37 protein-coding genes, 1 tRNA gene and 1 pseudogene (1 of these 39 running past the window's edge) are annotated in these 57,671 nt (G+C 39.3%); 32 read left to right on the forward strand and 7 right to left on the reverse strand.

The window, feature by feature from the left end; translation table 11 throughout:
* Positions 1 to 35 precede the first annotated feature (35 nt).
* Positions 36 to 377 (forward strand): annotated as a pseudogene (locus tag JEM65_RS16260) (HpaII family restriction endonuclease); the annotation flags it as partial.
* Positions 378 to 533: 156 nt separating this feature from the next.
* Here the strand turns inward: JEM65_RS16260 and polA are convergent.
* Positions 534 to 3,380: a DNA polymerase I gene (polA, locus tag JEM65_RS16265; RefSeq protein WP_199601959.1), complete on the reverse strand. Its 2,847-nt coding sequence runs from the start codon at positions 3,378 to 3,380 to the stop codon at positions 534 to 536.
* A gap of 504 nt (positions 3,381 to 3,884) precedes the next feature.
* On the opposite strand from polA, the gene JEM65_RS16270 reads away from it, so the two are divergent.
* Complete coding sequence (locus tag JEM65_RS16270) at positions 3,885 to 5,297, forward strand: aldehyde dehydrogenase family protein (protein WP_199601787.1); 1,413 nt, start codon at positions 3,885 to 3,887, stop codon at positions 5,295 to 5,297.
* Between the two features lie 147 nt (positions 5,298 to 5,444).
* On the opposite strand, the gene JEM65_RS16275 is transcribed toward JEM65_RS16270, so the two are convergent.
* A complete protein-coding gene (locus JEM65_RS16275; RefSeq protein ID WP_199601790.1) occupies positions 5,445 to 8,408 on the reverse strand; it encodes a GH92 family glycosyl hydrolase in 2,964 nt (987 codons plus the stop codon).
* A 114-nt stretch (positions 8,409 to 8,522) separates the two neighbouring features.
* On the opposite strand from JEM65_RS16275, the gene JEM65_RS16280 reads away from it, so the two are divergent.
* Together JEM65_RS16280 and JEM65_RS16285 are read left to right on the forward strand one after the other, a co-directional pair.
* Positions 8,523 to 9,758 (forward strand): metallophosphoesterase, encoded by a 1,236-nt coding sequence (locus JEM65_RS16280; RefSeq protein ID WP_199601961.1) that lies wholly within the window; start codon positions 8,523 to 8,525, stop codon positions 9,756 to 9,758.
* A gap of 104 nt (positions 9,759 to 9,862) precedes the next feature.
* Entirely contained in the window at positions 9,863 to 10,159 is a 297-nt protein-coding gene (locus tag JEM65_RS16285; RefSeq protein ID WP_199601792.1) for a thioredoxin family protein, read from the forward strand.
* Here JEM65_RS16285 and JEM65_RS16290 read toward each other — a convergent pair.
* Together JEM65_RS16290 and JEM65_RS16295 are read right to left on the reverse strand one after the other, a co-directional pair.
* Positions 10,156 to 10,929: a polysaccharide deacetylase family protein gene (locus JEM65_RS16290; protein ID WP_307810564.1), complete on the reverse strand. Its 774-nt coding sequence runs from the start codon at positions 10,927 to 10,929 to the stop codon at positions 10,156 to 10,158. The genes JEM65_RS16285 and JEM65_RS16290 overlap by 4 nt on opposite strands.
* 6 nt (positions 10,930 to 10,935) lie before the next feature.
* The gene (locus JEM65_RS16295) at positions 10,936 to 14,244 is read right to left on the reverse strand and encodes a glycosyltransferase family 117 protein (RefSeq protein ID WP_199601794.1); all 3,309 of its coding nucleotides are present in this window, start codon (positions 14,242 to 14,244) and stop codon (positions 10,936 to 10,938) included.
* Between the two features lie 246 nt (positions 14,245 to 14,490).
* On the opposite strand from JEM65_RS16295, the gene JEM65_RS16300 reads away from it, so the two are divergent.
* A tRNA-Gln gene (locus JEM65_RS16300) sits at positions 14,491 to 14,563 on the forward strand.
* A gap of 598 nt (positions 14,564 to 15,161) precedes the next feature.
* Here the strand turns inward: JEM65_RS16300 and JEM65_RS16305 are convergent.
* The gene (locus JEM65_RS16305) at positions 15,162 to 15,986 is read right to left on the reverse strand and encodes a universal stress protein (protein ID WP_199601796.1); all 825 of its coding nucleotides are present in this window, start codon (positions 15,984 to 15,986) and stop codon (positions 15,162 to 15,164) included.
* A 154-nt stretch (positions 15,987 to 16,140) separates the two neighbouring features.
* Between JEM65_RS16305 and rimP the strand changes: the two genes are divergently transcribed.
* From rimP to infB, 3 genes are read left to right on the forward strand one after another with little or no spacing between them, the layout of a single operon-like run.
* Positions 16,141 to 16,608 (forward strand): ribosome assembly cofactor RimP, encoded by a 468-nt coding sequence (gene rimP / locus JEM65_RS16310; RefSeq protein ID WP_199601798.1) that lies wholly within the window; start codon positions 16,141 to 16,143, stop codon positions 16,606 to 16,608.
* 11 nt (positions 16,609 to 16,619) lie between these two features.
* Entirely contained in the window at positions 16,620 to 17,852 is a 1,233-nt protein-coding gene (gene nusA, locus JEM65_RS16315) for a transcription termination factor NusA (RefSeq protein ID WP_199601800.1), read from the forward strand.
* Between the two features lie 29 nt (positions 17,853 to 17,881).
* Positions 17,882 to 20,764 carry a translation initiation factor IF-2 gene (gene infB / locus JEM65_RS16320; protein WP_199601802.1) on the forward strand — a complete coding sequence of 961 codons (2,883 nt, stop codon included), beginning with the start codon at positions 17,882 to 17,884 and terminating at the stop codon, positions 20,762 to 20,764.
* 232 nt (positions 20,765 to 20,996) lie between these two features.
* Here infB and JEM65_RS16325 read toward each other — a convergent pair whose 3' ends face one another.
* Positions 20,997 to 21,377 carry an SPOR domain-containing protein gene (locus JEM65_RS16325; protein WP_199601804.1) on the reverse strand — a complete coding sequence of 127 codons (381 nt, stop codon included), beginning with the start codon at positions 21,375 to 21,377 and terminating at the stop codon, positions 20,997 to 20,999.
* Positions 21,378 to 21,674: 297 nt separating this feature from the next.
* Between JEM65_RS16325 and JEM65_RS16330 the strand changes: the two genes are divergently transcribed.
* The 11 genes from JEM65_RS16330 to queG all read left to right on the forward strand — a co-directional run bounded on the left by JEM65_RS16330 (position 21,675) and on the right by queG (position 37,086).
* Positions 21,675 to 22,970: a c-type cytochrome gene (locus tag JEM65_RS16330; RefSeq protein ID WP_199601806.1), complete on the forward strand. Its 1,296-nt coding sequence runs from the start codon at positions 21,675 to 21,677 to the stop codon at positions 22,968 to 22,970.
* A gap of 159 nt (positions 22,971 to 23,129) precedes the next feature.
* The gene (locus tag JEM65_RS16335; RefSeq protein WP_199601813.1) at positions 23,130 to 26,258 is read left to right on the forward strand and encodes a TAT-variant-translocated molybdopterin oxidoreductase; all 3,129 of its coding nucleotides are present in this window, start codon (positions 23,130 to 23,132) and stop codon (positions 26,256 to 26,258) included.
* Positions 26,259 to 26,289: 31 nt separating this feature from the next.
* The gene (gene nrfD / locus JEM65_RS16340; protein WP_199601817.1) at positions 26,290 to 28,041 is read left to right on the forward strand and encodes an NrfD/PsrC family molybdoenzyme membrane anchor subunit; all 1,752 of its coding nucleotides are present in this window, start codon (positions 26,290 to 26,292) and stop codon (positions 28,039 to 28,041) included.
* A gap of 4 nt (positions 28,042 to 28,045) precedes the next feature.
* Complete coding sequence (locus JEM65_RS16345) at positions 28,046 to 28,579, forward strand: DUF3341 domain-containing protein (RefSeq protein WP_199601819.1); 534 nt, start codon at positions 28,046 to 28,048, stop codon at positions 28,577 to 28,579.
* Between the two features lie 5 nt (positions 28,580 to 28,584).
* Positions 28,585 to 29,166 (forward strand): c-type cytochrome, encoded by a 582-nt coding sequence (locus JEM65_RS16350; RefSeq protein ID WP_199601821.1) that lies wholly within the window; start codon positions 28,585 to 28,587, stop codon positions 29,164 to 29,166.
* Positions 29,167 to 29,168: 2 nt separating this feature from the next.
* On the forward strand, positions 29,169 to 30,551 hold the full coding sequence (locus JEM65_RS16355; RefSeq protein ID WP_199601823.1) for a quinol:cytochrome C oxidoreductase: 1,383 nt from the start codon (positions 29,169 to 29,171) through the stop codon (positions 30,549 to 30,551).
* Positions 30,552 to 30,579: 28 nt separating this feature from the next.
* On the forward strand, positions 30,580 to 31,650 hold the full coding sequence (locus tag JEM65_RS16360; protein WP_199601825.1) for a cytochrome c oxidase subunit II: 1,071 nt from the start codon (positions 30,580 to 30,582) through the stop codon (positions 31,648 to 31,650).
* A 35-nt stretch (positions 31,651 to 31,685) separates the two neighbouring features.
* A complete protein-coding gene (locus tag JEM65_RS16365) occupies positions 31,686 to 33,482 on the forward strand; it encodes a cytochrome c oxidase subunit I (protein ID WP_199601827.1) in 1,797 nt (598 codons plus the stop codon).
* Between the two features lie 171 nt (positions 33,483 to 33,653).
* The gene (ruvB, locus tag JEM65_RS16370; protein ID WP_199601835.1) at positions 33,654 to 34,676 is read left to right on the forward strand and encodes a Holliday junction branch migration DNA helicase RuvB; all 1,023 of its coding nucleotides are present in this window, start codon (positions 33,654 to 33,656) and stop codon (positions 34,674 to 34,676) included.
* A 90-nt stretch (positions 34,677 to 34,766) separates the two neighbouring features.
* Complete coding sequence (locus tag JEM65_RS16375) at positions 34,767 to 36,101, forward strand: cytochrome P450 (RefSeq protein WP_199601849.1); 1,335 nt, start codon at positions 34,767 to 34,769, stop codon at positions 36,099 to 36,101.
* A 58-nt stretch (positions 36,102 to 36,159) separates the two neighbouring features.
* On the forward strand, positions 36,160 to 37,086 hold the full coding sequence (gene queG, locus JEM65_RS16380; RefSeq protein ID WP_199601851.1) for a tRNA epoxyqueuosine(34) reductase QueG: 927 nt from the start codon (positions 36,160 to 36,162) through the stop codon (positions 37,084 to 37,086).
* A 1-nt stretch (position 37,087) separates the two neighbouring features.
* Here the strand turns inward: queG and JEM65_RS16385 are convergent, their stop codons facing one another.
* Entirely contained in the window at positions 37,088 to 38,866 is a 1,779-nt protein-coding gene (locus JEM65_RS16385; protein WP_233530698.1) for a hypothetical protein, read from the reverse strand.
* A gap of 349 nt (positions 38,867 to 39,215) precedes the next feature.
* Here JEM65_RS16385 and JEM65_RS16390 point away from each other — a divergent pair, with 349 nt between their 5' ends.
* The 13 genes from JEM65_RS16390 to JEM65_RS16450 all read left to right on the forward strand — a co-directional run.
* A complete protein-coding gene (locus JEM65_RS16390) occupies positions 39,216 to 41,534 on the forward strand; it encodes an NADP-dependent malic enzyme (RefSeq protein WP_199601855.1) in 2,319 nt (772 codons plus the stop codon).
* Positions 41,535 to 41,575: 41 nt separating this feature from the next.
* Positions 41,576 to 42,157 (forward strand): Holliday junction branch migration protein RuvA, encoded by a 582-nt coding sequence (gene ruvA, locus JEM65_RS16395; protein WP_199601857.1) that lies wholly within the window; start codon positions 41,576 to 41,578, stop codon positions 42,155 to 42,157.
* Between the two features lie 6 nt (positions 42,158 to 42,163).
* The gene (gene sprA, locus JEM65_RS16400; RefSeq protein WP_199601866.1) at positions 42,164 to 49,339 is read left to right on the forward strand and encodes a cell surface protein SprA; all 7,176 of its coding nucleotides are present in this window, start codon (positions 42,164 to 42,166) and stop codon (positions 49,337 to 49,339) included.
* 58 nt (positions 49,340 to 49,397) lie between these two features.
* Positions 49,398 to 49,778: a glycine cleavage system protein GcvH gene (gcvH, locus tag JEM65_RS16405; RefSeq protein ID WP_199601868.1), complete on the forward strand. Its 381-nt coding sequence runs from the start codon at positions 49,398 to 49,400 to the stop codon at positions 49,776 to 49,778.
* Positions 49,771 to 50,133 (forward strand): VanZ family protein, encoded by a 363-nt coding sequence (locus tag JEM65_RS22485; protein ID WP_199601870.1) that lies wholly within the window; start codon positions 49,771 to 49,773, stop codon positions 50,131 to 50,133. The genes gcvH and JEM65_RS22485 overlap by 8 nt, the downstream gene beginning before the upstream one ends.
* A gap of 64 nt (positions 50,134 to 50,197) precedes the next feature.
* Positions 50,198 to 50,926, forward strand: a complete 729-nt coding sequence (locus tag JEM65_RS16415; RefSeq protein WP_199601879.1) for an energy transducer TonB — start codon at positions 50,198 to 50,200, stop codon at positions 50,924 to 50,926.
* A 194-nt stretch (positions 50,927 to 51,120) separates the two neighbouring features.
* The gene (locus JEM65_RS16420) at positions 51,121 to 51,912 is read left to right on the forward strand and encodes an energy transducer TonB (RefSeq protein ID WP_199601889.1); all 792 of its coding nucleotides are present in this window, start codon (positions 51,121 to 51,123) and stop codon (positions 51,910 to 51,912) included.
* A gap of 174 nt (positions 51,913 to 52,086) precedes the next feature.
* Positions 52,087 to 54,198: an energy transducer TonB gene (locus tag JEM65_RS16425; RefSeq protein ID WP_199601897.1), complete on the forward strand. Its 2,112-nt coding sequence runs from the start codon at positions 52,087 to 52,089 to the stop codon at positions 54,196 to 54,198.
* A gap of 236 nt (positions 54,199 to 54,434) precedes the next feature.
* A complete protein-coding gene (gene cyoE / locus JEM65_RS16430) occupies positions 54,435 to 55,328 on the forward strand; it encodes a heme o synthase (protein ID WP_199601906.1) in 894 nt (297 codons plus the stop codon).
* Between the two features lies 1 nt (position 55,329).
* Positions 55,330 to 55,911, forward strand: a complete 582-nt coding sequence (locus JEM65_RS16435) for a cytochrome c oxidase subunit 3 (protein WP_199601913.1) — start codon at positions 55,330 to 55,332, stop codon at positions 55,909 to 55,911.
* Between the two features lie 146 nt (positions 55,912 to 56,057).
* Positions 56,058 to 57,035 carry a cytochrome c oxidase subunit 3 gene (locus tag JEM65_RS16440; RefSeq protein ID WP_199601923.1) on the forward strand — a complete coding sequence of 326 codons (978 nt, stop codon included), beginning with the start codon at positions 56,058 to 56,060 and terminating at the stop codon, positions 57,033 to 57,035.
* A gap of 21 nt (positions 57,036 to 57,056) precedes the next feature.
* Positions 57,057 to 57,440 carry a cytochrome C oxidase subunit IV family protein gene (locus JEM65_RS16445; RefSeq protein WP_199601925.1) on the forward strand — a complete coding sequence of 128 codons (384 nt, stop codon included), beginning with the start codon at positions 57,057 to 57,059 and terminating at the stop codon, positions 57,438 to 57,440.
* Between the two features lie 165 nt (positions 57,441 to 57,605).
* Positions 57,606 to 57,671 carry the beginning of a hypothetical protein gene (locus tag JEM65_RS16450; protein WP_199601927.1) on the forward strand. It continues 648 nt past the right edge of the window, so the window shows 66 of its 714 coding nt (coding positions 1–66); it begins with the start codon at positions 57,606 to 57,608; the stop codon falls past the right edge of the window.

Here is a 57,671-nt window from a genome sequence, read left to right on the forward strand (position 1 = left end):
TTAGATAGGCTGAATAGTTACCTAAATTTAATGAAGTTATAAAAAAAATAACGGAAGATAACCCGATGAATTATGACCAGAGCCAAGGACATAAATTTTACGAATATAAATTAATGAATTTCTTGGTAGAGGCAGCGTTAGGTATGACTTCAAAATCTGTATGGTCGGGTAAATATGATATTGTCGGCGGTATAATTATAGTGAAACCAAATTCAGAAGTACTTTGCTATCATTTGATTGACTTTAACAAGTTTAAACAATACTTAAAGAACTCCGCTAAGCTGGATAATCCTTCAGGTACTAAAATGGGTTATGGTGAAGTTTATTCTGAAGGAGGAGATTCATTCATAAAATTAAACTTTCAAGTAAAGGCGTAATTATCTAAGAACCTTAAAATATATATAATGAGGATAGATCTCAATATTTACTTCTTTATCAATTGTATTTTACATTTAAAATAGTAATGTTTGTACATCCACTGCAACCAAATCTTTGTCTTAATTCTATAAGCGCAGCGGTCTTAATTCTAAATCCTAATGCGCCTCCAGCCAATCCGCACCAACACCCAAGTCCACATCCAATGGTACGGTCATCGTATACGCATTTTCCATTTCCGTCTTCACCATGGTTTTGATGGCTTCTAATTCAGGTTTATAGACATCAAACACCAACTCATCATGTACTTGAAGCAGCATTTTGGTTTTGTAATCGCCTTCTTTTAATTTGTTATGGATGTTGATCATCGCGACTTTAATAATGTCGGCAGCACTACCTTGAATAGGTGCGTTTACGGCATTACGTTCCGCTGCACCTCTCACCACGGCGTTGCGAGAATTGATATCCTTTAAATAACGGCGACGCCCTAAAACGGTTTGTACATAGCCGTTATCTCTGGCAAAATCTATTTGCTCACCAATATAGCGACGGAGTTTTGGGTAGGTTTCGTAATAGGTGTCAATCAAGTCTTTGGCCTCACTACGGGATAAATCGGTTTGATTGCTCAACCCAAAGGCGGAAACCCCATAAATAATCCCGAAATTGACCGTTTTGGCATTGCTACGTTGCTCGCGCGTCACTTCCTCCAACGGTACGCCAAAAACTTTTGAGGCGGTAGATGCGTGAATGTCCTCGCCGTTGTTAAAGGCGGTAATCATGGTTTCCTCTTCGCTTAAGGCGGCAATAATGCGCAATTCAATTTGCGAATAATCGGCCGCTAACAGGGTGTAATTTTCATCCCGTGGTACAAAGGCTTTCCGCACTTGGCGTCCGCGTTCCGTACGGATCGGGATGTTTTGAAGGTTAGGGTTGTTACTGCTCAAACGTCCGGTAGCCGCAACGGTTTGCATATAATCCGTATGCACGCGTCCTGTTGTTGGCTCCACCTGGTTAGGCAGGGCATCTACATAGGTGCTTTTCAGTTTTGCCAAGCCCCGGTAGTCTAAAATATGCTGAATAATATCGTGGTCTTTGGCCAAATAAGATAAAATCTCTTCGCCCGTGGCGTATTGCCCAGTTTTGGTTTTTTTAGGCTTGTCCACCAATTTGAGCTTGTCAAATAGAATATCGCCCAATTGTTTCGGGGAGGCAATATTAAACTCTTCGCCGGCTTCCGTAAAAATTTGGGTCTGTAAGGTGTTGATGTCATTGTCCAATTTTTCGGATAGGGAATTCAAAAAATCTTTATCCAAATTGATGCCTTCCAATTCCATATCGGCAAGCACGCGCAAGAGCGGAATTTCAATCTCATCAAATAATTTTTGGGTGTTGGCTTCGCCCAATTCCTTTTCAAAATGCTCTTTAAGCTGTAAGGTGATGTCCGCATCTTCTACCGCATATTCCGTTTGTTGGTCTAGAGGCACATCGCGCATCGATTTTTGATTCTTGCCTTTTTTGCCAATCAGCGCTTCTATAGAAATAGGGGTGTAGTTCAAATATGTTTCCGCTAAAACATCCATATTATGACGCATATCCGGATTGATCAGATAATGGGCCAACATCGTATCAAACAATTTGCCCTTTACCTGAATGTTGTATTTGTGAAGTACTTTAATGTCGTATTTTAAATTCTGTCCCACTTTTTCAATGGTTTCCGCTTCAAAAAACGGGCGCAATTGTTCGATCAGTTCTTGGGCTTCAGCTTGATCTTCTGGAAACGGTAGATAAAATCCTTTGCCCACTTCCCACGAAAAAGCAATGCCTACCAACTCGGCCGTAATCGGATCAAGCCCCGTAGTTTCGGTATCAAAACACACGCTTGCTTGTTTCATCAAATTTTGAATGAACAATTTCGTAGCCATCCCCGTTGCCACGCTTTGGTAAAAGTGAGAGGCTGAGGCGGACGTATGCCGTGTATAAGCGTCTGTAGTAGGGGCTTGATTATCAGCATCGCCACCAAATAAGGAGAACTGACCCAGCCCAGCAGCGGCTGATGTTTTTGCCGTGATAGTTGCGGCAGTAGGTACTTTGTTATTCTCTGTGCCACCGTTATTAGCACCGGGTGCAAAGGTTTTGAGGAAATTATCCGTGAGACGTCTGAATTCCAATTCCTGAAAAATATTAGTCACGGCTTCTACATCTGGCTCTGACATTTCAAAATCGGTCTCGCAAAAGGTCACCGGTACATCCAACATGATAGTGGCCAAAGTTTTGGAGAGTAAGCCCAATTCTTTATTGGCCTCAATGTTTTCTTTCATTTTACCTTTTAGCTCATGGGTATTGGCCAAAAGGTTTTCCATACTGCCGTACTGCTTGATGAATTTTTTGGCGGTTTTTTCACCCACGCCTGGTAAGCCAGGAATATTATCAGAAGAGTCGCCCATCATTCCTAAGAAATCGATGACCTGCAATGGACTTTCGACCTCAAATTTTTTCTTTACCTCTTCAATGCCCCAAGTTTCATAACCGCCACCAAACGATTTTGGTCGGTACATAAATGTGTTTTCAGTTACCAATTGGGCAAAATCCTTATCTGGCGTTACCATATAGGTTTTGTAGCCTTGGGCTTCGGCTTGGCGTGATAAGGTGCCAATCACATCATCGGCTTCAAAACCATCTTTGACCATGATAGGAATGTGCATGGCTTCCAGAATGCGGCAAATATGTGGGATGGCCGTGCGGATGCCTTCTGGAGTTTCGTCTCTATTCGCTTTATAGGCTTCATACATTTCTACCCTGTCGGCACTGCCATTTTTATCAAAACATACCGCCAAATGGTCCGGGCGCTCTCTTTTGATCACATCCAATAAAGAGTTCATAAACCCCATAATGGCGGAGGTGTCTTCTCCTTTTGAATTGATTCTGGGGTTCTTTATAAAAGCGTAATACCCTCTAAAAATTAAGGCGTAAGCATCGACTAAGAAGAGGCGTTTTTGTTCTGACATCATAAAAATGGATTGAATTTTGGTATTCCTCGTGTGGCGTCGTGAGTTGTTTTGAATCGTTTTGAACGCTTTAACAATGTTCTCGACACCACCCAAAAGGACAGCACGCAAATTACAAAACTTATGCATCGAATCGAAATTAATTGAAATGCAATTTGTATTTTAACGGCATAAGGTAGTATACGTGATCAACGCTATTAAAGAGACCGTTTGAATTGTTTAGGCGACACTGGAACAGCTATTATGGTATGACCAGATTGGTTATCTACTAAGCGACAGACAATGTCTCTTGGCCACAAGTTGAAATGGATAAGGTGGCCCGTGCGATAAGAAGTAGAACTTTCTTACGACTATATCATCCTATTAGAAATAAACACTACATCGATGCATGAAAATCATCGTTTAAATAACTATTAGCGCTAAAAATGAGGTTAACTAGCACTCATGCAATACCATAACAATACATAAAAGCGGCTCTCAGGCCAGTAAAAACATAACTCTTACATGGAAGAATTACAGAGCAATCCCTTTTATGGGGTTTTCAATCGACAAAAAGCAAATCAGTTTAAAAAAGGAAATACCACCTATAAAGAACGTCTTAAAAAATTGGATGCTCTTAAAACCGCTTTAGAAGTTGATTACAAACAACAAATTCGGGAGGCCCTATATGCCGATTTCAAAAAACCGTTCTTGGAAACTGATCTCACAGAAATTTATCCGGTATTGACCGAAATTAAATTCGCCAAAAGCAATCTTAAATCTTGGATGAAAGACCAAAAGGTCGATACGCCCTTAGCCTTACTGGGTGCCTCTTCTTATATAGTCTTTGAACCTAAAGGCGTCTGTTTGATTATTTCGCCATGGAATTTCCCGATTAACTTGACCTTTGGTCCATTGGTGTCGGCTATTGCTGCTGGAAACACGGTGATGATTAAACCGTCTGAAATGACACCAAACGCCTCCAAAGTGATGGCTGAGATTGTCAGCGCCTTATATGAAGAAGATGAAGTAGCGCTTTTTGAAGGCGAAGTTGAGGTCTCAGAAGACTTATTGAAGTTACCGTTTAACCATATCTTTTTTACAGGCTCTCCACAAGTGGGTAAAATAGTGATGAAGGCCGCCTCAAAACATTTGACCTCCGTAACGTTGGAGTTGGGAGGGAAGTCGCCCACCATTATTGATGACTCTGCAAATTTGGAAAAGGCCGTGGAGAAAATCATTTTTGGGAAGTTTACCAATGCAGGACAAACCTGTATTGCTCCAGATTATGTATTGTTGCAGGCCAATCTTAAAGAGAAATTTACGACGCTCTTTAAGTCGAAGATTAAGGAGTTCTATACGGATCAAGTTGAGCTCTCCGACTCCTATTCCCGTATTGTCAATAAAAAGCATTTTGAGCGCTTGACCTCCTATATTGACGAAGCAAAGCAGAACGGCAGTGCCATTGTGTCTGGGGGAACCTCTAACGTGAGCGATCATTTTATTGAACCGACGTTGGTATTTGATGCGCCAGAAAATTCAAAATTGATGCAGGATGAGATTTTTGGCCCCATTCTTCCGGTGAAAACCTTTACAACGTTGCAGGAACCGGTGGATTATATCAATTCTAAAGAGAAACCTTTAGCACTTTATATTTACAGTAAATCTGACAAAAATATTGATTTTATTATGAACCATACACGCGCAGGAAGTGGCTGTATCAATCATAATTTGTTACAGTTTTTGAATCATAATCTGCCATTTGGAGGGAGCAATAATAGCGGCTTGGGAAAATCGCACGGATTTTTTGGTTTTGAAGCCTTCTCCAATAGACGTTCCATGATGAAACAACACACAATGGGCGCCACTGATTTATTGATGCCGCCTTATACTAATTTTAAACAGAAATTGATTGATTTGACGCTGAAGTGGTTCTAAATAAAGTTGGCAGTGGGCAGTTTTTAGTTAGCAGTTTTTAGAATTTCGTGTGTTGGTTGATGAGAAAATGTTAGTAAGGATGGCCGATGCAATCAGATTAGGATGCTGAGGTTGCAGATTAGAGGAGAGTGTATAAATTCCCAATTCCTAATTTTTTGTGGTCTGTAAACTATCCACAACAGGGGTCGATTTAATACTAATCTCATCCACAAAAATCCAGCTATTACCCTTGTCCTTAGCGCCGGGGTGCCATTTAGGAAGTTTGTCCAGCTTTTTGGCGATGACTTTAATATGGGTGGCGGTTTTGTCTTTTAAATCAAATGTTACTGTTTTAATGTTGACGTCTTCGGATCTTTTGCTGGCATTTAAGTTTTGCTTGCCAATAAATTGAAAGGTTTGACCATCAGTAGAAGTGTAACAAAATACTTCCGAGGGGTAGAATATCCAAGAGCGTTGGTCCTGCAACACATTGAGAGAGACTTTTTGGAGGTGATGTGCTTCGCCTAAATTAACAATTGCTATCACGTCTTCACCTTCATAACCTTGCCATAAGCCCGTTCTGTGGTCTTTAGTGCCCTTAATTCCGTCAATTAAAGCATTAGGGCCACCAGCACTGTAGGCATCAGCATAGTTGGTTTGCAACGTGAGGGTTCTATTAGGGTCCAATTTGAAAAACTTAGTGGCTATTGTTTTGCTCTTTTCACCATCTTTCTCTGCATAGATTTTTAAAGTAGACGCCTCAGAAATGATAAACGGCTGTTCGTATTTGCTGTACACCGAATCGTTGAGCGTATAAAAAATATCGGTTTCCAATTGCGCAGTTCCTAAGGTGACTTCGGTTTGCTCTTTAAAGGAAATATCACCGGTTGCGATAAAGGGCACAGAAACAATTTTAAAATCTGTGATGGCTGTTGTAGGTGCTTCGTCGTCGTCCGTCGCCCAATCAGAAGGGGCATCGGTCATAAAGAATTCCAAAATACCTCCAGATAAAATATCTTTTGAAGTAATATAACTTTCGTGCAGTCTATTGCCGTTCAATCGGACATAATCTATGTATTTATTGGCGTCAGAAAGATCAAAGGCTTTAATGGTAAAGTTTTTTCCGTTTTCTAGATTGATGGTAGCTTTATCAAATAACGGGGTTCCGATGATATAAGCGTCAGCACCTGGCGTAACCGGATAAAAGCCCATGGCTGAAAACACATACCACGCGCTCATTTGTCCGCAGTCTTCATTTCCCGCAATACCATCAGGCTCATTTTTATAGAGCGTCGTTAAAATTTGGTGGACTTTTTCCTGTGTTTTATAAGGCTTGTTTACAAAATTGTAAAGGTAGGCCATGTGATGACTCGGTTCATTGCCGTGCGCATACTGACCAATAAGTCCGGTAATATCTACCATGTCGCGTCCCGTAGTTTTACTATCGGCCGTAAAGAGTGTGTCCAATTGGGCTTCCAAAATTTCCTTTCCGCCCATTAACTCTATAAGGCCAGAAATGTCTTGGGGCACGTAAAAACTGTATTGCCAGGCATTGGCTTCAGTATAATTGTAATTAACCTCAGAGGGATCAAAAGGTGTTACCCAAGTGTTTTTGAAGCGGCCTCTCATAAACTTGGTTTCCGGATCAAACACGTTTTTGTAGTGTTGGGCGCGCTTTATATAGGTTTCGTAATCATCTTCTTTGTCCAAGGCCTGCGCCATTTTGGCAATGGTCCAATCGTCATAGGCATATTCTAAGGTTTTAGACACTGACTCACTTTCTTCCTCTACCGGAATAAATCCAAGGTCTTTATACGATTTTAAACCTAAATGATTTTTGTTGGCGGAATGGGTCATGGCCTTAAATGCTCTTTCAGCATCAAAGCCTTTGATCCCTTTTAAATAGGCGTCTGCAATTACGGGAACGGCGTGGTATCCAATCATGGTACCGGTATAATTGGCACTCAAATCCCACATGGGTAAGATGCCGCCCTCGTCGTATTTGGCGAGGAGCGTATTGACAAAATCGCTGGTGCGCTTCCGTTCAATAAGTGTGTATAACGGATGTGCTGCTCTGTAGGTGTCCCACAGCGAAAACACTGTATAATATTTAAAATCTTTGGTGGTATGAATTTTTTGGTCCATACCTCTATAGCGCCCATCAACATCTTGATAAATGTTAGGTGCGAGCATGGTGTGGTACAAAGCGGTATAAAAATTGGTTTTATAGTTTTGATTATCACTTTCAATCACTATTTTTTCCAATTGCTTTTCCCAAGTACCCTGGGCGATCTCCTTAACCTGGTCAAAAGATTTGTCTCCAATTTCAGTTTCTAAATTTTTCTTGGCACCTTCTTCATCAACCGCACTGATTCCAATTTTTACGTAAATGGGTTCATTTTTAGGATTGTCAAATTGAAAAACCGCCTTTCTATTGTTCAGGTTTTGTTTTCTAGCAATTAAATCGACCGACAAGGGATGCGAAAATTTGATATAATAGAATAATTTTTGATTGGCTGCCCAAGATTTGGAATGGCGGAACCCCGTGATTTCCGTTCTGGAAGTCTGTTTGATTTTTGAAGCCAAAAGTTGATCGCGGTGCTCCAAATCCAACACGATGATTTGGTTTTTAGAAGTCGGAAATTGGTATTTATGGATGCCGCTGCGCTCAGAAACGGTGAGTTCTACATCAATATTGCTGTCTTCCAAATGCACTTTGTAGTACCCTGGTTCTGCTTTTTCTTTATCGTGGGAAAATTTTGAACGGTAGCCTTTTTTACCGTTGCTGCCGTTGTTGAACACGACTTCAGTGGTAGGCATCAGCAACACATCTGCATAATCACTTATGCCGGTGCCGCTCAGATGCGTATGGGTAAATCCATAAATATAAGTGTCGCTATAATGATAGCCAGAAGCGCCATCCCAACCCTCAAGACGGGTATCAGGACTCAATTGCATCATTCCAAAAGGCATGGTCGCGCCCGGATAGGTATGCCCATGACCGCCGGTGCCAATAAACGGATTGACCAATGACACTAAAGATTTATCTTTTTTGGCGGGCGTTGTTTTAGGATGGTCAGAGCAGCCTACAAGTAGTAATAGCGCCGTAATAGCTATAAAAAAATACTTCATTAGTAAGAGATTGGTATTGCAGCGGAAATATACTAAATCTTAAGGGACGGTTAAATTTAATCGCAACATTTTAATAACAGTTTAATTCATTTATCTTTGATGAAAATTGCTTTTATGTTGCGATGGGTCCTTTTTACCATATTCTATATTCTTATCTCGCTATATGGATTTCAAGCCATTAGGACACTCACAAAAGGTATTTGGGTACATTATATGTTTATTGGCATTGCCGTAATCATTGCGGGAAACCTGATTCTTCAGTTTAGTACGGGGGTTGGAGGTCGCGTGCTGTCGCCTTCAAAAAGTTACGCCTTCGGATTTATTTTAGCCTTTATGCTCTTTAACTTGGTCTTGATTGTCTTTCTTTTAGGTGAGGATATTGTGCGACTGTTTTCAGGCGTGTACTCCAAATTATTCGGTGCTAACAACAGCTTTCACATGCCATCAAGACGTAAGTTTGTCAGCGGTATTGCGCTTGGCGTAGCCGCAGTACCATTTGCCTCGATGCTGTATGGCATGTATAAGGGGAAGTACAATTATAAGGTGATTAAACACACCTTGCATTTTGCGGATTTACCGGACGCTTTTGATGGTTACCGCATCACCCATATCAGCGACATCCATTCTGGCAGTTTTGACAACCGTTCAGAAATTGAACATGCGGTACATATGGTCCAGGAACAAAAGAGTGATGCCATTATGTTTACTGGAGATCTTGTCAATAATAAAAGCTCAGAGATGTTGCCCTGGAAAGAGCTGTTTGCTGAATTAAAGGCCGATGATGGCGTGTATTCTGTATTAGGCAATCATGATTATGGCGATTATATTGATTGGGACTCTACGGCTGAGAAAAAGCAAAATCTGGAGGAGTTGATCCAGCTTCAAAAAGAAATGGGATACGACCTGCTACTGAATGAAAATCGATTTATTGAACGCAACGGGCAAAGAATTGCCTTGGTGGGGTGTGAGAATTGGGGGAAAGGTGGCTTTAAGAAATCTGGAGATTTAAAGAAAGCTTCAGAAGGGGTAAAGCCTGACGATTTTAAAATATTGATGACACATGATCCGAGCCATTGGGATGAAGTGGTTATCAGTGATGCATATCATTACCATTTAACCTTAAGCGGACATACGCACGGCATGCAATTTGGCATCGAAATTCCTGGGTGGATCAAATGGAGTCCTATAAAATACCGTTACAAACATTGGGCGGGGATTTATAAGGAAATGGGTCAGTATATTAATGTAAACAGAGGTTTTGGATACTTAGGATTTCCGGGAAGGGTAGGGATTTGGCCAGAAATAACCGTCATTGAGCTTAAAAAAGCATCAAAAAATCTCAGTACTTAAAGCTAAGATTCACCCATAGTAAGCTATTTACGGATGTTTTAGGATAATAAAAAAAAAATAGGTAGGTTTGTGTGGTAACACATTTGATTTAAACATTAAAATGTATGTCAAAATTTGGAGAACTTATAGATGTTGATATTCCTGTTTTGTTGGATTTCTTTACAGAATGGAACGAACAATCTACTGCAATGCATCCTGTGCTAAGAGATGTAGCTGCTGCACTTGGAGACAAGGCAAAAGTGATCAAAATAGATGTTGATAAAAATAAGGATTTGGCTGAAGCACTTCGTGTTAAAGCTCTACCTACACTTATCATCTACAAAAGTGGTGAAATGAAATGGCGGCATAGTGGAGCGCAGGACGCCAATACACTGATTAATATCCTTCAGGAATATATCTAGAATTCTATACTCTTAAACTGATACCCTTGTTGGCTAAAATGCGCTAAGGTTTCTGTTAAGGCATACTTCATACGTGGTGCTGCTTTAGCACTGTCATGGAATACCACAATGCTTCCAGGACCAGCGTTGGAGATCACATTTTTAGCGCAGGCTTCTTTTGATACAGCCGTTTTCCAATCGAAAGCCAAAATATCCCACATGATTATTTTATAACCTAAGGCTTGCAATCGCTTGCCTTGACTGGGCTTGATTTGGCCGTAAGGCGGTCTGAAGAGATTGCTGACCCGCCCGAACGTGCCTTTTCGGTACGGGAGGGTTGTTGACCCGCCCGAACGTGCCCTTTCGACACGGGTGGGTTGTTGACCCGCCCGAACGTGCCTTTCCGGTACGGGCGGGTTGTTGGTGTGCGCTCTCCAAACTCCGCACTTCGCACTCATAACTTGTTCCGTTTTCAAAACTTCAGCCACATAAGCCTCAGTACCCGTACGCCAACCATACGGATGGTTATAGGTGTGGTTGCCAGTAACATGACCCTCTTTTAAGATATCTTGAAAGATTTCAGGGTGTTGTTCTACATTGTTGCCAATGCAGAAAAAGGTAGCTTTTGCATTGTAAGACTTTAAGAGATCAAGCGTCCAATTGGTTATTTCTGGAGTGGGACCATCATCAAAGGTCAGGTAGATTACCATTTGATCTTCCGGCATATTCCATATGTATTTTGGGAATATGCCTTTGATCAATTTTGGTGTTTTTACAGGAATGAGGTTCACAAACAATTAGTCAATTTGTAAGAGTGTGTCAATAGTATCCCTAGTCAAATCGCGTTCTTCTCTTGGCGCTTGTCTTGGTTCTTCTCCCATAAAGTGCTTGAACAATTGCAGGTAGTTGTTAAACTTCTCAGTTTCTTCCATTGCAAACTCTTTATCTTTATAAAACACCAGAATGTCTACCAAGCTTCTGTAGCGCTCAATATCTGTGACAATTTCATCCAAATAACGCGTTTGGTTTTCTATGCTAAGTCCGCTGTAGTAGGTTAAACTTTCTTGGTATTTTTTACTGACATCTTTATAGACTTTTCTGCCTTTTTCAACTTTACCAATTTCATAATAGCCACTAATATAAGGTTCTAACAAGGTGTAAAAACCAAAATAATCCACGGGCATTTGGGTCATGGCCAAATCTGCTATGTGTTCAGCTTTTTCTGGTTTGTCTTCATTGATGAGCTGCTCTACCAATCGTGCTAAATTACCTCTATAGGTAATGGAGTTTTTACGGGTTTCGACATCATGATAAATGTTAGGATCATTGCTGTTGCCCCAGTCCCATGCCATCACTTGCTTGTACATCGCTTCACTGTCTACGCGGCCCATATCAAATGGATTTGCTCTGTCTACCGGTGTTTTAATTGGCACGAGTTTATAACAAAGACCATCTAATTGTAGATAATCTTTCATCCAAATATAATCATCATCGCCAAAACTGCCTCCTGTAAAATAGATTGGACGTTCCCAATTGTTGTTGGCAATAATATCCAACATCAACAGTCGGTTTTTATAAAGTGCACCGCCTTTAATTTCGATTACGATGTCTTCTACAATTTTATCGGCATCTTTCTCTTTTACAATCTCATGCTCCAACACAGAGGCTTTATCAACAGGAATCCTGACAAATTTTGTAGGGTAGTAATTGGAGTTCAACATATTTGAAGGATACCCACTAGTGTCTCTATTTTCTTGCTCTAAGGCGTATTTGAGTTTTGTTCGCGGATTATCACTACTTACAAAATCCATAAAATCTTTAATGTCTAAGGTATCATTTGTGATTTCCTTTTCAACGATATAATCGCGCGTACCATACCGGTATTGTGCATGGGTGAGCTGTGACGGAATAGGGTCGCTGCTATACGCTTTACGTTTCATTTGATCAATGTACCAATCTGTTTGGAATAAACTTGTGTTGATTACCCTGACATCTCTACGGATGCCTTCAATTTCTTGGGCATACCACAATGGAAAGGTGTCATTATCGCCAATGGTAAATAGAATGGCGTTGGGTGCACAAGATTCTAGGTACTTGACGGCCATGGCATGTGCGGTCTTTTTGCCGGAACGGTCATGGTCATCCCAATTATTGGCGGCTAGAATTCCTGGAACTAAAACTAAACAAGCCAACGTAATGGCATGCGGTAGGAATTTTGATGCGGTATATTTTCTAAGAGCATCAAAAATAGCATAGACCCCAAAGCCGATCCAAATGGCAAACACGTAGAAAGATCCTACAACCGAATAGTCGCGTTCCCGTGGTTCAAACGGACGGACGTTAGTGTAAAACTGAATGGCCAGTCCCGTCATCAGGAAAAACACCAATAAGGTCCAAAATAGCTTCTTATCTCTTCCAATCAAAAACAAGAACCCAACCAGGCCTAAAAGTAGCGGGAGGAAGTAATAGGTGTTTCGCGCTTTGTTATTTTTAACATCACTCGGTAAATTGTCCTGGGACATGTTAAGGTGCCACGCATCGATAGGATTGATTCCACTGATCCAGTTGCCATTTAAATCGTCATATTTTCCTTGAATATCATTTTGGCGGCCTACAAAATTCCACATAAAATAACGCCAGTACATATAACCAAACTGGTATTCTATCATATAGCCAATGTTTTGGACCAACGATGGTTTTTCAATATTTAAATACTGTCCAAATTGTTTAAGGAATTTATGATAACCACTGTAGTCAACGTTTCCTTCTCTAACATTTTGTTTAAAATCGGCCACAATTTTTCGGACCTGATCTTCCATTTGATATTCTGGCTTGATGTTAAAATCCAACAATCCAGTAAACATCATATAATTTTCTGCGTTCTCGCCACTCCACATCCTTGGTAAAATGGCGGCATGTTCAGAGTTGAAATTTTGTTTTGAGTTTTTATAATCGTTTACGATAACATATTTACCGGCAGCTTCATCCTTTTCATAATTAGGCTTGTCATCAATATAGGGTTCATTTTCATCAAGACCTGTATACTGTTCTGTAAAGAGAGGCCCGTAAAACAAATGTGTTTCAGGGTACTGTTCAAGATTGTAATAGGCTAAAAGTTCTCGTGCATTTGACGGATCATTTTCGTTAACCGTTACTTTAGCGTTGGCTCTAATGGGTAGCATTAACCAACAAGAGAACCCGATAAAAATAAATAGCAGGCACAATACGAGCGTATTGGCCACGTGTTTGTGGTGGTCTCTGGTATATTTTAATCCGAAATAGAAGGCAGCCACCACAATTATAAAGGCGATGATAGTACCTGAATTAAAAGGCATGCCGAGACTGTTGACGAAAAAGATCTCTGATGCACTAAATATTTTCAGGGCATTAGGAAGTAGCAGTTTAAAGATGAACAATAATATGGCTGCAGAAACTACGTTAGCCACGATAAAATTGGTGACCGTTATAGTTTTGTAATTTTTAAAGTAGTAAATCAATCCAATGGCGGGAATGGTCAAAAGACCCATAAAATGCACTCCAAATGATAAACCAATCACAAAAGCAATCAGAATGAGCCAACGGTTGCCACGCGGCTTGTCCATGTCTTGTTCCCAGCGTAGCGCAAGCCAAAACATAACCGCCATAATTAAAGTGGCCATGGCGTATACTTCCGTTTCAACGGCATTAAACCAAAAAGAATCCGTAAATGTAAAGGCTAAACTTCCTACGAGTCCGCTACCAAGAATGGCTACCTGTTTTGAAGTTGTAAATTCTTCATCGGTTTTAACAAGTTTTTTGAGGAGTAGGGTGATGGTCCAAAACATGAATAAAATCGTGAAGGCACTGGCCGCACCACTCATCATATTCAGCATGGCACCAATTTGGGAAGGCTCAAGGGCAAACATTGAAAAGAAGGCACCAAGCATTTGGAATAATGGTGCTCCTGGAGGATGTCCTACTTGAAGCTTTGCGGAAGTCAGTATATATTCTCCAGCATCCCAAAAACTAACGGTTGGTTCAATGGTAAGTGCATAAACAATAAATGCAACGGCAAAGACGAACCAACCTAAAATGGTATTCCATTTTTTAAAGCTGAAATGATTCATAGATATTTTGTTGAAAATGAGTGGCGAATTTAAGAATAATAATACAAGAGGAGAAAGTTTTTAAGTAAACGTTAAGTATTTCTAAAATGTTTTGGATAAAATTTCTGGGCTTTGACGCTGATAAAGAAGGATAAGTGGAGAAAGTGTGTTTTTATTTGTGTTTTTTACATTAAAATGTTTGCGCAAATAAAACTTTGTAGTAAATTTGCACCTTCCTTGCCGGCAGGCAGGTCCTCAATTAGAGATTGGCCTATGGTGTAACTGGCAACACGCCTGGTTTTGGTCCAGGAGAGTCTAGGTTCGAGCCCTAGTAGGCCAACAAGAATTGAAATCCCGATTTAGAAATAAGTCGGGATTTTTTGTTTTTATAGTTTTGGGGAGAGAATAGGGAGAAGAGAGAAGAGAAAAGAGAATAAAAGAGAAGAGAAAAGAGACTTGTTAGTTATGCTCGGGTCCTGGTTCTTGATTCTTCTGTCCCACTATTAAATGTAAAAACAGACTCAAATCCACCAATGAAGCAGCCTCAAATCTAACAGCGCAGCGGTCTTGGTTCCTCTGAAATACTAAGTGAATTGCAGACAGTAAGGAGAAGAGAATAGAGAGATGAGAATAGAGAAAAGATTTTTGTTAGGGGTTAAGTTTGAGTTAGGAGTTAGGTTCGGGTCTTAATTCTTCATGATTGCAGTAATGTAATACAGTCTCGCTACTCACAGGAAAAAGAGTCAAATCCAACAATGAAGCAGCCTCAAGTCTAACAGCGTAGCGGTCTTGGTTCTAAAAACTTAACGGTCTCCCTTCTAGCACCAATACAGACTAAAATCTAACAATGAAGCAGATTCAAATCTAACAGCGCAGCGGTCTCTATTCTCTATTCTGACAGCGTAGCGGTCTATTTCCCAACAGCGCAGCGGTCTATTTTAAATCTTAAAAGTAATCACCGGACGTTTAGAATGGTTGACCAAATCTTCACTAATACTGCCGTTAAAAAAATGCGCAATACCCTGGCGGCCATGTGTGCTTATCCCAATTAAATCCGCATCCATTTCTTTTGAAAAGTTCAAAATGCCAATTTCCACACTTTCGTCATTATAGATGTGGGTGGTGTAATTTTTAAAATTAGAATCTTTTATAAACTCTTGAATGCGTTTGTTTGCTTCTGCAGTAGGCGTAAAGTTATTGGCGGTATTCACCATGACCAAATGCATTTGAGCGCCAAACGCTTCGGCAAATTTTGTGGCTTGCTTATAGGTTTCCTTATTATCTTTATTAAAATCTGATGCAAAAACAAACCGATCAACACTAAACTCGGCATGTTCATTTTTGATGACCAATACGGGTAAGTCTGAGGTGCGGACCACCTTTTCTGCATTAGAGCCAATAAACATTTCTTTTAATCCTGTGGCGCCATGAGACCCCATCACAATTAAATTGACGTTGTATTCATGACAGGTGTCAATTACGCTACTAAAAGAGGGGTAGTTTTTAACAATATCATGTACCACAAGGCCTTTTAAATAGTCTCGAGACAGCAGGTTTTCAAACTTTTGTTGGGCCAGTTTCATAAAAAACATGGCTTCTGGTAAGGGGCTGGGAGAACTCATCATGTCAACTTCTTGTAGGGGTAGTTCTAACATGTGTAACAAATAAATTTCAGAACCATGTTTTTTAGCCAATTGTGCAGCTACTTTTAGAGCATTTTCTGCTTGTTCTGAGAAGTCGGTGGGTACAAGAATTTTTTTCATGACGAGGAAGCTGCTTAGTGAATTATAAATTTAATAATAAAAATCGACTTTATATCCTTTGGATAAATCAATAAAAAAATTGTATATTTGCACCGCTGAATGGTAAAAGAAAACACGAGGGGACAAGAAAGTCCCCTCTTTTTATACTAATTATATGCTGAGTGAGAAGACAGTTAATGCTTTAATAGAGAGCGCATTAGTAGAAAGACAGGATCTTTTTTTAATCGATTTCACGATAAGCCCTGAGAGTAAAATCAGTGTGGTTATTGATGGAGATAAGGGTGTGACTGTAGAAGACTGCATGTTTATAAGTCGTGCTATTGAGAACAATTTGGACAGAGAAGAAGTTGATTTTTCTTTGGATGTTGCCTCTGCGGGTGCAACTTCGCCATTGGTCAACATCAGGCAGTATAGAAAAAATGTTGGCAGAACCTTGGGAGTGAAAGCAAAACCTGATTTGAAATTTGAAGGGGAATTAACAGCCGTTGATGATGCAGGAGTGACCTTGGAGTGGAAAACAAAAGAACCTAAACCAGTAGGTAAAGGTAAAATAGTGGTAAACAAGCAGGCTAAAATTATGTATGATGATATTTTAGAAGCTAAAGTGATAATAAAATTTTAATTCGATAAGTTATGGAGAATATTGCGTTAATTGATTCTTTTTCAGAATTTAAGGACGATAAATTAATCGATCGTGTAACCTTAATGGCGATTTTAGAAGATGTTTTGAGGAATGCATTGAAGAAGAAGTATGGAGATGACGATAACTTTGATATCATTATAAATCCTGATAAAGGAGATTTAGAAATTTGGAGAAATAGAATTGTGGTTGCTGATGGTGAGGTTGAAGAGCCTAACCAAGAGATTGAATTGTCTGAAGCACGCAAAATCGAACCAGATTTTGAAGTGGGTGAAGATGTAGCGGAGGCTGTAAAACTTATTGATTTGGGAAGACGTTCAATTTTGGCATTGCGTCAAAATTTAATTTCTAAAATCCATGAGCATGACAATACGAATATCTACAAGCACTTTAAAGATTTAGTAGGTGAAATTTACACCGCTGAGGTGCACCATATTCGTCACAGAGCTATTATCTTGTTGGATGACGAGGGTAACGAAATCATTCTTCCAAAAGAAAAACAAATTCCTTCTGATTTCTTCCGTAAAGGAGAAAATGTAAAAGGTATTATAGAAAGTGTCGAGCTTAAAGGTAATAAGCCTACCATTATCATGTCTAGAACAGCACCAGTATTTTTGGAGAAATTGTTCGAACAAGAAATTCCAGAAGTTTTTGACGGTTTAATTACCGTTAAAAAAGTGGTACGTATGCCAGGCGAAAAAGCAAAAGTAGCGGTAGATTCTTATGATGACAGAATTGATCCAGTTGGCGCTTGTGTGGGTATGAAAGGGTCAAGAATTCATGGTATTGTAAGAGAGTTGGGTAATGAAAATATTGACGTGATCAATTACACTACAAACATCCAGTTGTTCATTACCAGAGCATTAAGCCCGGCAAGAGTAACCTCTGTAAAGCTTAATGAAGAGACCAAACGTGCTGAAGTCCTTCTTAAACCAGAAGAAGTTAGTAAGGCAATTGGTAGAGGTGGACACAATATCCGTTTAGCTGGACAGTTAACAGGTTATGAAATTGACGTGTTTAGGGAAGGTGCTGAAGAAGATGTTGAATTATCAGAATTTACTGATGAGATTGAAGGTTGGATTATTGCAGAATTCAGCAAAGCAGGATTGGATACTGCTAAGAGTATATTAGAACAAGATGTTCAGGATCTGGTTAAAAGAACCGATCTAGAGGAAGAAACCATTTTAGATGTTATCAGAATTCTTAAGGAAGAATTTGAAGAATAACACATATTAAGTTATATTAGAAGCAATTTATGGCTGATACAATTAGATTAAATAAAGTATTAAGAGAGCTCAATATTTCCATTGATCGCGCAGTTGATTTTTTAGAATCAAAGGGCGTGACTGTGGATAAGAGTCCCAATACGAAAATATCAGAGGATGTACATACCATTCTGTCCAATGAATTTCAAACAGACGCCAATAAGAAAGTGGCCTCTCAGGAGGTTAGTGAGGCTAAGCTGAAAGAAAAGGAAGAATTACGTGTGCAGCGCGAGAGGGAGATTGAGGAGAAACTGAAAAAAGAAGAGGCCAGCAAGCAAGTTGTAAAAGCGAAAGGATCTTTAAGTGGACCTAAACAAGTTGGTAAAATTGATTTGGACCCGAAGAAGTCTGAAAAAATCGAAAAAACTGAACAACCTAAGCCTGAAGAACCTAAAGTTGAAAAGCCTCAGCCTGAAGAGTCTAAGGAGGAAAAACCTGAGACTGAAGAGCCTAAGGTTGACAAGCCAGTTGAAGAGCCAAAAGAGTCTAAACCTTCAGAAAAGGCACCTCCAGTAGAAAAAGAAACGCCAAAGGTTGAAGCGCAAGCAGAGACCAAGGCTGAACCTAAGAAAGCTGAAGCGCCTAAAGAAGACGTTAAGAAAGCAGAACCAGTCCAAAAGACTGAGGCGCCTAAAACGACTGAAGCTCCTAAAGGTCCAGAAGTTGCCCAAACACCTAAAACTCCTGAGTTGGGTGATGAGCAAATTAAAACACAATACCAGAAATTAACTGGTCCTAAAATTGCTGGAGAAAAGATAGATCTTTCTCAGTTCAACAAACCGAAAAAGAAAAAAGAAGAACGCAAACCTGCCGGTGCTGCTGCTGACGCCAATAAGAAAAAGAGACGTCGTATCAGTAAAGGTCCAGCTGCTCCTGGTGATAAACCAGCTTTTGGCGCTAATAGAGGAACAAGTCCTAACTACAAAGGGAAACCTGGAGGTAGAACCAGTACTGTAAAAGAAGAGCCAAGTGAAGCTGACGTACAAAAACAGGTACGTGAGACTCTTGAAAAACTTCAAGGGAAAACCAATAAAGGTAAAGGCGCTAAATACAGAAGAGACAAGAGAGATCAACACCGTACGCAAACGGAAAAAGACATTGAGCAGCAAGCTGCAGAAAGTAAAGTGTTGAAAGTGACTGAATTTGTTACGGCAAGTGAAGTCGCAACGATGATGGATGTGCCAGTAACGCAAATTATTTCGGCGTGTATGTCCCTAGGAATGATGGTAACGATGAACCAACGTTTGGATGCTGAAACCCTATCGGTTGTAGCTGACGAATTTGGGTATGAAGTAGAATTTGTAACCTCTGACCTTGAAGATAGCATTGTAGTTGTTGAAGATAAACCTGAAGATTTAATCACACGTGCGCCTATTGTTACAGTAATGGGTCACGTAGATCATGGTAAAACATCTCTTTTGGATTATATTCGTAAAGAAAATGTCATTGCTGGTGAGTCTGGAGGTATTACACAACATATTGGTGCATACGGGGTGCAATTGGAGAATGGTCAAAAAATGGCATTCTTAGATACACCAGGTCACGAGGCCTTCACGGCCATGCGTGCACGTGGTGCCCAAGTAACAGATTTAGCAATTATTGTAATTGCTGCTGATGATGCGATCATGCCGCAAACTAAAGAAGCAATTTCCCATGCGCAAGCTGCGGGAGTGCCAATTATTTTTGCGATCAATAAAATAGATAAGCCAAGTGCAAATCCGGAAAAGGTAAAAGAAGGCTTAGCACAAATGAACCTTTTGGTGGAAGACTGGGGTGGAAAAATCCAATCTCATGATATTTCAGCTAAGACAGGTGAAGGTGTTAAAGAATTACTGGAAAAAGTATTACTTGAAGCTGAATTGTTAGAGCTGACGGCCAATCCTAATAAAAATGCTGTTGGTACAGTAGTAGAAGCCTTTTTAGATAAAGGAAGAGGGTATGTGTCAACCATATTAGTACAAGCCGGAACCTTAAAAGTAGGAGATTATGTCCTAGCTGGTAAAAACAGTGGTAAAGTGAGAGCAATGCATGATGAACGTGGAAATGACGTGAGATCAGCAGGCCCTTCAACACCAGTATCAATCTTAGGATTGGACGGTGCACCACAGGCCGGTGATAAATTTAATGTATTTGCTGATGAGCGTGAAGCCAAGCAAATTGCTGCCAAACGTACACAATTACAACGTGAACAATCGGTAAGAACACAACGTCACATTACACTTGATGAAATTGGTCGTCGTATCGCCCTTGGAGATTTCCAAGAGTTGAACATTATCCTTAAAGGTGATGTGGACGGATCTGTAGAAGCATTAACAGATTCATTCCAGAAATTATCTACTGAAGAGATTCAGGTAAATATTATCCATAAAGGTGTTGGTGCCATTACTGAAAGTGATGTGTTACTAGCTACGGCTTCTGATGCTATTATTATAGGATTTAATGTACGCCCAATGGGTAATGCACGTCAAATAGCAGATAAGGAAGAAATCGATATCAGAATGTATTCTATTATCTATGATGCCATCAATGATCTTAAGGACGCTATGGAAGGCATGTTGTCTCCAGAGCTAAAAGAAGAAATTACAGGTACTGCAGAAATTAGGGAAATCTTTAAAGTTTCTAAAGTTGGAACGATTGCTGGATGTATGGTTACTTCTGGTAAGATATTTAGAAACTCAAGTATCCGTTTAATTAGAGAAGGTGTAGTGGTCTATACAGGTGAACTATCGTCTCTGAAACGATTTAAAGATGATGCTAGAGAGGTTTCTAAAGGTTATGACTGTGGTATGCAAATTAAGAACTACAACGACATTAGAGAAAGTGATGTTATTGAAGCCTTCCACGAAGTTGAAGTGAAAAAGAAATTGAAATAATTTTAATTTATAAAACCTAAAAAAGCGACTCAAACGAGTCGCTTTTTTTGTTTGGTAATCTGTCGTTTTTTTCACTGATTAGAGTGCGACTCAAACCTTAAGGAGGTTGGATGATTCGCAGATCGTAAATTAATTTTCGAATCTGGCACTTTTATGATTTACTAGAATGAGGGTGGATTGATTAACACACCGAAGAGGTGCGTCTAGTGTTTTTACAAACATCCCCATAATCTTACTTGTTGTTTTTAGGGAGCAATATAAAAGCGTTATTGTAATCTTTTTTAACGGTCATAAGCGCTCGGTCAGCTTCCAATCTGGTTCTGAAATTCCCAACCCATATTTTGTAATTAGGTTGTTCGTATTCAATGGAGTTGCTCCAGTCTGGATACAAGTTGCCTACTTGACTCTTTGCAGACTCAGCACCGCCTCTAGAGCCATTATACACTTGAATCTTAAACGCGTTGACACTGCGCAAATCTTTTTTAAACTCCAAAAGCTTATCGATGTCTTTGTTTTGGTCAATAGAAACAACACCTTTTTGGGCATGAGCCGTAAGAGATGTCGCAACAAATGTCAATGCAATAAGGGCTGTTTTTACAATGGGTTTTATCATGGAATTTTCTTCTTTATGGGTGAATAATCTTTGTTTGTTAAACGAAATGATTTAAACTCAAACCATTTGGATTTTACAAAAATATAAAATTAATTTGCAATCTGCTCATGTCATTTTAATTAACTATAATAAGCCTTAATTTATTATTTAGAATGTTTATAAATTATCAATTAACACTTCTGTAACATTTCCATAATCGACTTTAAGTATTACTTTTGGCTGATATTTTATAACTGTATTTTTTTCATTTTAATGAAAAAATCATACCAAAGTTTGGAAGATAACTCAACTAACAATATGAAACAGGTGATACACCGTAAATTGGCCGCTAATATGCTAAAATTAGGGTTCTTTATTTTACTTACGTTTTCAACATCGCTTCAGGCCCAGGATGGTGATCCTGCCAAGGGAAAAACACTCTACAATGCCAACTGTGCCGCATGTCATAAATTAGACGGGCCAATGACTGGTCCTGAACTCCGTAATATCGAGAAACGTTTGGCTGATGAGCAAGGTCTTGATAGAGAATGGTTAACTGCGTGGATCCACAATAGTGCTGGCCTTATCAAATCTGGTGATGCTTATGCCAATCAAATTTACAACGAGTACAATAAGATGCCGATGAGTCCTTTTCCTCAGTTGTCAGATCAGGATATCAGTGATATCTTGGCGTATACAGCACAAGAAAAAGCAGCACCTCCTGCTCCAGTAGCGGGAGCAGAAAGCAATGGTGGCGGTGGCGGTGATTCTGGTACTTCAAATACTTTGATTCTTGGGGCCTTGGCTGTGTTATTTGCATTATTGGCAATGGCCTTAGTTTTGGTAAGACGTACGTTAAACCGTTTTGCTGAAGCCAAAGGTGTGGTTATAGAAGAGGAAAAAGGAGTTTCTATCTGGAGAGCTTTTGTTCAAAATCAATTCTTGGTCTTGGTTACTGTTATTTTATTGTTGTTGGCCAGTGGTTACTTTGTGTATGGTTACTTTATGCAGGTAGGCGTTGATCAAGGTTATGAACCAGTTCAGCCTATACACTACTCCCATAGAATCCATGCCGGAGATAACGGTATCGATTGTAAATATTGCCACTCTTCTGCTAGAGTGAGCAAGCAATCTGGGATTCCATCATTAAACGTGTGTATGAATTGTCATAAGTCTATTTCTGAAGTGACGCCAGAAACCCTTGCTGAAGGAAAAGAGTACGGTGTAGATTACAATGCAGAAATCGAAAAACTTTATGCTGCCACCGGTTGGAGTGCAGCAGATCAAAATTACACAGGAGAAGCACAACCCGTAAAATGGATTCGTATCCATAACTTACCTGACTTTGCTTATTTCAATCACTCACAACACGTCACGGTTGGTGGTATAGAATGTCAAACCTGTCACGGTCCTGTTGAGACTATGGAGGTTGTGTCTCAGGAAGCGCCATTAACTATGGGCTGGTGTATCAATTGCCATAGAGAGACTGAAGTAAAAGTTGAGGATAATGCATATTACACTAAAATTCACGAGCAGTTATCTAAAAAATATGGTGTTGAAAAACTTACCGTAGCACAAATGGGAGGTTTAGAATGTGGTAAATGCCATTATTAAACGAAAAATAGAGAGCTAATCCTTATACAGGAGCTTTTGAACAAACAAAAAAAGGTATAACATCTTAGAATTATGATTGACGATTTACGATTGCCAATATTAGTGTCAATCCGTAAATTAGAATCGTAGATCGAAACTCAAAAATCGTAAATATAAATTATGTCATCAAACAAGAAATACTGGAAAAGTGTTGAGGAGCTAAATACAGATAGCTCTATTGTTGAGGCGCTTAGGCAAAACGAATTTGTTGAAGAAATTCCCACTGACGAATTTTTAGGCAGCAAATCCAATTTGGAGAAGTCTTCAACAACACGTCGTGATTTCTTAAAATATGTTGGTTTCAGTACAGCAGCAGCCTCCTTGGCAGCTTGTGAAGGACCGGTAGTCAAATCCATTCCTTACGTTGTGCAGCCAGAAGAAATCATACCTGGTGTGGCTAATTATTACGCTACTACAATTGCTGATGGTTTTGATTTTGCAAGTGTTTTAGTGAAAACTCGCGAAGGTCGTCCTATTAAAATTGAAAATAATGATTTAGCACCCGGACAAAGTGGTGTTAATGCTAGAGTTCATGCCTCTGTATTGGGGTTGTACGACAATTTAAGGGTTAAAGGTCCTCAAAAACAAGGGAAAGACATTTCGTGGTCAACATTCGATTCTGAAACAAATCAGAAATTGACAGATGTTATGAATGGTGGTAAAGAGATTGTGTTATTGACACAAACTTTTGCCAGTCCTTCAACCAGTAAGTTGATTTCTACATTTAAAGAAAAGTATGGTTCTGTACGCCACGTGGTGTATGATGCGGTATCTGAATCTGCTGGATTGGATGCGTATCAAGCAAAATATGGCGAACGTGCTTTTGCAAATTATGATTTATCAAAAGCTACGGTAATCGTTTCTGTTGGAGCTGATTTTCTTGGCGATTGGCAAGGTGGCGGATTTGAATCTGGATATTCACAAGGGCGTGTTCCAAAAGATGGGAAGATGTCCAGACATATTCAAGTAGAATCTAACATGTCTTTAACCGGTGCCAATGCTGACAAACGTATTCCTGCAACACCTTCGCAACAAAAACAGGCCTTAGCTAAATTATACAGTTATGTTATTGGTCAATCTGTGTCTACAGACTTGCCTGCACATATTGATGAAAGTATTCAAAAAGTAGCGTCGGAATTAAAGAGGGCCGGAAGTAATGCTGTTGTGCTTACAGGCATCAATGATGTCAATGCCCAAACAGTTGCCCTTGAGATTAATGCCGCGTTAGGAAGTAAGGCATTTGATGCAGCAACTCCGGTAAAAACAAGACAAGGTAGTGATAAGGACGTCATGACTTTAGTAGCAGATATGAAAGCTGGTAAAGTTGGTGCCATTATTATGAGTGGTGTCAATCCGCTTTATACCTTACCAAATGCAAAGGAATTTGCTGAAGGATTAAGACAAACAGAATTGTCTATCGCGTTTTCTATGAAAGCAGACGAGACAGGATCTGAAACTCAATATATTGCTGCAGCGCCTCACTATTTAGAATCTTGGGGAGATGTAGAGCTTAAAAAAGGTCATTTTGGGTTAACACAGCCCACTATACGTCCACTATTTGATACACGCCAGTTTCAAGATGCGCTCTTAAAATGGACTGGAAGCGATCTTTCTTATTATGAATATATTAAAGACAATTGGGATACAGGTGTACTAGGTGGTGCTTCGTTCAATCAAGCATTGCACGATGGGATGTTTGTGGCTACTGGTTTAACCGGTCTTTTGGCATCAGGACCAGAATCAGCACCTGAAGGGGATGCTGCAAGCCAAACCATGACTGCCTCTTCAGGAGGTGCTGCTGCAAGAGCTTTGGCTACTGCTTCTAAAGGTCAGGGGATGGAATTACAGCTCTATACCAAAACAGGTATGGGAGATGGACAACAAGCCAATAACCCTTGGTTACAAGAGTTCCCAGATCCAATTACAAGAACGTCATGGGATAACTACGTGACTGTTTCTAGTACCGATGCAAAAAAATTAGGCATTAAGAACTGGCAAGTGTCTGATGGTGGTCTTAATGGTAGTTTGGTTGAAGTAACGGTTAATGGCTATGCCATGACTGTACCGGCAATCATCCAGCCTGGTCAAGCGGTAGGTTCTTTAGGAATGGCGTTTGGTTACGGACGTACAAAAGGTCTAAAAGAAGAAATGCAAGTAGGTGCTAACGCTTACCACTTCTACAATAATTTTAATAATGTTCAGGACGTATCTGTTAAATTGGTAGTTGGAGAACACGAATTTGCGTGTATACAGTTGCATAACACCTTAATGGGACGTGGTGACATTATTAAGGAGACCACTCTTGAAGTTTTCAATACAAAGGATCAAAAGTACTGGAATGCAGTGCCTCAAGTATCCTTAAATCATATAGAAACACCTGTTACGTCACCCGATGTTGACTTATGGGATGAGTTTGACAGGTCTATTGGGCATCACTTTAACTTGTCTATTGATCTTAACGCGTGTACCGGTTGTGGTGCTTGTGTTATTGCCTGTCATGCAGAGAACAATGTGCCTGTAGTAGGGAAAGCTGAGGTTAGAAAAAGTAGGGATATGCACTGGTTGCGTATTGATAGATATTATTCTTCTGAAGATACCTTTACTGGTGATATCAATAAGAAAGAAGCTGCAAGTGGTTTAAGTGGTGATACTGGTATCAAGAATACCTTACATGAAATGGAAATCGCGGCAGACAATCCTCAGGTAGCCTTCCAACCCATTATGTGTCAGCATTGTAACCACGCACCTTGTGAAACCGTTTGTCCGGTGGCTGCAACATCTCATGGACGTCAAGGCCAAAACCATATGGCGTATAACCGTTGTGTGGGTACGCGTTACTGTGCAAACAACTGTCCTTATAAAGTACGTCGTTTCAACTGGTTCTTGTACGCTAAAAATGATGAGTTTGATTACCACATGAACAATGACCTTGGTCGTATGGTATTGAATCCTGATGTTGTTGTGCGTTCTCGTGGTGTGATGGAAAAATGTTCGTTGTGTATTCAAAAAACACAAAAAACAATTCTTGATGCTAAGCGTGATGGACGTGAAATTAAAGATGGTGAATTCCAAACAGCATGTTCTGCTGCCTGTGGCACTGGAGCCATGGTATTTGGAGATATCAATGATAAAGAAAGTAAAGTTGCGAAACTTAAAGAAGATAAACGTATGTATCACCTCTTGGAATACGTTGGTACTAAACCCAACGTACAGTACCACACCATAGTGAGAAATACAACCGAAGCATAAAAATTAATTAAGAAATAATTCTAAAAGCATTATGGCGTCTCATTACGAAGCACCTATTAGAAGACCTTTAGTTAGAGGTGAAAAATCATACCACGACGTTTCCGTGGATATAGCTAGGCCTGTAGAAGGACAAGCCAATAAGTCGTGGTGGATAGTTTTTTCTATCGCGCTTCTCGCTTTTCTTTGGGGAATTGGCTGTATCATTTATACCGTCTCAACAGGAATTGGGGTTTGGGGTCTTAATAAAACCGTTGGTTGGGCCTGGGACATTACCAATTTCGTTTGGTGGGTAGGTATCGGTCACGCAGGTACACTGATTTCAGCAGTACTGTTATTGTTCCGTCAAAAATGGCGTATGGCAATTAACCGTTCTGCGGAAGCAATGACCATTTTCGCGGTTGTTCAAGCAGGATTGTTTCCTATTATACATATGGGCCGTCCGTGGTTAGCGTATTGGGTATTACCGATTCCTAATCAATTCGGATCATTATGGGTTAACTTTAACTCGCCTTTACTTTGGGACGTGTTTGCAATTTCAACCTATTTATCGGTATCATTAGTATTCTGGTGGACTGGTTTATTACCTGATTTTGCGATGTTACGTGATAGAGCGGTGAAACCTTTTCAAAAGAAAATTTATTCTTTATTGAGTTTTGGATGGTCAGGAAGAGCAAAAGATTGGCAACGTTTTGAAGAAGTATCTTTGGTTCTTGCTGGTTTGGCAACACCACTTGTACTATCTGTACATACCATTGTATCTTTTGACTTTGCTACCTCAGTCATTCCAGGATGGCATACCACTATTTTTCCTCCATATTTTGTTGCTGGAGCGGTATTCTCTGGTTTTGCGATGGTGAACACACTGTTGATCATTATGAGAAAAGTAGTGAGCCTTGAAGATTATATCACTGTTCAACATATTGAGTTGATGAACATCGTCATCATGATTACGGGTTCTATTGTTGGTGTAGCCTATATTACTGAGTTGTTTATCGCCTGGTATTCTGGAGTTGAATATGAGCAATACGCCTTCTTAAATAGAGCAACCGGACCTTACTGGTGGGCCTATTTATTCATGATGAGCTGTAACGTATTCTCTCCACAGTTTATGTGGTTCAAAAAGTTGAGAACAAGTATTATGTTTTCGTTCTTTATTTCTATCGTGGTAAACGTTGGGATGTGGTTTGAGCGTTTCGTAATTATTGTGACGTCTTTACATAGAGATTACTTGCCATCATCATGGACTATGTTTTCTCCAACCTTTGTTGATATCGGAATTTTTATCGGAACGATCGGATTCTTCTTTGTATTATTCTTACTGTATGCACGTACATTCCCGGTGATTGCACAGGCAGAGATCAAAACGATTTTAAAGTCATCTGGTCAGAGTTACAAGAACATTAGAGATACGGGCGGCAGTTTGGTAGGTACAGGTTCAGATGCGCGCACCCATAAAGTGGTTCCGCATTCAGGTTCACCAATTATAGTGGATGAAAGATCAACGGCTAGAGCTCATGATCCGCAAGCAATTACTAAGCTGATAGCTGGTGTTGGAACATTTGATCCGCTAACCCATACTAAAGACGACTTACAGCAAATTAACGGAATAGGGTCAAATACAGAAGAAGTTCTTAATGGCATTGGTATCTATTCTTACCTTCAAGTAAGCAATATGACCACAATAGAATATGACTTGTTTGACGAGATTACGGCATCTTCTCCAGGAATGGCTGAGCGTGATGATTGGGCAGGACAGGCTAAAATATTAATTAACAACAAATAGTAGTATGGAAGTATCTTCAAAAGTTATTCACGCTATTTATACAGATGATGATGTCTTAATGGCTGCCGTTAAGAAAGTACGGGCAGAACGGTATCACATTGAAGAAATATACACGCCTTTTCCGGTACACGGATTAGATAAGGCAATGGGATTGGCACCTACAAGATTAGCTATTACGGCTTTTATTTACGGCGTAATAGGTCTTGCAGTTTCAGTGGTTATGATGGATTATATCATGATTGACGACTGGCCTCAAAACATTGGTGGTAAACCAAGTTTTAGCTATATCGAAAACATGCCAGCGTTTGTACCGATCATGTTTGAGTTGACCGTGTTTTTTGCTGCCCATTTAATGGTGATCACCTTTTATTTGCGCAGTAAACTATGGCCGTTTAAAGACGCTGAAAACCCTGATACCAGAACCACAGATGATCATTTTTTGATGGAAATCAGCGCAGGGCACAATATCGATGAACAGTTTGATATATTGAGAAATACAGGAGCAGTAGAAGTTACCTTAATTGATAAAGCACACTAATACACATGAAAAGCTTATTTAAATTAGTAGTATTGATGGTCGTTTTGATCTCTTTTGCATCATGTCAAAATAAATCGAAACCCAATTATCAATATTTCCCAGATATGTATGAGTCAGTAGGCTATGAAGCTTATGGAGAAGCTGATTTTTTACCTAATGGAATGGAAGCCAAGTTACCTGCAGAAGGTTCTGTAGCAAGAGGTCATAAACCTTTTGATATTGATGGAAGCCTCCAAGGGTATGACCTCGCCAAAGCAACGTTGATGAATCCGTTGGATTCTACGCAAATTGATTCGCCAAGAGGTGGTCAGTTATATGATATTTACTGTGCTGTTTGTCACGGTAAAAAAGGTGATGGCCAAGGGATCTTGGTAACACGCGAAAAGATTTTGGGAGTACCTGCTTTTGATGATGCGGGAAGAGCCTTAACCCAAGGAAGTGTTTACCACACCATTTATTACGGTAAGAACGTCATGGGATCTTATGCCAACCAATTAAATGAAGAAGAGCGTTGGCAAGTTGTGGATTACGTGATGCAACTTAAATCAGAATTAGGAGGAAGTCAGACTGTTAAAGATTCAATATAGATATGTATACAATTTCAAATAAATTAAAGACATTTTCCATCATCCTGATTGTTCTGGGTGTTTTAGGAGTGGCTTATGGTTTTATGACATCTCATAAATCTTTAGAAGAGGTAAAAACGATGCTTGCTCAAGATGGCGCGCACGGTGGAGGACATGAAGCCACTACAGAGGCTCATGTTGTAGCCGGTGTTGAAAATCAGGACGATAATACACATGATGAAAACGCATACGATGCTACTGCAGATGTAGAGCAAGGATCACACGATGATGGGCATGCAGCACACGTGCAAGAACAATTGGCAAAAAGACCATGGTCTGCAATGTATGTCGCGGCCTTTTTCTTTATGATGATTGCATTGGGAGTTTTAGCTTTCTACGCTATTAATGTGGCAGCCCAATCAGGTTGGTCTCCATTACTTAATCGCGTTATGGAAGGTATTACTGCCTATTTATTGCCTGGTGCCATTATAGTAGTAGCTATTGCAGTGGGATCACATTATATTGGTCACCATAACGAAATTTTTATCTGGATGAACCCTGATGTGGTGGCTGATGATAAATTAATTCAAAACAAATCTAGTTATTTAAATATTCCATGGTTTATTATTAGAGCCGTTATATTTATTGGGGGATGGTCAGCGTATAGATATTTTGCGCGTAAATTCTCTATCGCGCAGGATACTGCTGAACCAGGCGATAACAGATACTTTAAAAAATCATTTAGAATTGCAGCGGCATTCTTAGTATTCTTTATTTATACAGAATCTATCATGTCTTGGGATTGGGTTATGAGTGTTGATCCACACTGGTTCAGTACCTTGTTTGGATGGTATGTACTCTCAGGAATGCTTGTAAGCGGGGTTACCGTCATTGCAATGGTAGCCATCTTCCTGAAATCATTGGGACATTTACCTTTAGTGAACGACAGTCATATTCATGATTTAGCAAAATACATGTTCGGGTTTAGTGTGTTATGGGCCTATTTATGGTTCTCGCAGTTCATGTTGATCTGGTATGCTAATATTCCTGAAGAGGTAACGTATTTTGTAACCCGTATTGAAGATTATAATTTACCGTTCTTTGGAATGTTGGTTCTTAATTTCTTGTTCCCATTGTTAATTTTGATGAACAGTGATTATAAGCGTATTCCTTGGTTTGTAATGATGTGTGGTGTTCTTATTTTAGTGGGCCATTATATTGATGTTTTCGTGATGATTATGCCAGGAAGTGTAGGTGATCAATGGTTCATTGGTATTCCTGAAATTGGATCTATCTTATTGTTTGCTGGTCTATTCTTATTGGTGATATTTTCGTCATTGGCCAAGGTACCTTTAACAGTAAAGAACAATCCATTTATCAAGGAGAGCGAACATTTCCATTATTAATAACAATATATAAAGAAGAGAAACGACAATGACTGCTTTATTTACAATTATCATAGTACTTTTCATAGCGGTAGCTATTTGGCAAATGGTCAAAATATTTGATCTGGCTCAAGTTAGTGCCGATACCTCAACTGGTGGAATTGCAACAGATTACGATAATAAGGTCAACGGCTACTTAATGATTGGCTTCTTAGTCTTTATTTATGCCCTTACCATAATTTCTTTTGTAAAATGGGGGCATTTGCCATTAATGTCTAACGCTGCCTCTGAACATGGGTCTGAAGTAGATAACCTGATGATAATCTCTATGGCGGTTATTTTTACCGTACAGATTATTACACAATTCTTATTGCATTACTTCGCTTTTAAATACAGAGGTGAAAAAGGGAAAAAAGCCCTATTCTTTGCTGATAATAATACATTGGAAGCCATTTGGACAATCATACCAGTCATTGTGTTGGCAGGATTGATTATCTACGGTTTGTTTACATGGACGTCTATCATGAATGTAGACGAAGATGCTGACCCAATGATTGTGGAAATTTACGGCCAACAGTTTAACTGGACAGCACGTTATTCAGGACAGGATAATGTGTTAGGCATGGCTAACGTAAGATTGATTGATATAGACAAGGCCAATGTTTTGGGAATTGATGAAGCTGACCCCAATGCACAGGATGATATTGTAGTTAAGGAATTACATTTGGTTGTTGGAAAGCCGGTACTATTTCAAATCCGTTCTCAAGATGTATTGCACTCAGTATATATGCCACACTTTAGAGCACAGATGAACGCTGTTCCTGGCATGATCACTAAGTTTGGTTTTACACCTACCATTACTACCAAAGAGATGCGTGAAACCCCAGAAATGATTGATAAGGTTAATAATATCAATGAGATACGGGCTGAAAAAAGTAAAGGACTGACGGCTGAGGGTAGAGATGCCTTGGATCCTTATGAGTTCCATTTCCTGTTACTTTGTAACAAGATTTGCGGGAAGTCTCACTATAATATGCAAATGAATATTATAGTAGAAACCCAAGAAGAGTATGATGCCTGGATTAAAGAGCAAACAACCTTCAAAGAATCATTGAAATAATAACAAAAATCGTTTTAAAAAAGTATATATAGATTATGTCAACACACGCAGTAGATACTCACGCACACGACGACGATCACGGACATCATCACAAAGAAACCTTTGTAACCAAGTATATTTTTAGTCAAGATCATAAAATGATCGCGAAGCAATACCTCATTACAGGTACCTTAATGGGGATCATTGGAGTTTTGATGTCGATTATGTTTCGTATTCAAATTGCATGGCCAGAGGAGCCAAATGTACTTTTTGAAGCATTATTGGGCAAATGGGCGCCAGGAGGTGTTATGGATGCTGATATTTATTTGGCATTGGTAACCATTCACGGTACCATCATGGTATTTTTCGTATTGACTGCTGGTTTGAGTGGAACTTTTAGTAACCTGTTAATTCCATTGCAAATTGGAGCACGAGATATGGCTTCGGGATTTTTGAACATGGTATCGTATTGGTTATTTTTCCTTTCAAGTATCATCATGTTAATGTCATTATTTGTTGAAGCAGGTCCTGCGGCAGCTGGGTGGACTATTTATCCTCCATTGAGTGCCTTACCAATGGCTCAAGGTGGTTCAGGTATGGGGATGACCTTATGGTTAATCTCTATGGCTATCTTTATTGCATCCTCCTTATTAGGATCATTAAATTACATTGTTACGGTAATTAATATGCGTACCAAAGGGATGAGCATGACGCGTTTGCCTTTAACTATTTGGGCATTCTTTGTTACAGCCATCATTGGTGTCGTATCATTCCCAGTATTATTTGCTGCAGCGTTGTTATTGATTATGGATAGAAGTTTTGGAACGTCCTTTTTCTTATCCGATATCTTTATTCAAGGTGAAGTATTGCATTACCAAGGTGGATCGCCAGTACTTTTTGAACATTTATTCTGGTTCTTAGGTCACCCTGAAGTCTATATCGTGATTTTACCAGCGATGGGAATAGTGTCAGAAATTATGGCCTCCAATTCACGTAAACCGATCTTTGGATACCGCGCGATGGTGGCTTCTATTTTAGCAATTGCCTTTTTATCAACAATTGTTTGGGGTCACCATATGTTCGTGTCAGGAATGAACCCATTCTTAGGATCCGTATTTACATTTACAACCTTATTAATTGCAATTCCATCAGCAGTAAAAGCCTTTAACTGGATTACGACCTTATGGAAGGGGAATCTCCAGATGAACCCTGCCATGTTGTTCTCTATCGGATTTGTATCGACGTTTATCACAGGTGGTCTAACAGGAATTATTCTTGGAGATAGTGCCTTAGATATTAACGTTCACGATACCTATTTCGTTATTGCCCACTTCCATTTAGTAATGGGGATCTCAGCAATTTATGGGATGTTTGCAGGGGTTTACCACTGGTATCCTAAAATGTTTGGCAGAATGTTAAATAAGAATTTAGGATACATTCACTTCTGGATAACTGCAATTTGTGCGTACGGGGTGTTCTTTCCAATGCATTTTATCGGAATGGCAGGGTTACCAAGACGTTATTATACCAACTCAGCGTTTCCATTGTTTGATGATTTAGCTGATGTGAATATTGTCATTACAATCTTTGCTATTATTGGTGGGATTGTTCAGATTGTGTACTTGTATAATTTCTTTACCAGTATGTTTATGGGTAAGAAAGCAGTTCAAAATCCATGGAGATCAAATACATTGGAGTGGACTACACCTGTTGAGCATATCCACGGGAACTGGCCAGGAGCAATTCCTCATGTATACCGTTGGTCTTATGACTATAGCAAACCAGGGCATGACGACGATTTTGTACCCCAGAATGTGCCTTTAAAAGAAGGTGAAGAGGAGTTACAACATTAAAATACATTTGAAAGCGGGATTGCATTATTCAATCTCAAAATTCTATCATATCATAAAGGCCTTTCTGAATAAGAAAGGCTTTTTGTTTATCTTTGTTTTCGATCAATCGGAATTATACCAATTGACATTAGTATTAATTAAAATGAGATTCCCACGTTCGTGGGAAGTAACATGAACGAGAACCTAAATCCATCCAACGACAATTTTTCTCCTGAAGAATTTGATGTCGAGAAAAAATTAAGACCCTTATCCTTTGATGATTTTTCTGGACAGGATCAAGTATTGGAAAATTTGAAAATCTTTGTTGAAGCGGCAAACCAAAGAAATGAAGCTTTAGATCACACCTTGTTTCATGGTCCTCCAGGGCTTGGTAAAACCACGTTGGCCCATATTTTAGCCAGTGAGTTGGGTGCCGGCATTAAAGTGACCTCTGGTCCTGTATTGGACAAGCCAGGAGACCTTGCGGGGCTTTTGACCAATCTCGATGAGCGCGATGTATTGTTTATTGACGAAATCCATCGGTTGAGTCCTATTGTAGAAGAGTATCTCTATTCTGCCATGGAAGATTACAAGATTGATATCATGATTGAATCAGGACCAAACGCCAGAACTGTTCAAATAAACTTGAATCCATTCACCTTAATTGGCGCTACCACGCGCTCGGGGCTATTAACCTCACCAATGCGTGCGCGCTTTGGGATTCAAAGTCGGTTGCAATATTATAACACGGAATTATTAACTACAATCACCCAACGTAGTGCCTCCATTTTAAACGTTCCTATCTCAATGGAAGCTGCCGTGGAAATTGCCGGACGGAGTAGAGGAACACCCCGAATTTCAAACGCATTGTTGCGTCGTGTGCGCGATTTTGCTCAGATAAAAGGTAACGGAAGCATTGACATTGCCATTGCGAAATTCGCCCTTAAAGCATTAAACGTCGATGCTCACGGACTTGATGAAATGGACAACAAAATTTTGATCACCATTATTGATAAATTCAAAGGCGGACCCGTTGGTATCACCACCTTGGCAACAGCCGTGAGTGAGAGTGCAGAAACCATTGAGGAGGTTTATGAACCCTTTTTGATTCAACAAGGCTTTATCATGCGCACCCCTCGCGGTAGGGAAGTAACAGAATTAGCATATAAGCATCTGGGGAAAATAAAGGCTAATCTACAAGGAGGATTGTTTTAAGTAAATTTGTAAAATGGATTTGTTTAGGGGCATTCTCATTGAGTTTAACACATTCCGATTTCAATTAACCAGCACAATAAGGTTCTCATAATGCCACCCAATAAAGAAATTCCATCAGTTCCATTAATTCGTTTTCTGAAACACTCTTTGGAAATCCTAAAGAACCCGCTTCCATTCCACAATGCCAACTTTACTGCTAAAGGAGATACCTTTAAATTAAACATTGGTTTTTCCAACGGAGTTATATTTTCCCGTGATGCTGCTTTTGCGGAATACGTTCTTCAGAAAAATCAGAAAAATTATACCAAGTCTAAAATCCAAACTGTAGATTTAGTAAAATATGTTGGCAAAGGCTTATTGACTTCCGAAGGCGAGTTATGGAAAAAACAACGCCAGTTAATTCAACCGGCATTTCATAAAAAGCAATTGGCCAATTTATTGGGGAAAATTCAAAGTGCTATCCTGACGGAATTTAAAAACATTCAAGTTGGTAAGACGATAGATATGTTTCCAGTTTTCAATGATCTTGCTTTTCAAACCGTAGTGAAATCTTTATTCAGTAGCGCGGCAAGTACTGAAGACATTAACAGATTACAGTTTATTACAGAAGCGGCTCAGAAAATGTTGGTGAGAGAACTTCGTCAACCGTATTTGGGCTGGTGGTTTAAAGCTAGTGGTACCATTGAAAAACATTTGGAGCTGACCAGGGGAGCCCGTCACATACTCAAAAATATCGTGAATACCAGACGTAAGTCTCAAGAACAGCATGACGATTTGTTGGATATGCTTTTAGAAGCCCGTTATGAGGATGGCAATTTTATGGATGAGGAACAATTGATTGATGAAATCTTGATTCTCTTTACCGCAGGACATGAAACTACCTCAAATGCCCTCACCTTTACGTTTCAACTCTTAGCTAAGCATCCGGAGTGGCAAGACAAAATTTATGAGGAAAGTCTGCAAACTTCATCAGACTCTGGATATCTAATGCAAGAGGTGATGGCTTCCACCATTTGCCAACAGGTCATAGAAGAAGCGATGCGCTTATACCCGCCTGTCTATTTTATTGATCGCGTGAATATTGAGGAAGATGAATTTAATAACATGATCTTTAAAAAAGGATCAAATTTGTTATTTTCCATTTACGAAATACACCGTCATCCACAACTCTGGGAGCAGCCGAATGAATTTTTACCAGAACGTTTTGAGGTCGGCAGCCGTAAATTCTCATCCCAATATTTTCCTTTTGGGGCAGGACCAAGAAAATGTATAGGTAATAATTTTGCCATGTTTGAGATGATCATTGCGGTAACGGAGTTGGTTAGAAACTATAAAATTTACCCAGAATTTGAGGCTATTGAAATCACACCCTTAATAACTTTAAAACCGAAGAATGCGCTATTGAGATTTGAAAGTCGTTTATAATGCTATACTGTCAGGCTGAGCGCAGTCCGACAGATAATTAATAAGGTAAATTTAAAAATTGCAAAATAAATCAACATACAGCCAACTCATAAAATCTGAAGCCAAACGCCTCGGTTTTTTGTCGTGCGGTATCAGCAAAGCACAATTTTTGGAAGAGGAAGCACCACGATTGGAACGTTATCTCAACAACAATATGCATGGAGAAATGCGTTATATGGAAAACCATTTCGACAAACGATTGGACCCGACGAAACTTGTAGAAGATTCAAAATCCGTTATTTCTTTACTATTGAATTATTATCCTGAAGAGCAACAAATAGATCATACCTATAAACTGAGTAAATATGCTTACGGCACAGATTATCATTTTGTCATTAAAGACAAATTAAAATCACTTCTCAATTATATTCAAGAAGAAATTGGAGAGGTTCATGGTCGTGCGTTTACAGATTCTGCACCTGTTTTGGATAAAGCATGGGCAGCCAAGTCAGGATTAGGCTGGGTTGGGAAACACACCTTATTATTAACCCAACAGGCAGGCTCGTTTCATTTTGTGGCAGAATTAATCCTTGATCTCGAATTGGAATACGACCTGCCCACAACAGATCATTGTGGTACCTGTACCAAATGTATAGATGCCTGCCCAACCCAAGCCATTACTGACCCGTATGTTGTGGACGGCAGCAAATGCATCTCCTATTTTACTATTGAATTAAAGGAAAATATCCCCACCGAGTTTAAAGGGCAATTTGATGATTGGATGTTTGGTTGTGATATTTGCCAAGATGTGTGCCCTTGGAATCGTTTCTCCAGAGCGCATAGTGAGCCTTTGTTCAATCCACACCCGGAGCTATTGTCCATGACCAAAAAAGATTGGGAAGAAATTACTGAAGATGTGTTTAGGGACCTTTTTAAAAAATCGCCAGTAAAGCGCACGAAGTTTGAAGGGTTACAACGGAATATTTTGTTTTTAAAGGACCGCTAATCTAATTATACCAAACCGGTGTCGGTTTCCCTAAGTCAAAACTCTGAAAACCAAAATCTTCAGTCTCAAAAGCATTGGTTTTAATAATGTTTGCGCCTTGCCCTGGTATTTGTGGATAGAATGAAAACGACACCTGAAAGGAACTGAACACCAAATAATCATTCCTGATGATCAACCCTGCACCAAATGAAGAATAAAGTTTACTTTTCGTAATTGACCTGCCTTCATTCCCCAAGGCAGCAGCACTTAAATTAACATACGGATTCAATCGAAACCCAAACACTTCCCAAGGCGAGTAGAATTGGGTTTGTAAAGACAAGACATACTTTTTGGTGCCCATAAAATCACTGTCAAACCCGCGTATACCTGCGCCATCGTTAAGGTCGAAGTTGTTATCATAAACACCTCTAAACTTGTTGTTATAATCAATGGTAAGTCGGTCGCCTTCAGAATCCAACCTGTTTGTGCCAATGAGTATTTGAGGTTTTACAAACTGACGCATTCTCCAATCATTCCCTAAAGATATTAAATTGGTAAAGTAATTGGCCTTTAAAGAAATGGTAGTTTGTTCTAAGTGACCGTTGTCCACAAAAGACCCAATCTCAAAATTAGTACTCAAAAACCCCCAATTAAAATAATTGCCATGGGAGGCCTTGGCGCCAAGATACATTCGGTCATGCTGCTGCTTCCTTTGATAGCCACCGGTTACGGCATACACAGTGCCAACGGGTACATCTTCAATGGTTCCATCCCTAAAAATATAATCGTCTTTTATAAATTGACGAGAAGCAATTCCCATACTTCCCAAATAAAACGATTCGTTAGCAAAATAACCAACAGGATCATATTCGGCAGACGGACGTTCTTTATAGTCTACACGTAAATAACGCGCGCTGGTTATAAAGTTGGTGGTTCTTTCTTTTTCAGAATTACCCTTAAAAAGCTGATATGCATGACCACCCCAAAAATCTTGGGTTACATATTTAAAATCTTGTGGCTGTGGTTCAGGATCACCGTTTTGAATATATTCTTTCCGATATTGCTCATCAAGGTAAATACCACCAGCCCATCTCGCCAAAGCAGTGTAAAACGGTCGGTCAATTTTTAGAAGTTTGGTGGAATACCCATTTAAATCTGTTTTGTAGGCCAATGTGGTTTCTATAAATGTATTTTTAAAATTCGGAATGGTATAGCGCGTATCATAACCATAGTTACCATCTTCCAAACTTTTAACAAGGGTATTATTAAACTCATGTCCAATGCCTAAGAAATTCCTATTCTTTAATTTTAATTTTGTTTTTGAAGTGGATGCCGTGGCGTTTGGAATTAAACTCCAGGAGTCTAAAACTTCAATGTTGACATCTATAGAATCTTGGGAGTTACCTACGCTTTTTGCGGTAACTTCAACACGCCTGATATAATTTTGTGAACGTAACAAACGCTCGCTCTCTCGCAGTAGAAACGTATCTAGCGGTGTTTTCTCTTTAATCAACAAGGTGTTTCTTATAGCAAAAGGTTTTGTTTTTATATGGATAAAATTTCCAGTCTTTTCTACCCAGCTATTAGCTGTTTGTGTGCTATCTGTAAATGAAAATCCAAATGGATCATGACTTCCAATAGTGATGTGGCGGATAATTTTCCCTTGAAAAAGTGCGAAATCTTGTTTGGACTGATTTTTAACCGCGTTTACTGGTTTTTTTTCAGTGGACCTGAATACGAGTTTGTGTAGTGCTTTGGTAAATTTTCTTTTTTTTGAATAGTCTTCAATTTTTTGGTACATGTTAACAGAGTCCTTCTCGGCTATCTGTTCCTGCGAGACACTTACGCTATGACCTAAGAAAAAAAGAGTTATAAAAATAAAAATTTTTAGAGGCATCGGTACATTGGGGATTCAAAAATATAACTTACAAATATAATTTAATTGAAGGGTTCAATATCAAAAATATAGCGCTGTAAAACTATTTATTTTTTATTTAAAAAAAGAAGGAATTTGCATTAGATAATTAGATCACATTCGCCATGTCCTAACGGTAATTCCTATCCAAATAATTTTATGTAATTCCAATTAATGTCCATCATCTTTTCTCATAAAACGCTTACCTTTGTTTCTTATCAAAATTTCAAGTTATATGAGCAAGCAGAGCAAACGTAGAGAGGCATTAATATATCACGCAAAACCAACACCTGGTAAAATTCAGGTCGTTCCTACCAAAAAATACGCGACCCAACGCGATTTGTCCTTGGCCTATTCGCCGGGAGTTGCAGAACCTTGTTTGGAAATTGCCAAAGATGTCAACAACGTTTACAAATATACTGCCAAAGGTAATTTGGTAGCCGTAATTTCTAATGGTACTGCCGTTTTAGGCTTGGGAAATATTGGTCCTGAAGCTTCTAAACCTGTCATGGAAGGCAAAGGCCTGCTCTTCAAAATATTTTCTGATATTGATGTGTTTGACATTGAAGTCAATACTGAAAATGTTGAAGAATTTATCCAAACCGTCAAAATGATAGCCCCAACTTTTGGTGGTATCAATTTGGAGGATATTAAAGCCCCAGAAGCGTTTGAAATTGAGCGTCGCTTAAAAGCAGAATTGGATATTCCGGTTATGCACGATGACCAACACGGAACGGCTATCATTTCTGCGGCAGCGTTATTGAATGCCTTAGAAATTGCTGATAAAAAAATTGATGAGGTTCAAATTGTCATCAGTGGTGCTGGTGCAGCTGCTATTTCATGTACGCGTTTATACCAAGCGTTTGGTGCCAAACGCGAGCATATTGTTATGACTGACAGTAAAGGGGTGATCAGACAAACGAGAACAGATTTAACGGCAGAAAAGGCAGAATTTGCCACCCACCGCGATCTAGAAACATTGGCAGACGCCATGCACAATGCCGACGTGTTTATTGGCTTATCCACGTCTAACATTCTCTCTCCAGATATGTTGTTGTCCATGACAGAAAATCCTATTGTTTTTGCATTGGCCAATCCAGACCCCGAAATTGATTACCAACTTGCTCTAGATACCCGCAAGGATGTCATTATGGCTACAGGGCGTTCTGACCATCCTAACCAAGTTAATAATGTGCTCGGATTTCCATATATTTTTAGGGGTGCTTTAGATGTAAGGGCTACTAAAATCAATGAGGCTATGAAAATGGCAGCAGTGACCGCGCTCGCTAATCTGGCAAAACAGAATGTTCCTGAACAGGTGAATATTGCTTATGGAGAAACACATTTAACCTTTGGAAGAGAATATATTATCCCAAAACCTTTTGATCCACGTTTAATTGCTGAAGTGCCTCCTGCCGTAGCAAAAGCGGCTATGGAGAGTGGGGTGGCTAAAGAAGCTATTTATGACTGGGATAAATACCGTGATAGTTTACTGGAACGTTTGGGCTCTGATAATAAAATTGTCCGATTACTTACCAACCGTGCAAAAATGGATCCTAAGCGCGTTATATATGCTGAAGCGGATCATCTTGATGTGTTAAAAGCAGCACAAATAGCGTATGACGAAGGGATTTCCATTCCTATTTTATTGGGAAGAAGGGAAACCATTTTAAGTTTAATGGCTGAAATTGAATTTGACGCCAATGTTGAAATCATCGATCCTAAAACGGATGATGAAGAAATACGCCGCAATAGATATGCAGAAGTGTATTGGTCTCAACGTAAACGCAAAGGGGTAACGCTTTATTCGGCACAAAGACTGATGAGAGAACGCAATTATTTTGCGGCAATGATGGTCAATGAAGGTGATGCTGATGCCCTGATCTCTGGATTTTCGCGCAGTTACCCTTCCGTTGTAAAGCCAATGTTAGAGCTTATTGGATTGGCAAAAGGCGCCACGCGTATCGCGACTACCAATCTGATGATGACCCAACGTGGCCCTATGTTCTTAAGTGATACGTCGATCAATATAGATCCCCCAGCGGAAGATTTGGCTACAATTGCCCAAATGACTGCCAGAACGGTAAAAATGTTCGGAATGGAACCGGTTATGGCAATGATATCTTTTGCCAACTTTGGCTCTTCTCCGAGTCCAAGAGCAACAAAAGTAAGAGACGCTGTCAAAATCTTGCACGAGAACAATCCTGAGTTGTTGGTTGATGGAGAGTTGCAAACAGATTTTGCCCTCAATCAAGAAATGCTCCAGGAAAATTTTCCATTTTCAAAATTGGCGGGTAAAAAAGTCAATACGCTTATATTCCCTAGTTTAGATTCCGCAAACATTACCTATAAACTTTTAAAAGAACTGAATAACGCCGAATCTATTGGGCCAATCATGATGGGCATGCGCAAACCTGTGCACATTCTTCAATTGGATGCCAGTGTGGATGAGATTGTAAACATGACCGCAATTGCCGTAATTGACGCGCAGTATAAGGAAAAAAAGGAGCTGGAAACTAAGGCAGCCTTAGAACAGCAATCTGCGAGACAATGAAAATAAATTTATTACATTTGAAATTTAACTAAAGCCATTTCATGATTACACATATCCAAGGGAAACTTGTTGAAAAAAATTTAACTGATGTTGTAATTGATTGCAATGGTGTAGGCTATCATATCAATATTTCATTGCATACCTATTCTCAAATTCCAGAGGGTGAGCATCTAAAGCTGTATACGTTTTTACAAGTAAAGGAAGACTCGCATACACTTTACGGGTTTTCTTCTATTGCTGAACGTGAGATTTTTAAGCTATTAATTTCGGTCAGCGGGGTAGGTTCTAGTACCGCTCGTACCATGTTGTCTTCTTTGACGCCAAAACAGGTGAGGGAAGGGATTGCGCATGGCGATGTAGCCTTAATTCAGTCTATCAAAGGGATTGGTGCAAAAACAGCGGCTCGTGTAATTCTAGATTTAAAGGATAAAGTGCTAAAAGTGTACGACATAGATGAAGTTTCTGTAGTTAAAAACAATACTCATAAAGATGAAGCGTTATCTGCTTTAGAAGTCCTCGGATTTGCAAGAAAGCAAGCCGAACGCGTCGTTGAGAAGATTGTTGCCACCCAACCAGATGCCAACGTCGAAGTCATTATAAAGGCGGCATTAAAAAATTTATAATCCATTTTGAGCACAACTAACCCTAGGTTATTACCGTCACAAAAACGTTTATGGCTTATCGTCATAACCCTGTTTATAAGTTATCTTGGATTTTCACAAGAATTACCGCCTATACAGGATAGTACTAAAACGGGCCATGCATTGGGTAGTATCAAAATGCCCAATCCTAACAGTATTGTTTCAAAATACACGTATGATCCCATTACTGATCGGTATATCTATACACAAACGGTGGGAAGCTTTAATATCAATTACCCGCTTATCTTATCGCCCAATGAATATCAAAAATTGGTGCTTGAAGAAAATCTAAAAAATTACTATAAACAAAAGATTGACGCTGCTGAAGGTCGAAAGGAAGGCACTGATGATCAGCAAAAAAACCTACTGCCGGAGTTTTACGTCAATTCTGGATTCTTTGAAACAATTTTTGGCGGCAATACCATTGAAGTTGTTCCGCAAGGATCTGTAGAAATGGATTTAGGGATCTTGTTTACCAAGCAAGATAATCCGTCGTTTTCGCCCCGTAACCGAAGTAATTTTACCTTCGATTTTGACCAACGTATCAGTTTGAGTTTATTGGGAAAAGTGGGAACCCGACTTCAGGTTACGGCCAATTATGACACTGAATCTACCTTCGATTTTCAGAATTTGATCAAGCTGGAATACACCCCAACTGAAGATGACATTGTCCGAAAAATTGAGGTCGGTAACGTCAGTATGCCACTGAACAGCTCTCTAATTACCGGGGCTCAAAGCTTGTTTGGGGTAAAAACCGAATTACAATTTGGAAAAACACGCGTTACCGCGGTGTTCTCTGAGCAAAAATCGCAGTCGCGTTCTGTAGTCGCTCAAGGTGGTGGCACGCTCGAAGAGTTTTCGTTTTATGCACGGGACTATGATGAGAATCGGCATTTTTTCTTAGCGCAATATTTTAGAGAGCGTTATGATGTGGCCTTGCAACGCTACCCATATATCAACAGTAATGTTCAAATTACACGTATTGAAGTTTGGGTGACCAATAGAAGTAATCAAACGGATAATGTGCGTAACGTGGCCGCATTTCAGGATCTTGGGGAATCACAACGTGTAGGCTCTGATGTGACGATCTTACGACCAGGCCCACTCCCCGACAATAAAAATAATGGCTTTGATCCTACTAATATCGGTGGCGCAGGTTCTAATTTAAATGCGGCGGTAAGAGATATTACAAGAGTACAGCAAGGAATTAATATTACAGCCAATGAAGGTTTCGATTTTGGGAAATTGGAAAATGCCAAAAAGCTGGTGGAGGGCTATGATTACACCCTTCAAACGCAATTGGGTTATATTTCCTTAAACCAACGTTTGCTGAATGATGAGGTGTTGGCAGTGGCATTTCAATATACCGTTGGCAACAAAGTGTACCAAGTTGGAGAGTTTGCCAATGATGGGGTTGAGGCAACAGGAACGGCTACGGATCCAAATACTGGAAATACGGTAATCAACAACAATAACTTAATCTTAAAAATGCTGAAGAGTGCTATCACAAATGTGAATCAGCCTATTTGGGATTTAATGATGAAGAATATTTATGATTCCGGTGCCTATCAACTGAGTCAAGAAGACTTTAAATTGAATATTTTTTATACGGAAGCCTCACCAGTCAACTATATCAGACCTGTCGAGGGGACAACGTTTCCGCTCTATGATAATAATACCCAAGACGCTTCTGATGACACACCCATTACAGAAACGCCTTTAATCCGGCTGTTTCATTTGGACCGATTGAACTTTAATAATGATCCGCAGCAAAACGGGGATGGTTTTTTTGATTTTGTGCCTGGCATTACCGTTTTGAACCAAAATGGAAAGATCATTTTCACAAAGGTGGAGCCTTTTGGGAAATATCTCTTTGATGTTTTGGCTGATCCTGCGTATCCTTCAGATTATAATGATCCTACGTATACCAACCCAAATCAGGAAAAGTATGTGTACGACTTGCTTTACAAAGGCACAAAAACCGCCGCTTTAGAAGAGGCCGATAAAAACAAGTTCCAGTTGAAAGGGCGTTACAAATCTTCAGGTAGTGACGGGATTGCCATTGGTGCCTTTAACGTGCCCCGAGGCTCCGTTAAAGTAACTGCCGGTGGGCGTGTACTGGTAGAAGGTGTGGACTACACCGTCAACTATCAATTAGGTCGTGTCGAAATTTTAGACCAAGCGCTTAAAGCTTCAAATACCCCCATAAATGTATCGGTAGAAAACAATGCGGTTTTTGGACAGCAAACCAAGCGTTTCGCTGGCGTAAATGTGGAGCATCAGTTCAATGAAAATTTTGTATTGGGGGCCACATTCTTAAATTTGAGTGAGCGTCCAATTACCCAAAAAGCCAATTACAATTCGGAGTCCATCAATAATACTATTTTTGGTATTAACGGTAATTATTCAACTGAAGTCCCATTCTTAACCCGATTGGTCAATAAGTTGCCAAATATTGATACGGACGTCCCTTCCAATTTGTCGGTAAGAGGAGAGTTTGCATACCTCCTTCCGGGTGCACCAAAAGGCACCGACTTTCAGGGGGAGTCTACGGCATATGTTGATGATTTTGAAGGTTCGCAAGGAAGCATTGACTTACTATCGCCCCAAGCGTGGCATTTATCAAGCCGACCCAAAAACTTGGGCATCGGTGCCAATGAAGATGATAATGGTATTCAAAATGGTTTTAACAGAGCCATGCTAAATTGGTACACCGTTGATCCTATATTTTACAGCCCCCAAAGACCGGGCGGAATAACGGACGATGATGTATCCAACCTGTACACCAGGCGTGTGTTTATTGATGAAATATTCCCACAGAGAGATTTGGTGCAAGGACAAAGCACTATAATCCCCACGTTAGATTTGGCGTATTATCCTGCACAAAGAGGGCCCTATAATTTCCAGACCCAAAATATTAATTTGCCTAATACATTAACATCGCCACAGGACAGTTGGGCGGGTATTACACGCCAAATTACCAGTACAGATTTTGAACAGGCAAATGTTGAGTATATTGAGTTTTGGGTGCAAGATCCATTTTTAGATAATCCGGCCAATCCAGGAGGGAAATTGCTTTTAAACCTTGGCAACATCTCTGAAGACATTCTTAAGGACGGTAAAAAACAGTATGAGAATGGCCTTCCTGATAATGGTGATGTGAGCGGTTTAAACACAACCGCGTTTGGATCTGTAGTGCCCCGTAACCAATCCTTAATTTATGCGTTTTCAAGTTTGGGAGCGGAGCGTGCAAATCAAGATGTTGGGTATGACGGTTTTGATGATGATAAGGAGATTATGGAATTTGGTTCCCAGTTTGGACCAGATCCGTCCAATGACAATTACAAATATTTTCTTCAAGCTGACGGCGATATTTTAAACCGCTATAAACAATACAATGGTACGGAAGGTAACTCGCCAGACGTTTTCTCTGACACCAATAGAGGTTCTACTACACAACCTGATGTAGAGGATATTAACAGAGATAATACAATGAACACCATTGATAGTTATTATGAATACGAAGTAGATATTACACGTGCCAGTTTAGACAACCCAAACAATACCTTAATCAATGATGTCAAAACCAGAAACATCACCTTGCCAAATGGCGATAATAGAGATGTGAGATGGTATCAGTTCCGCATTCCAATTGACGCCTCTACAAGAGCCATTGGTGGTATTTCTGATATCAGATCAGTACGTTTTGCAAGAATGTACCTTAAAGGGTTTTCGCAACCTACCGTAATGCGTTTTGCCTCCTTAGATTTGGTAAGAAGTGATTGGAGGCGTTATACTTTAGATTTGGATAACAATCCTGGAAATAACAGTAATGATGCTTCTTTTAATGTTGGAGTCATTGGACTGCAAGAAAATGAAGGTAATTATGTGTTGCCTCCTGGGGTAGAGTTGGAGCAGCTTAATAACAACAACAACATTATCAGACAGAACGAACAATCTTTAGTGGTTGAGGTGTGCGAGTTGGAAGGTGGAGATTCTCGCGGTGTCTATAAAAATATTAACATCGACATGCGTCAGTATAAAAAACTGAAAATGTTTATGCATGCTGAACCTTTGGAAGGGCGCTCATTGAATCCGGGTGAAATGGTTGGTTTTATCAGAATGGGGAACGATTTTACCCAGAATTTCTATGAAATTCAAGTGCCCTTAAATGTAGTTTCTGGCGCAGGGAGAGACCAAGTTTGGCCCTCAGAAAACCAAATTGATATTACCTTAGATGTACTCCAACAAATAAAATCCATAGGTATTAGTGACGGTTCCCTATCTAACCAAGATCCTACAGTATATAATGTAATGTCATCGGGCCCTCAAGTGGTGTCAACAGGCGATCCTTTTGAAGTTGGAGAAACACGTGTGGCCATTAAAGGGAATCCTAATTTTGGGGACGTGAGAGTGTTGATGGTGGGGATTAAAAATAACACTACAGCCAGCAATGTGTGTGGCAAAGTATGGTTTAATGAGTTGCGCCTCTCTGATTTAGATAATGAAGGTGGTTGGGCAGCGGTATTGAGCATGGACTCCAATATTGCGGATTTTGCTGATATTAGTGCGACTGGAAGACAGAGTACTGTTGGTTTTGGTGGTATTGAGCAGCGCCCTAATGAGCGCAGCCGTGAAGATGTAAAACAGTACGACGTGGTTACCAATGTCAATCTTGGTCAGTTGTTGCCTAAAAAATGGGGACTTCAGGTGCCGTTTAACTATGCGCAAAGTGAAGAAATGATCACGCCTAAATATGACCAATACTATAATGATTTGACTCTGGATTCCAGGCTTAGTGCGGCACGTTCATCAGAAGAAGAGGATGAGATTTTAGAACAATCTGAAGATTATACCAAGCGTAAGAGTATCAATTTTATCGGCGTCAGAAAACAGCGTACGGGAGATGAAAAACCACGATTTTATGATGTGGAAAATCTGACCTTCAATTATTCCTATAATAAAGTTGACCATCGGGATTTTGAAATTGAAAAAGCCTTAGATCAAAATTTAAGAACTGGCGTTAATTACGCCCATAGCTTTGAACCCATAACCTATGAGCCTTTCGCTAAAAATGATTCTATTTTTAAAAGCAAGTACGCCAAGATATTAAAGGATCTTAACTTTAACTTGTTACCCAACAGTTTTACCATAAACACAGATATTTTACGTCAGTTCAACAAACAGAAATTTAGAGAAGTTGAGTTGGGGGGCAATAATATTGGTTTGGAAGAATTGTTCCGAAGAAATTACAGATTCGATTTTCAATATGCCATCAATTATAAATTGACCAAGTCCTTGAATCTTAATTTTTCGGCCAACAATACCAACATCGTCAGAAATTATTTTGTTGATGATGTCATTAACGGCAGACAAGACCCTACGTTAGATGTGTGGGATGGTTTCTTTGATCTTGGAGATCCTAATATTCAAAGTCAGCAACTGCAGCTCAACTATGAAATTCCGCTGTATAAAATTCCGACGTTTAGTTTCTTAAAAGCCACCTATTCCTATACCGGCGATTTCCAATGGCAAAAAGGCTCTGATTTAAATAATAACTTACCATTATTTGATGAAAATACTGAAACAACGCAGACGTATAACTTAGGAAATTCCATTCAAAACGCCAATACCCATAATATCAATTCGACCTTCAATATGGAAACCCTTTACAAATATGTGGGGTTGGTGAGAAAGGAAGATAAGAATAGAGCACAGCAAAGACGAACGCCTGCACCTGGGGGACTTGAAAGAAAGAGCCCGTCAGATAATGCCCCAATAGAACAATCAGATGCAAAGGCGTTCAATACCTTTGTAGATCTTGTTACAATGGTAAAACGTGTACAAATTAACTATAGCGAGAATAACGGTACTTATTTACCGGGGTATTTAAGAACGCCTGGATTTATTGGTACGATGAAACCAACTTTTGGATATACGTTTGGTAGCCAAAATGACATTAGAGATTTAGTTGCCAGAAATGGGTGGTTGACGGTTTACCCAGATTTTAACCAGCAGTACACAGAGGTGACCAACCGGATTTTGGATGTTTCGGCTAATCTTGAAGTCATTAAAGATTTGAAGATTGATCTGATTGGGAGCAGAATGTATTCTGAAAACACCAATGAGAATTTTAATACTATAGACCTTAATAATAATGGCTTGAGTGATGTTTATAATTCTTTGATTACAAATTCGTTTGGTAATTTCAATATCTCTACAGCGCTTATTAAAACGGCGTTTAGTCCGAGTGATGAACTGCAATCTGCTCCTTTTAATGATTTTAGAGCCAATAGATTGGTAATTGCAAGGCGTTTGGCACAAGACTTTTATGGTAATACAGCTTACCCTACGGATGAAGAAGGGTATCCAGTTGGTTTCGGAAAGAATAATCAAGCGGTGTTATTGCCAGCATTTTTATCGGCATACCAAGGTTCTAATCCTGATAATGTAAAACTGAGTGCTTTCAGGGATATTCCAATTCCTAACTGGACTTTAAAGTATACAGGCTTGATGCGTTTGCCATGGTTTAAAGATAAATTTAAGCGTTTTTCAGTGTCTCACGGCTATCGTTCCGGGTATACCATCAATCAATTCCGTACCAATTTAGATTATGACGAAAGTACTCCGGAAGCGCTAGATCAGGGCGGAAATTTCAAAAACAAAACCTTGTTCAGCAATATCAACTTAGAAGAACAATTTAGCCCCTTGGTAAAATTTGATTTTGAGATGAAAAGTTCCGTTAAGATTTTGGCCGAGGTTAAAAAGGACAGAATCCTTTCTCTAAGTTTTGATAATAATTTGTTGACTGAAATTAAAGGTAACGAATATACTTTAGGGCTAGGTTACCGTATTAAAGATGTGAGGATCCGTTCTAAAATGGCTGGGCCTACCCAAATTATCAAGGCAGATTTGAACATGAAAGCGGATATTTCGTTGCGAGACAACAAAACCATCATCAGGTATTTAGATTTAGAAGATAATCAAGTAACTTCTGGTCAAACCATCTGGGGCGTAAAGTATTCTGCAGATTATGCCTTTAGTAAAAATTTGACCGGCATTTTCTATTTTGATTATACGTTTTCTGAATACGCCATCTCAACGGCATTCCCACAAACTACCATCAGATCGGGGATTACCTTGCGTTATAATTTCGGCAATTAATTTTGATTACCGAGTTTTAAAAAAGTACATTTGCTTTACTATTAAATTTATCACAAAAATGAATATACCAGCACAATTAAAGTATACCAAAGACCATGAATGGATTAGTATTGATGGCGATGTAGCAACTGTAGGAATCACAGATTTTGCACAAGGCGAATTAGGAGATATTGTCTACGTTGAGGTTGAAACTGTAGATGAAACTTTAGAGATTGAGGAGATTTTTGGAACCGTTGAAGCTGTAAAAACAGTTTCTGATTTGTTCTTGCCGCTATCAGGAGAGATCATTGAATTTAATTCAGCTCTTGAAGATGAACCAGAAAAAGTGAATTCAGATCCTTACGGAGACGGTTGGATGATCAAAATAAAGCTTTCTGATGTTTCTCAAATTGACGGATTACTTTCAGCTGATGCCTACAAAGAATTGATTGGTGCATAAACATTTTGCTTTAGCCCTGCTTGTAGCTTACGCTGCAGTATTATTGGTGTTAAGTTTGGTAACCCTTGGTAATATTCAAACCCTAGGGTCTTCCTTTGATGATAAAATATACCATGCTGGCGCCTATTTTGTATTGACTTTGTTGGTGTTTAATTACCTAAATACGTTAGAAGTTAAGAATGCTTTTTTATATGCCTTCGCTGCCGCAGCACTTTATGGGGTATTAATGGAATTGTTTCAAAATTATTTGACCACCACCAGAACGTTTGATGGTTATGATATGGTAGCCAATATTTTTGGTGCAATTTTTGCGGTACTCTTAGTAGCCTTCTATAGAAAGTTAAAGTTAAAATAAATGAATCCCTTGCTTATTTAACAAATTATTGGTTATTTTAGCATTCCTAAAACACTCTAAGCACATGAAACCAAAAAAAAATATAAAGTCAGACGTTGGAAGAAATAGCTCTATCTATTTTGCTGTAGGACTTGCTTTGATGTTATTGTTAACCAATTTGGCTATCAATTACAAAACGTACGATAAAGAGGCCATTGATATTGGAATGATCAATATGGATGATGAATTGGAAGAAGAAATTCCAATTACTGAGCAGTTACAAACACCGCCACCACCACCGCCACCGCCACCATCAGTGCCAGAAGAAATTGAGATTGTTGAGGATGAGAAGGAAGTAGAAGAAACGGTTATTGAGTCTTCTGAAACAAATCAAGAAGAAGAAATTGCAAAAGTTGAAGATGTAGTTGTAGTTGAAGCTCCTGAAGAAGATATCGAGGTACCATTCGCAGTAATTGAAAATGTACCTGTTTTTCCAGGTTGTGAAAACGAAAGCGGAAATAATGCGAAAAAGCAATGTATGTCTGATAAGATTGCGCAGTTTGTAAACAAGAAATTTAATGTAGACCTAGCGTCAGAATTGGGTCTTTCAGGTAAACAGCGTATCAGTGTCATCTTTAAGATTGATAAATCTGGTAGCATTACTAATATTCAAGCAAGAGCGCCGCATCCTGGTTTAGAAAAAGAAGCACAACGCGTTATTGGTTTGCTTCCTAAAATGAAACCTGGTAAGCAGCGTGGTAAAGCGGTAACAGTACCGTATTCTCTGCCAATCTTGTTCCAAGTTCAAGACTAAGAAAAATAATTTATAATAGTAAAACCCCGTTGCAAAAGCATCGGGGTTTGTTATTTTAGACTATTAACTAGGTAAAGAATACTTCGTGGGATAACACGAAATTAAGAATCCCATCCAAAAAAAATAAACGGTTTTTCGTTTTGGTACACTTGTTGTGATTTTAGCATAATATTAACATATTAACTAAAGATATTATGACAAATTTTAAGAAACCAGACAATGTTGCTGATGAGGGCAGGGGGCGACATGTGAAATCACAAAAGCATGATGCCAATTTACAGAAAAACGCTACGCTTTATTTTCAGGTAGGATTGATTCTCGCGCTTTTGGCCACGTACGCGCTTTTTGAAATGAAGTTTGAGGGTAAAAATTATCAGCTTAGTCAAATAGAGATTGAAGAGCCGTTCGCTGAGGTCACTCCAGAGCTGTTTCAAATAGCGGAGACCATCCAGCCCAAAAGTATTGACAACCAAAGCAAGACCATCGTATTATACAAAGACCCTATTATCAAACCTGACGATTTTGAAACCCCACCGGTAGACCTGCTTACCGAGCCAGAAGTGTATCTTGATCCTATAGATCCGGACAAAGTGAAGGTTGTCGCTCCACCAGAAATCGATGAGCCTGAAATTTTCAACATCCTAGGGGTAGAACAAGTGCCAATTTACCCAGGTTGTGAAGATGCGCTCACCAATACTGACCGAAGAAACTGTATGTCAGATAAGCTCAGTGCACTCATCAAAAAAACGTTTAATACCAACATTGCCAGCGACATGGGGTTGTCAGGGATTCAAAAAATTTATGTTCAATTTAAAATTGATGAATCAGGTAAAGTAACCGAAATTTTGTCCAGAGCCCCATCGGAGCAATTGGAAGAGGAAGCAGAACGCGTCCTTTCCAAAGTGCCACAAATGGTGCCTGGTAAACAAAGACATCGGCCTGTGTCTGTAATGTATACTTTGCCCATCATTTTTGACGTGCAGTAAAAATTGCTTAAATGGGCATCAAATTTCATCGAGTTATCGATGAGATATTCTATAGGAGATGTGCTTTTAATAACCCTTTGTGATTAATTTTACAGCGACTGAACTTTTTTAATTTCGTATCCCTGTTTTAAAAAAAATAGTATCTTTCCTCTGTAATAAAGGGTGTAACCGTGTATGAAGTATTTCTTCTTAAGTGTTCTTGTCAGTATTCAGCTGAATAGTTTTTCGCAAAACATTGAAATGTATGAAAAACCTCCTGTTTTTAAAGGGTGTGACAATGTGGCTATTGATGAATTAAAAACATGTTTTAACAACAAACTCAATCTTCATATTTTTGAAACGTTTAACGTTCCACAAGAGGTTGTAGATAATCGCTATAAAGGCGATGTAAAAGTGCTCTTTGAGGTCGATAAGGAAGGTGTTATAACCGTGATACATGTAGATGCTATTTACGATAGCTTAAAAGATGAAGCCATACGTGTTTTTGATGCCTTGCCAAAAATACAGCCGGGGACTTATAATGGACAGCCTACATTTTACCAATATTCTCTAGCAATAAAAATTCCGTTGGTTAATCCTGAGGTCATGAGCAGTGGCACTATAGAAGAAGAAAAAAGTATTAAAAAAGCTACGGATCTCCATACTATTGTCTCTAATGAATTTGATAGCATTACCAAAGCCATCACAACATATCAAGGTCTGGAGTATAGCAGTCAATTAAACATTCCATTTACCCACCGCTATTATTCGCGGTTTGATGGCCAAATGAACGGCTTAGGGACCAATAGCCATACTGCGGCAAAACCCTTTGTATATGAAGATGTTGCGCCTTATTACGACTTTAAAGCGGAAAAAGAAGCCCTTGTGAAAGGTTCAGACGCATGGTGGAGCCGGAAGTTGTGGGATGAGCATTTGGTGCAGGTACAAGGAGCAGATTATTGGTTTACAATTGATCCGGTACTCGATTTACAAGTAGGCAAAGATACCGATGCTGATTTTTCTACCACCTTTAATAATACACGTGGTATCTATATTCAGGGCGGTTTGGGCAAGAAATTTAGCTTTTCAGCTTCTGTATTTGAAAGCCAAGGCCGGTTTGCGCAATATTATAATCAGTATGCAGAGCGTTTAAAAGCCTTTGGTCCTGATCCCGCCATTATTCCCGGACGTGGCATTGCCAAACGCTTTAAAGATGATGCATATGATTATCCTGTGGCGGAAGCTTATTTATCCTATGCACCAGCCAAATTTATCAATGTGCAATTTGGTCATGGAAAGAATTTTATAGGTGACGGCTACCGTTCCTTATTGCAAAGCGATGTGGCAAATCCGCAGACGTTTTTAAAGTTAAATACCAAATTTTGGAAAATTAAATACACCAATACCTGGATGTGGTTACGTGACGTGCGCGATGCTGTGGTGGAGGATAAAGCGTTTTTGACGAAATATATGGCGAACCATTATTTGAGCTGGAACGTTTCCAAACGCTTAAATATCGGACTTTTTGAGTCGGTAATGTGGACAGATACTAACGGTAGGGGCTTTGATGTCAATTACCTCAATCCGATCATCTTTTTTAGAGCGGTGGAGTTTGAAGCGGGTCAGGGGTCAGGAAATGCCATTGTAGGGGCCTCTGCAAAATACAAATGGAACAATAAAATCAATTTGTACGGACAGTTTATTCTGGACGAATTTTCATTGAGCGATATCAAAGACCAAAATAAAAGCTGGAAAAATAAATTTGGATATCAATTGGGAGTTAAATATTATGATGCCTTTAAAGTAGATAATTTGATGTTGCAATTGGAATACAATCAAGTCCGTCCGTATACCTACTCCCATAATACCATTGTCAATAATTATGCTCATAGCAATCAGCCCATGGCGCATTTATGGGGCGCTAATTTTAGAGAGTTTATTGCCATTGGACGCTACAATTATCAACGTTGGTTTGCCGATGCAAAGTTTATCTTCGGTACCCGTGGATTTGATTTCAATGATGGTACCGATAATTTTAGTTATGGAGGGGATATTTATAGAAATTATAATGAGCGTCCATTTGATTCAGGTGTAAAGATTGGACAGGGCAATACCACCAAAACCTTTAATGCAGAACTACAAGCGGGATATGTCATTAACCCCGTAAGTCATTTAAAAATATTTACCAATATCAGTTTTAGAAACTTCAATCCGGAAGCCAATACAGCTACTACCTTTAGCAATAGTACGGTGTGGTTTAATCTCGGACTCAAAACCGACTTATTTAATTGGTATTTTGATTATTAACCCTTTGCCTGATTTGTGATTTTCAGATGACGGACCACAGAAAGAAATGATGAGATGTAATAGTCTTGTAGGTCATCATCAAAATATGGAATGTTGATTTAGGTTGAAAATTTACTTTTCAAGTGAGGTGATTCCAAGTGGGTATTGAAATTTAATTATTCTGTAATTGAATTGCTCAAAACCAATTTTCAAAGTATCTTTGCACTCGCATTTAAAAGTGACAAATACAAGACCAATTGGCAACCACACAAACTTCAATTCCAAAGGCCTCTATTATTTCTGATTTCAAAGAAATAACTAAGATGAGATTGTCATTGAGTGTGGTCTTCTCAGCCATAGCAGGGTATCTGTTAGGTGCAGAATCTATAGACTTTGGCACCATTGTATTGTTGGCCTTTGGCGGTTATTTTATGGTGGGCGCTTCTAATGCCTACAATCAAATTATTGAGCGCGATTTAGATGCGCTTATGGACCGTACAAAGAATAGGCCCATTCCTGCTGGCCGTATGTCGGTTAATTCGGCGTTTACGCTTGCAGTAGTATTTACAATATTAGGGATTGGCACACTGTATGTCATTAACCCACGCACCGCCATGTATGGCGCCATTTCCATATTTTTATATACCAGCGTTTATACGCCGTTAAAGACCAAAACACCACTCTCTGTATTTGCAGGTGCAATTCCTGGCGCGATTCCTTTTATGTTGGGTTGGGTTGCCGCTCGAAATGATTTTGGAATTGAGCCTGGAACCTTATTCGCTATTCAGTTTTTTTGGCAATTCCCTCATTTTTGGGCAATCGGTTGGTTTTTATTCGATGATTATAAAAAAGGAGGCTTTTTCATGCTTCCTACAGGAAAGCGCGATAAGGGTACCGCTACCCAGACCATTAGGTATACCATCTGGACAGTTCTAGTGTCTATCATTCCAGCGTTTGGAGTAACGGGAGATTTGAAATTGTCTATCGTGGCAGCGGTCGTGGTCTTCGCCTTAGGCTTGGTAATGATCTATTACGCCTTAGAATTATTTAAAAAGAGAACAGCAATAGCTGCTAAACAATTAATGATTGCAAGTGTATCTTACATCACTTTATTACAAATTGTTTATGTTGCAGATAAATTTATAAGATAAAATGGACTTAACACAAGGAACTTTCGAAGAGAAAAATAGCAGAGCCAAAAAAATGATGCTCTGGTTTGGCATCGTGTCTTTAATCATGTCTTTTGCGGGTTGGACAAGTGCTTTTGTGGTGAGCAGTAGTAGAGAAGACTGGCTAGTTGATTTTGAATTGCCAAATGCCTTTATTATTAGCACCGTTGTTGTCCTGCTGAGTAGTTTGACTTTTGTTTTGGCCAAAAAAGCGCTCGAAAAGAATAACCGGCAACTGACAACAGTATGGTTGTTTGCAACCTTGGGGTTGGGTATTGCGTTTATTGCTAACCAATTTTTGGGCTTTCAAGAAATCATTGATTTGGGTTATAATTTTACTGGTCCTACCAGTAATGTGACCATGTCCTACATCTATTTAATTGCTATGGTGCATATTGCACACGTCATTGTAGGACTGGTTTGTATTTTGATTGTTATTTATAATCATTTTAAACAGAAGTACACGGCTGAACACATGCTCGGTCTCGAACTGGCAGCCACATTTTGGCATTTTATTGATATACTATGGGTATATCTCTTTTTATTTTTATATTTTGTAAGATAATTGCTGATTTTTTTTCCAGGATGATGACACCGAAACAGCAATAATCATTGATAGAGTGCCTCAAAATTTAATGGGGATGTTTCTTTAGATCAATAAAATGATTATTTTTGTGCAACTTTTTAAATTAAAACAACTAATCACTACATATGGATACGACTGTCGTGAAACCTAGTGCCGAGAACAAGCGTTGGGGTGGAGGTACTGAACCCCTAAAAACTAGTTATGGCAAAATGATGATGTGGTTTTTTATCACTTCAGATGCCTTAACCTTTGCTGGTTTTTTAGCCGCTTACGGATTTTCAAGATTCAAATTTGCTGATTCTTGGCCCATAGCCGATAACGTTTTTACGCACGTCCCATTTATTCACGGTAACTATCCGATGATTTTTGTGGCCTTTATGACCTTTATTTTGATCATGTCTTCTGTGACTATGGTTTTGGCAGTAGATGCCGGACATCATAAAAATAAAGCTAAAGTAACTTTATATATGTTCTTAACCATCCTAGGAGGGTTGATTTTCGTAGGATCTCAGGCCTATGAGTGGTCTACTTTTATCAAGGGTACATATGGTGCAGTTGCAACTAATGGGGGTAATATTCTCCATGTTATGGATGGTAATGGGAACCAGGTAGCATTAAAAGACTTTGCGATTTCACAAGGTTCAGATCGTGAACAGCACATCAGTAGATCAGGTTTGTGGTTTACAAGTGAAACTGCATTGCCTAGTTATACGTTTGAAGAGGTTTTGGCGGGCTTTAAAGCCAATCCAGAACTTGTTGTAAGAACAACTTATACGGGTGAAGATGGTCATAAAACCATGCTATCCCGCAGTGAATCTCTTAGAGAGTTAGAAACCAAAGGGAAGACTATCGTTGAGGGTGCTAACTTGAAACACAACGAATACGGGCCGCCGTTGTTCGCCAACTATTTCTTTTTTATCACAGGATTTCACGGATTTCACGTTTCTATTGGAATTATGTTGAACATTATTATTTTCTTTAATGTGCTCATTGGAACCTACGAAAGAAGAGGATCTTACGAAATGGTCGAGAAAGTTGGATTATATTGGCATTTCGTTGATTTAGTTTGGGTGTTTGTATTTACATTCTTCTACCTAGTATAACTTGAATAACATATTTTAAACATGGCAACAGACGCACATAAATTAGAAATATTTAGAGGATTGGTAAAGTTTAAATCCAATACCCAGAAAATTTGGGGGGTTTTGATCTTTTTATCCATAGTGACCGCAATTGAAGTTGTTTTAGGTATTTATAAACCTGAAATTTTAATGGTTGAAGTTTTAGGAATGAAAGCCTTAAACTGGATCTTCATTATCCTAACCCTTGTTAAAGCGTATTATATTACTTGGGATTTTATGCACATGAGAGATGAATTGCCAAGTTTTAGACGTATGATTGTCTGGACAGGTGTGTTTCTAATAGCCTATTTGATGTTTATTATATTGCAAGAAGGCGGCTATATTGAACACGTCTTCGCAACGGGATTTGTAAAAACGGATTTTTAAATTAGCTTACTGTAACAACAGTAGCATTTAAGTGTTAAACATATATAAAAAGACGGTTATTTCAACCGTCTTTTTTATTTTTGCACAACTGTATTTCAGGTCGGTTTTAGTAGCCGGAATCTCATATTTAAGTTCAAGAACAGAAAATCATGCAAATCATCTCTAATGGATAAAAAACTTGTTATACGGTATACAGTGCTGGGGATCCTGTTTTTTCTTCCCGTAGGCTTC

Source organism: Gelidibacter salicanalis (assembly GCF_016469035.1).
Classification (GTDB): domain Bacteria; phylum Bacteroidota; class Bacteroidia; order Flavobacteriales; family Flavobacteriaceae; genus Gelidibacter; species Gelidibacter salicanalis_A.

Excerpts from the sequence above, each read along its gene's own strand:
- polA (WP_199601959.1), bottom strand. The coding sequence starts at position 3,380 with ATGTCAGAACAAAAACGCCTCTTCTTAGTCGATGCTTACGCCTTAATT.
- JEM65_RS16270 (WP_199601787.1), top strand. The coding sequence starts at position 3,885 with ATGGAAGAATTACAGAGCAATCCCTTTTATGGGGTTTTCAATCGACAA.
- JEM65_RS16275 (WP_199601790.1), bottom strand. The coding sequence starts at position 8,408 with ATGAAGTATTTTTTTATAGCTATTACGGCGCTATTACTACTTGTAGGC.
- JEM65_RS16280 (WP_199601961.1), top strand. The coding sequence starts at position 8,523 with ATGTTGCGATGGGTCCTTTTTACCATATTCTATATTCTTATCTCGCTA.
- JEM65_RS16285 (WP_199601792.1), top strand. The coding sequence starts at position 9,863 with ATGTCAAAATTTGGAGAACTTATAGATGTTGATATTCCTGTTTTGTTG.
- JEM65_RS16295 (WP_199601794.1), bottom strand. The coding sequence starts at position 14,244 with ATGAATCATTTCAGCTTTAAAAAATGGAATACCATTTTAGGTTGGTTC.
- JEM65_RS16305 (WP_199601796.1), bottom strand. The coding sequence starts at position 15,986 with ATGAAAAAAATTCTTGTACCCACCGACTTCTCAGAACAAGCAGAAAAT.
- rimP (WP_199601798.1), top strand. The coding sequence starts at position 16,141 with ATGCTGAGTGAGAAGACAGTTAATGCTTTAATAGAGAGCGCATTAGTA.
- nusA (WP_199601800.1), top strand. The coding sequence starts at position 16,620 with ATGGAGAATATTGCGTTAATTGATTCTTTTTCAGAATTTAAGGACGAT.
- infB (WP_199601802.1), top strand. The coding sequence starts at position 17,882 with ATGGCTGATACAATTAGATTAAATAAAGTATTAAGAGAGCTCAATATT.
- JEM65_RS16325 (WP_199601804.1), bottom strand. The coding sequence starts at position 21,377 with ATGATAAAACCCATTGTAAAAACAGCCCTTATTGCATTGACATTTGTT.
- JEM65_RS16330 (WP_199601806.1), top strand. The coding sequence starts at position 21,675 with ATGAAACAGGTGATACACCGTAAATTGGCCGCTAATATGCTAAAATTA.
- JEM65_RS16335 (WP_199601813.1), top strand. The coding sequence starts at position 23,130 with ATGTCATCAAACAAGAAATACTGGAAAAGTGTTGAGGAGCTAAATACA.
- nrfD (WP_199601817.1), top strand. The coding sequence starts at position 26,290 with ATGGCGTCTCATTACGAAGCACCTATTAGAAGACCTTTAGTTAGAGGT.
- JEM65_RS16345 (WP_199601819.1), top strand. The coding sequence starts at position 28,046 with ATGGAAGTATCTTCAAAAGTTATTCACGCTATTTATACAGATGATGAT.
- JEM65_RS16350 (WP_199601821.1), top strand. The coding sequence starts at position 28,585 with ATGAAAAGCTTATTTAAATTAGTAGTATTGATGGTCGTTTTGATCTCT.
- JEM65_RS16355 (WP_199601823.1), top strand. The coding sequence starts at position 29,169 with ATGTATACAATTTCAAATAAATTAAAGACATTTTCCATCATCCTGATT.
- JEM65_RS16360 (WP_199601825.1), top strand. The coding sequence starts at position 30,580 with ATGACTGCTTTATTTACAATTATCATAGTACTTTTCATAGCGGTAGCT.
- JEM65_RS16365 (WP_199601827.1), top strand. The coding sequence starts at position 31,686 with ATGTCAACACACGCAGTAGATACTCACGCACACGACGACGATCACGGA.
- ruvB (WP_199601835.1), top strand. The coding sequence starts at position 33,654 with ATGAACGAGAACCTAAATCCATCCAACGACAATTTTTCTCCTGAAGAA.
- JEM65_RS16375 (WP_199601849.1), top strand. The coding sequence starts at position 34,767 with ATGCCACCCAATAAAGAAATTCCATCAGTTCCATTAATTCGTTTTCTG.
- JEM65_RS16385 (WP_233530698.1), bottom strand. The coding sequence starts at position 38,866 with ATGTACCAAAAAATTGAAGACTATTCAAAAAAAAGAAAATTTACCAAA.
- JEM65_RS16390 (WP_199601855.1), top strand. The coding sequence starts at position 39,216 with ATGAGCAAGCAGAGCAAACGTAGAGAGGCATTAATATATCACGCAAAA.
- ruvA (WP_199601857.1), top strand. The coding sequence starts at position 41,576 with ATGATTACACATATCCAAGGGAAACTTGTTGAAAAAAATTTAACTGAT.
- gcvH (WP_199601868.1), top strand. The coding sequence starts at position 49,398 with ATGAATATACCAGCACAATTAAAGTATACCAAAGACCATGAATGGATT.
- JEM65_RS16415 (WP_199601879.1), top strand. The coding sequence starts at position 50,198 with ATGAAACCAAAAAAAAATATAAAGTCAGACGTTGGAAGAAATAGCTCT.
- JEM65_RS16420 (WP_199601889.1), top strand. The coding sequence starts at position 51,121 with ATGACAAATTTTAAGAAACCAGACAATGTTGCTGATGAGGGCAGGGGG.
- JEM65_RS16425 (WP_199601897.1), top strand. The coding sequence starts at position 52,087 with ATGAAGTATTTCTTCTTAAGTGTTCTTGTCAGTATTCAGCTGAATAGT.
- JEM65_RS16435 (WP_199601913.1), top strand. The coding sequence starts at position 55,330 with ATGGACTTAACACAAGGAACTTTCGAAGAGAAAAATAGCAGAGCCAAA.
- JEM65_RS16440 (WP_199601923.1), top strand. The coding sequence starts at position 56,058 with ATGGATACGACTGTCGTGAAACCTAGTGCCGAGAACAAGCGTTGGGGT.
- JEM65_RS16445 (WP_199601925.1), top strand. The coding sequence starts at position 57,057 with ATGGCAACAGACGCACATAAATTAGAAATATTTAGAGGATTGGTAAAG.